This is a genomic window from Streptomyces sp. NPDC052687 (assembly GCF_040678395.1).
Lineage (GTDB): Bacteria > Actinomycetota > Actinomycetes > Streptomycetales > Streptomycetaceae > Streptomyces.
On record NZ_JBFATR010000030.1, the window covers coordinates 1 to 57,671 of the forward strand.

At 72.6% G+C, this 57,671-nt stretch carries 47 protein-coding genes and 1 pseudogene (1 of these 48 running past the window's edge); 28 read left to right on the forward strand and 20 right to left on the reverse strand.

Going from position 1 to position 57,671, the window contains the following annotated elements; genetic code table 11:
- Nucleotides 1-495 precede the first annotated feature (495 nt).
- Nucleotides 496-1,686: a zinc-dependent alcohol dehydrogenase gene (locus AB0K92_RS22360; protein WP_365925448.1), complete on the forward strand. Its 1,191-nt coding sequence runs from the start codon at nt 496-498 to the stop codon at nt 1,684-1,686.
- Nucleotides 1,687-1,732: 46 nt separating this feature from the next.
- Here the strand turns inward: AB0K92_RS22360 and AB0K92_RS22365 are convergent, their stop codons facing one another.
- A complete protein-coding gene (locus AB0K92_RS22365) occupies nt 1,733-2,800 on the reverse strand; it encodes an ATP-dependent DNA ligase (RefSeq protein ID WP_365925450.1) in 1,068 nt (355 codons plus the stop codon).
- A gap of 172 nt (nt 2,801-2,972) precedes the next feature.
- Here AB0K92_RS22365 and AB0K92_RS22370 point away from each other — a divergent pair, with 172 nt between their 5' ends.
- On the forward strand, nt 2,973-3,314 hold the full coding sequence (locus AB0K92_RS22370) for a hypothetical protein (protein ID WP_365925452.1): 342 nt from the start codon (nt 2,973-2,975) through the stop codon (nt 3,312-3,314).
- 67 nt (nt 3,315-3,381) lie between these two features.
- Nucleotides 3,382-4,392 carry a non-homologous end-joining DNA ligase gene (gene ligD, locus AB0K92_RS22375; protein ID WP_365925454.1) on the forward strand — a complete coding sequence of 337 codons (1,011 nt, stop codon included), beginning with the start codon at nt 3,382-3,384 and terminating at the stop codon, nt 4,390-4,392.
- A 33-nt stretch (nt 4,393-4,425) separates the two neighbouring features.
- Here ligD and AB0K92_RS22380 read toward each other — a convergent pair whose 3' ends face one another.
- Nucleotides 4,426-6,615 carry a family 16 glycoside hydrolase gene (locus AB0K92_RS22380; protein WP_365925456.1) on the reverse strand — a complete coding sequence of 730 codons (2,190 nt, stop codon included), beginning with the start codon at nt 6,613-6,615 and terminating at the stop codon, nt 4,426-4,428.
- A gap of 26 nt (nt 6,616-6,641) precedes the next feature.
- Nucleotides 6,642-9,077 (reverse strand): ThuA domain-containing protein, encoded by a 2,436-nt coding sequence (locus tag AB0K92_RS22385; RefSeq protein WP_365925567.1) that lies wholly within the window; start codon nt 9,075-9,077, stop codon nt 6,642-6,644.
- 293 nt (nt 9,078-9,370) lie between these two features.
- Here AB0K92_RS22385 and AB0K92_RS22390 point away from each other — a divergent pair, with 293 nt between their 5' ends.
- Complete coding sequence (locus AB0K92_RS22390) at nt 9,371-10,369, forward strand: multicopper oxidase domain-containing protein (RefSeq protein ID WP_365925458.1); 999 nt, start codon at nt 9,371-9,373, stop codon at nt 10,367-10,369.
- A gap of 22 nt (nt 10,370-10,391) precedes the next feature.
- Here AB0K92_RS22390 and AB0K92_RS22395 read toward each other — a convergent pair whose 3' ends face one another.
- Nucleotides 10,392-11,273 carry a hypothetical protein gene (locus AB0K92_RS22395; protein ID WP_365925460.1) on the reverse strand — a complete coding sequence of 294 codons (882 nt, stop codon included), beginning with the start codon at nt 11,271-11,273 and terminating at the stop codon, nt 10,392-10,394.
- Nucleotides 11,274-11,413: 140 nt separating this feature from the next.
- On the opposite strand from AB0K92_RS22395, the pseudogene AB0K92_RS22400 reads away from it, so the two are divergent.
- Nucleotides 11,414-12,364 (forward strand): annotated as a pseudogene (locus AB0K92_RS22400) (LacI family DNA-binding transcriptional regulator); the annotation flags it as partial.
- Between the two features lie 366 nt (nt 12,365-12,730).
- Here AB0K92_RS22400 and AB0K92_RS22405 read toward each other — a convergent pair.
- Nucleotides 12,731-13,537, reverse strand: coding sequence for a VOC family protein (locus AB0K92_RS22405; protein WP_365925462.1), 807 nt, complete (start codon nt 13,535-13,537; stop codon nt 12,731-12,733).
- Between the two features lie 201 nt (nt 13,538-13,738).
- Between AB0K92_RS22405 and AB0K92_RS22410 the strand changes: the two genes are divergently transcribed.
- Entirely contained in the window at nt 13,739-13,984 is a 246-nt protein-coding gene (locus tag AB0K92_RS22410; protein ID WP_365925464.1) for a WhiB family transcriptional regulator, read from the forward strand.
- A 78-nt stretch (nt 13,985-14,062) separates the two neighbouring features.
- Here the strand turns inward: AB0K92_RS22410 and AB0K92_RS22415 are convergent, their stop codons facing one another.
- The 5 genes from AB0K92_RS22415 to AB0K92_RS22435 all read right to left on the reverse strand — a co-directional run bounded on the left by AB0K92_RS22415 (nt 14,063) and on the right by AB0K92_RS22435 (nt 21,060).
- Nucleotides 14,063-15,037 (reverse strand): acyl-ACP desaturase, encoded by a 975-nt coding sequence (locus AB0K92_RS22415; RefSeq protein WP_365925466.1) that lies wholly within the window; start codon nt 15,035-15,037, stop codon nt 14,063-14,065.
- A 219-nt stretch (nt 15,038-15,256) separates the two neighbouring features.
- Nucleotides 15,257-16,033 carry a dimethylargininase gene (ddaH, locus tag AB0K92_RS22420; protein WP_365925468.1) on the reverse strand — a complete coding sequence of 259 codons (777 nt, stop codon included), beginning with the start codon at nt 16,031-16,033 and terminating at the stop codon, nt 15,257-15,259.
- A 240-nt stretch (nt 16,034-16,273) separates the two neighbouring features.
- Complete coding sequence (locus AB0K92_RS22425) at nt 16,274-18,532, reverse strand: excinuclease ABC subunit UvrA (RefSeq protein ID WP_365925470.1); 2,259 nt, start codon at nt 18,530-18,532, stop codon at nt 16,274-16,276.
- Between the two features lie 10 nt (nt 18,533-18,542).
- Complete coding sequence (locus AB0K92_RS22430) at nt 18,543-20,165, reverse strand: ABC-F family ATP-binding cassette domain-containing protein (RefSeq protein ID WP_365925472.1); 1,623 nt, start codon at nt 20,163-20,165, stop codon at nt 18,543-18,545.
- 478 nt (nt 20,166-20,643) lie between these two features.
- Nucleotides 20,644-21,060, reverse strand: coding sequence for an SsgA family sporulation/cell division regulator (locus AB0K92_RS22435; protein ID WP_365925474.1), 417 nt, complete (start codon nt 21,058-21,060; stop codon nt 20,644-20,646).
- Nucleotides 21,061-21,377: 317 nt separating this feature from the next.
- On the opposite strand from AB0K92_RS22435, the gene AB0K92_RS22440 reads away from it, so the two are divergent.
- The 4 genes from AB0K92_RS22440 (at nt 21,378) to AB0K92_RS22455 (ending at nt 23,971) form a co-directional block, all read left to right on the forward strand.
- The gene (locus AB0K92_RS22440) at nt 21,378-22,523 is read left to right on the forward strand and encodes an oxidoreductase (RefSeq protein WP_365925476.1); all 1,146 of its coding nucleotides are present in this window, start codon (nt 21,378-21,380) and stop codon (nt 22,521-22,523) included.
- A 70-nt stretch (nt 22,524-22,593) separates the two neighbouring features.
- Complete coding sequence (locus tag AB0K92_RS22445) at nt 22,594-22,917, forward strand: plasmid stabilization protein (RefSeq protein ID WP_365925477.1); 324 nt, start codon at nt 22,594-22,596, stop codon at nt 22,915-22,917.
- Between the two features lie 51 nt (nt 22,918-22,968).
- Nucleotides 22,969-23,763: an endonuclease V gene (locus tag AB0K92_RS22450; RefSeq protein WP_365925479.1), complete on the forward strand. Its 795-nt coding sequence runs from the start codon at nt 22,969-22,971 to the stop codon at nt 23,761-23,763.
- Between the two features lie 61 nt (nt 23,764-23,824).
- Nucleotides 23,825-23,971: a hypothetical protein gene (locus tag AB0K92_RS22455; RefSeq protein ID WP_365925481.1), complete on the forward strand. Its 147-nt coding sequence runs from the start codon at nt 23,825-23,827 to the stop codon at nt 23,969-23,971.
- 331 nt (nt 23,972-24,302) lie between these two features.
- Here AB0K92_RS22455 and AB0K92_RS22460 read toward each other — a convergent pair whose 3' ends face one another.
- Nucleotides 24,303-25,493, reverse strand: coding sequence for a saccharopine dehydrogenase NADP-binding domain-containing protein (locus tag AB0K92_RS22460; RefSeq protein WP_365925483.1), 1,191 nt, complete (start codon nt 25,491-25,493; stop codon nt 24,303-24,305).
- A 102-nt stretch (nt 25,494-25,595) separates the two neighbouring features.
- On the opposite strand from AB0K92_RS22460, the gene AB0K92_RS22465 reads away from it, so the two are divergent.
- The 4 genes from AB0K92_RS22465 (at nt 25,596) to AB0K92_RS22480 (ending at nt 30,826) form a co-directional block, all read left to right on the forward strand.
- On the forward strand, nt 25,596-25,976 hold the full coding sequence (locus AB0K92_RS22465; RefSeq protein WP_365925485.1) for an MmcQ/YjbR family DNA-binding protein: 381 nt from the start codon (nt 25,596-25,598) through the stop codon (nt 25,974-25,976).
- 181 nt (nt 25,977-26,157) lie between these two features.
- Nucleotides 26,158-27,402 carry a CaiB/BaiF CoA-transferase family protein gene (locus AB0K92_RS22470; RefSeq protein ID WP_365925487.1) on the forward strand — a complete coding sequence of 415 codons (1,245 nt, stop codon included), beginning with the start codon at nt 26,158-26,160 and terminating at the stop codon, nt 27,400-27,402.
- On the forward strand, nt 27,399-28,613 hold the full coding sequence (locus tag AB0K92_RS22475) for an acetyl-CoA C-acetyltransferase (RefSeq protein WP_365925489.1): 1,215 nt from the start codon (nt 27,399-27,401) through the stop codon (nt 28,611-28,613). Before AB0K92_RS22470 ends, AB0K92_RS22475 begins: the two co-directional genes overlap by 4 nt.
- 41 nt (nt 28,614-28,654) lie before the next feature.
- Nucleotides 28,655-30,826 carry a 3-hydroxyacyl-CoA dehydrogenase NAD-binding domain-containing protein gene (locus AB0K92_RS22480; RefSeq protein WP_365925491.1) on the forward strand — a complete coding sequence of 724 codons (2,172 nt, stop codon included), beginning with the start codon at nt 28,655-28,657 and terminating at the stop codon, nt 30,824-30,826.
- A 28-nt stretch (nt 30,827-30,854) separates the two neighbouring features.
- Here the strand turns inward: AB0K92_RS22480 and AB0K92_RS22485 are convergent, their stop codons facing one another.
- Entirely contained in the window at nt 30,855-31,559 is a 705-nt protein-coding gene (locus tag AB0K92_RS22485) for a MerR family transcriptional regulator (RefSeq protein WP_365925493.1), read from the reverse strand.
- A gap of 214 nt (nt 31,560-31,773) precedes the next feature.
- Between AB0K92_RS22485 and AB0K92_RS22490 the strand changes: the two genes are divergently transcribed.
- Both AB0K92_RS22490 and AB0K92_RS22495 read left to right on the forward strand, forming a co-directional pair.
- Nucleotides 31,774-33,240, forward strand: coding sequence for an amino acid permease (locus tag AB0K92_RS22490; protein WP_365925495.1), 1,467 nt, complete (start codon nt 31,774-31,776; stop codon nt 33,238-33,240).
- Nucleotides 33,241-33,470: 230 nt separating this feature from the next.
- Nucleotides 33,471-34,400 (forward strand): PfkB family carbohydrate kinase, encoded by a 930-nt coding sequence (locus AB0K92_RS22495; protein WP_365925497.1) that lies wholly within the window; start codon nt 33,471-33,473, stop codon nt 34,398-34,400.
- 3 nt (nt 34,401-34,403) lie between these two features.
- On the opposite strand, the gene AB0K92_RS22500 is transcribed toward AB0K92_RS22495, so the two are convergent.
- Nucleotides 34,404-35,921, reverse strand: coding sequence for a M1 family metallopeptidase (locus AB0K92_RS22500; RefSeq protein WP_365925499.1), 1,518 nt, complete (start codon nt 35,919-35,921; stop codon nt 34,404-34,406).
- 222 nt (nt 35,922-36,143) lie between these two features.
- Between AB0K92_RS22500 and AB0K92_RS22505 the strand changes: the two genes are divergently transcribed.
- Nucleotides 36,144-38,201 carry a Xaa-Pro dipeptidyl-peptidase gene (locus AB0K92_RS22505; protein WP_365925501.1) on the forward strand — a complete coding sequence of 686 codons (2,058 nt, stop codon included), beginning with the start codon at nt 36,144-36,146 and terminating at the stop codon, nt 38,199-38,201.
- Nucleotides 38,202-38,240: 39 nt separating this feature from the next.
- On the opposite strand, the gene AB0K92_RS22510 is transcribed toward AB0K92_RS22505, so the two are convergent.
- Nucleotides 38,241-39,203 (reverse strand): FAD-dependent oxidoreductase, encoded by a 963-nt coding sequence (locus AB0K92_RS22510; protein ID WP_365925503.1) that lies wholly within the window; start codon nt 39,201-39,203, stop codon nt 38,241-38,243.
- Nucleotides 39,204-39,270: 67 nt separating this feature from the next.
- Between AB0K92_RS22510 and AB0K92_RS22515 the strand changes: the two genes are divergently transcribed.
- Both AB0K92_RS22515 and AB0K92_RS22520 read left to right on the forward strand, forming a co-directional pair.
- Nucleotides 39,271-40,302, forward strand: coding sequence for an oxidoreductase (locus tag AB0K92_RS22515; protein WP_365925505.1), 1,032 nt, complete (start codon nt 39,271-39,273; stop codon nt 40,300-40,302).
- A 48-nt stretch (nt 40,303-40,350) separates the two neighbouring features.
- Nucleotides 40,351-41,991, forward strand: coding sequence for an ABC-F family ATP-binding cassette domain-containing protein (locus AB0K92_RS22520; protein WP_365925507.1), 1,641 nt, complete (start codon nt 40,351-40,353; stop codon nt 41,989-41,991).
- Between the two features lie 143 nt (nt 41,992-42,134).
- Here AB0K92_RS22520 and AB0K92_RS22525 read toward each other — a convergent pair whose 3' ends face one another.
- From AB0K92_RS22525 to AB0K92_RS22535, 3 genes are all read right to left on the reverse strand, one after another.
- Nucleotides 42,135-44,534 carry a Tex family protein gene (locus AB0K92_RS22525; protein ID WP_365925508.1) on the reverse strand — a complete coding sequence of 800 codons (2,400 nt, stop codon included), beginning with the start codon at nt 44,532-44,534 and terminating at the stop codon, nt 42,135-42,137.
- A gap of 107 nt (nt 44,535-44,641) precedes the next feature.
- Nucleotides 44,642-44,767 (reverse strand): LPFR motif small protein, encoded by a 126-nt coding sequence (locus tag AB0K92_RS22530; RefSeq protein ID WP_277347426.1) that lies wholly within the window; start codon nt 44,765-44,767, stop codon nt 44,642-44,644.
- Between the two features lie 155 nt (nt 44,768-44,922).
- The gene (locus AB0K92_RS22535) at nt 44,923-45,672 is read right to left on the reverse strand and encodes an enoyl-CoA hydratase/isomerase family protein (protein WP_365925510.1); all 750 of its coding nucleotides are present in this window, start codon (nt 45,670-45,672) and stop codon (nt 44,923-44,925) included.
- Nucleotides 45,673-45,975: 303 nt separating this feature from the next.
- On the opposite strand from AB0K92_RS22535, the gene AB0K92_RS22540 reads away from it, so the two are divergent.
- Entirely contained in the window at nt 45,976-46,452 is a 477-nt protein-coding gene (locus tag AB0K92_RS22540) for an ATP-binding protein (RefSeq protein WP_365925569.1), read from the forward strand.
- Between the two features lie 161 nt (nt 46,453-46,613).
- Here AB0K92_RS22540 and idi read toward each other — a convergent pair whose 3' ends face one another.
- The 3 genes from idi to galE form a co-directional block, all read right to left on the reverse strand.
- Nucleotides 46,614-47,207: an isopentenyl-diphosphate Delta-isomerase gene (gene idi / locus AB0K92_RS22545; protein ID WP_365925512.1), complete on the reverse strand. Its 594-nt coding sequence runs from the start codon at nt 47,205-47,207 to the stop codon at nt 46,614-46,616.
- Nucleotides 47,208-47,429: 222 nt separating this feature from the next.
- Nucleotides 47,430-48,368, reverse strand: coding sequence for a cation diffusion facilitator family transporter (locus tag AB0K92_RS22550; RefSeq protein WP_365925514.1), 939 nt, complete (start codon nt 48,366-48,368; stop codon nt 47,430-47,432).
- 133 nt (nt 48,369-48,501) lie between these two features.
- Nucleotides 48,502-49,473: a UDP-glucose 4-epimerase GalE gene (gene galE / locus AB0K92_RS22555; RefSeq protein WP_365925516.1), complete on the reverse strand. Its 972-nt coding sequence runs from the start codon at nt 49,471-49,473 to the stop codon at nt 48,502-48,504.
- Nucleotides 49,474-49,862: 389 nt separating this feature from the next.
- Between galE and AB0K92_RS22560 the strand changes: the two genes are divergently transcribed.
- From AB0K92_RS22560 to hpnC, 8 genes are all read left to right on the forward strand, one after another.
- On the forward strand, nt 49,863-51,689 hold the full coding sequence (locus AB0K92_RS22560) for a DUF5941 domain-containing protein (protein ID WP_365925518.1): 1,827 nt from the start codon (nt 49,863-49,865) through the stop codon (nt 51,687-51,689).
- A complete protein-coding gene (locus AB0K92_RS22565; RefSeq protein ID WP_365925520.1) occupies nt 51,686-52,438 on the forward strand; it encodes a phosphocholine cytidylyltransferase family protein in 753 nt (250 codons plus the stop codon). Before AB0K92_RS22560 ends, AB0K92_RS22565 begins: the two co-directional genes overlap by 4 nt.
- On the forward strand, nt 52,426-53,487 hold the full coding sequence (locus tag AB0K92_RS22570; protein WP_166003468.1) for an iron-containing alcohol dehydrogenase family protein: 1,062 nt from the start codon (nt 52,426-52,428) through the stop codon (nt 53,485-53,487). The genes AB0K92_RS22565 and AB0K92_RS22570 overlap by 13 nt, the downstream gene beginning before the upstream one ends.
- Nucleotides 53,465-54,244, forward strand: coding sequence for a CDP-alcohol phosphatidyltransferase family protein (locus AB0K92_RS22575; RefSeq protein ID WP_166003470.1), 780 nt, complete (start codon nt 53,465-53,467; stop codon nt 54,242-54,244). The genes AB0K92_RS22570 and AB0K92_RS22575 overlap by 23 nt, the downstream gene beginning before the upstream one ends.
- Before the next feature lie 26 nt (nt 54,245-54,270).
- The gene (locus tag AB0K92_RS22580) at nt 54,271-55,143 is read left to right on the forward strand and encodes a glycosyltransferase (protein ID WP_365925571.1); all 873 of its coding nucleotides are present in this window, start codon (nt 54,271-54,273) and stop codon (nt 55,141-55,143) included.
- Nucleotides 55,144-55,241: 98 nt separating this feature from the next.
- Nucleotides 55,242-56,171 carry an ABC transporter permease gene (locus AB0K92_RS22585; protein ID WP_365925522.1) on the forward strand — a complete coding sequence of 310 codons (930 nt, stop codon included), beginning with the start codon at nt 55,242-55,244 and terminating at the stop codon, nt 56,169-56,171.
- Nucleotides 56,164-56,952, forward strand: coding sequence for an ABC transporter ATP-binding protein (locus AB0K92_RS22590; RefSeq protein ID WP_365925524.1), 789 nt, complete (start codon nt 56,164-56,166; stop codon nt 56,950-56,952). Before AB0K92_RS22585 ends, AB0K92_RS22590 begins: the two co-directional genes overlap by 8 nt.
- Nucleotides 56,953-57,310: 358 nt before the next feature.
- A protein-coding gene (gene hpnC, locus AB0K92_RS22595; protein ID WP_365925526.1) for a squalene synthase HpnC crosses the window boundary here: on the forward strand, nt 57,311-57,671 show its 5' end (the start). It continues 542 nt past the right edge of the window; 361 of the gene's 903 nt are visible here — the first part of the coding sequence; its start codon is at nt 57,311-57,313; its stop codon lies off the right edge, out of view.

The window sequence follows — 57,671 nt, forward strand, 5'->3', positions numbered from 1 at the left end:
ATCCTGGCACCGATCGGGCCAGAGGTTCCCTCCGCCACTCCCAGGCCCCTTGAGGCTGGTGTGACTTGGAGGGCCCGCCACTTCGGGGCGGCCCGGAAGGGCACCCCCTGATACCGCGGCCCCCGCTGCCACCGCTGCCTCGTCGAGGCGGTCCGGAGGGGCCCCTCCCGGCGCCGTCGCCGTGCCGAGGTGCCCCAGGCGCGTGCCGCCCGGCACCATCGGCGTCGTGCCGACGTGCCCCAGGGGTGCTCTTCGTGCTGTGCCCACCGTCGCCACCCGCCCAGTCCCGTGTTCTCGATTGTGCGCTTATCCGCTGATACATCGCCATACCCGGTCACTTCGGAAGTTCCGCCCCCGCTCACGCCGATGGCACGCGCGGAGGGCGCCGAATGCGCCGATCGGCGCAGGCCCGTGGTTCGGCGGAGCACCTCCGGGTACCCGGCCCGCGCCAACCGCAGGACGGGCCCCCGGGGCGCGAGAGAGGGAGCGCGGACGATGAGGGCAGTGACATGGCAGGGCAAGCGGAAGATCAGCGTGGAGAACGTGCCCGATCCACGGATCGAGGAGCCGACGGACGCGATCATCCGCGTCACCTCCACCGGGCTGTGCGGCTCGGATCTGCACCTGTACGAGGTGCTCACCCCGTTCATGACCCCCGGCGACATCCTCGGCCACGAACCGATGGGCATCGTCGAGGAGGTCGGCGCCGGAGTGCCCGACCTGAAGGCCGGCGACCGGGTCGTGGTCCCGTTCCAGATCGCCTGCGGCAACTGCTGGATGTGCCTGAACGCGCTCCAGACCCAGTGCGAGACCACCCAGGTCAACGCCGAGGGCATGGGCGCCGCCCTGTTCGGCTACACCCGTCTGTACGGCGCGGTCCCCGGCGGCCAGGCCGAGTACCTGCGGGTCCCGCAGGCGCAGTACGGCCCGATCAAGGTCCCCGAGGGCCCGCCGGACGACCGTTTCGTCTACCTCTCCGACGTGCTGCCCACCGCGTGGCAGGCGGTGGCCTACGCCGACGTCCCGCAGGGCGGCAGCGTCGCCGTCCTCGGCCTCGGGCCCATCGGCGACATGGCCTGCCGGGTCGCCCAGGTGCGCGGCGCCGGCCGGGTGTTCGGCGTGGACCTGGTCCCCGAGCGGCTGGAGCGGGCGCGGGCGCGCGGCGTCGAGACGTACGACCTGAAGAGCTTCGACAGCGCGAAGGACCTGGTCGCCGCGATCCGCGACGAGACCGACGGGCGGGGCCCGGACGCCGTGATCGACGCGGTGGGCACCGAGGCGCACGGCAGCGCCGCCGCCAAGCTTACCCAGCAGGCCGCGGCGCTGCTGCCGCGGTCCATCGGCGGCCCGTTGGCGGAGCGCTTCAGCGTGGACCGGCTCGCCGCCCTGCACACCGCGATCGAGCTGGTCCGCCGCGGCGGCACCCTGTCCGTCGTCGGTGTCTACGGCGGCATGGCCGACCCGCTGCCCATGCTGACCCTGTTCGACAAGCAGCTCCAGATCCGCATGGGGCAGGCCAACGTCCGCCGCTGGACCGACGAGATCATCCCGTACCTCACGGACGAGGACCCGCTCGGCGTCGACGACTTCGCCACCCACCGCGTCCCGCTGGACGACGCCCCGCACGCCTACGAGATGTTCCAGCGCAAGCGGGACGGCGCGGTCAAGGTGCTGATGACGCCCTGAGCCTCACGGCGCCCCTTCGAGGCGTCATGGGCGCACGCCTCACGCCTCACGCCTCGCCGAAGATCTCCGCGAGGTCGTACCGCACCGGCTCCTCCAGCTGGGCGTACGTGCAGCTCTCCGGGGCCCGGTCCGGGCGCCAGCGGCGGAAACGGGCCGTGTGCCGGAAGCGGGCGCCGTTCTCCATGTGGTCGTACGCCACCTCCGCGACCCGCTCCGGACGCAGCGGCACCCACGACAGGTCCTTCTTGCCCGACCAGCGGCTCGGCGCGCCGGGCAGCCGGGCCGACTCGTGGGCGGCCTCCTCGGCCCACGCCGCCCACGGATGCCCCGCGACGTCCTCCATGCGCAGCGGCTCCAGCTCCTCCACCAGCAGGGCCCGCTGCCGCATCGGGAACGCGGCGGACACTCCCACGTGCTGGAGCGCGCCCCGGTCGTCGTACAGCCCGAGCAGCAGCGAGCCGACCACCGGGCCGCTCTTGTGGAGGCGGTAGCCGGCGACGACCACGTCCGCGGTCCGCTCGTGCTTGATCTTGTACATGGCGCGCTCGTCCTGGCGGTACCGCAAAGCCCGGGGCTTGGCGATCACCCCGTCCAGGCCCGCCCCCTCGTACTGCTCGAACCACTGCCGCGCCACCTCGATGTCGGTCGTCGCCGGCGCCACGTGCACCGGCGGCGTCGTCTGCGACAGCGCCCTGACCAGCAGCGCGCGCCTGTCTTCCAGCGGCACGTCCAGCAGGGACTCGTCGTCGAGGGCCAGCAGGTCGAAGGCCACGAAGGAGGACGGCGTCTTCTCCGCCAGCATCCGCACCCGCGAGTCGGCCGGATGGATCCGCTCGGTGAGCGCGTCGAAGTCCAGCCGCCCCTCCCGCGCGATCACGATCTCCCCGTCCAGCACGCACCGCGCGGGCACCCGCTCCCTGAGTGCCGCCACCAGCTCCGGAAAATACCTGGTCAACGGCTTCCCGGTCCGGCTGCCCAGCTCCACCTCGTCCCCGTCCCGAAACACGATCGCCCGGAACCCGTCCCACTTCGCCTCGTAATGCATGTCCGGCGGAATCCTCGCCACGGACTTGGCGAGCATCGGCTTCACGGGCGGCATGACCGGCAGATCCATGGTCCGACTCTAGGAGCGCCCCCAGCCGCCCGCCCGTCGAGCGATCCGGCCGGGAGCCGCCCCGGAACCGCCGCGTGATCACCCGTACGGGGCAATCACCGCCGAACCCCGGCACACGAGGCCACACCCGAGCACACTGCCCCTCACACACCCGATCACTCAGGAGTCCCGCATGGCCACCAACCCGTACTTCGACACCCCTCTCACCCCGCCGCGGCCCCGCATGTTCCAGCACCCGGCGGCAAAGGTGATCTGGACGCTCGTCCCGGTCGTCACCCTGGGCCTGTGTGCCGCGGTGCCCTTCGTTGTCGCGGCGGTCAAGGGTGTGGTGAAACCGTGGCTGGCGGTCGTCTACGTCGTCGGCGAGATCGCCATCATGGGCGTTGCCCTGGCGATCGACCCGGGCAACGAAAGCGAGAGCCCGCTCGCCGGGTTCCTGCTGATGATCCTGATGATCACGGCCGCCACGCACACGGCGCTGCTCGACAGCGAGAAGGTGAGCGTGGGCAAGTAGCCTGACTCCCCGCGGGGCGACGGGCGTCCGGTATGCGAGAAAAGTGCCGCACGCCTACCGTGGCTGCATGGGTGAAGCGGTGGAACTCGACGTGGGTGGGCGGACCGTGCGGCTGACCAACCCGGACAAGGTGTTCTTTCCCGAGCGCGGGTTCACCAAGCTGGACCTCGCCCGGTACTACATCGCCGTCGGCCCCGGGATCCTGCGCGCCCTGCGGGACCGGCCCACCACGCTGGAGCGCTACCCCGACGGGGTGGGCGGTGAGTCGTTCTTCCAGAAGCGGGCGCCCAAGAGCATGCCCGACTGGATTCCCACCGCGCACATCACCTTCCCCAGCGGACGCACCGCCGACGAGATGTGCCCGACGGAGGAGGGCGCGGTCGTGTGGGCCGCGCAGTACGGCACCCTCACCTTCCACCCCTGGCCGGTGCGCCGGGACGACGTCGACCGGCCCGACGAACTGCGCATCGACCTCGACCCGCAGCCCGGCACCGACTACGACGACGCGGTCCGTGCCGCCCACGAACTGCGGGCCGTGCTGGAGGAGTTCGGCGGGCTGCGCGGCTTTCCGAAGACCTCAGGCGGGCGCGGACTGCACGTCTTCGTGCCCATCGAGCCCCGCTGGACCTTCACCCAGGTCCGGCGCGCCGCCATCGCCGTCGGACGGGAGATGGAGCGGCGGATGCCGGACCGGGTGACCATCAAGTGGTGGAAGGAGGAGCGCGGCAACCGCATCTTCCTGGACTACAACCAGACCGCCCGCGACCGCACCATCGCCTCCGCCTACTCCGTACGGCCCCGCCCGCACGCCCCCGTCTCGGCGCCGCTGCGCTGGGAGGAGGTCGGCGAGGCCCACCCCCGGGACTTCGACCTCGCGACCATGCCCGCGCGCTTCGCCGAGGCCGGCGACGTGCACGCGGACATGGACGAGCACCGCTACTCCCTCGACGCCCTGCTCGACCTCGCCCGCCGTGACGAACACGACCACGGGCTGGGGGACCTGCCGTACCCGCCGGAGTATCCGAAGATGCCGGGGGAGCCCAAGCGGGTACAGCCGAGCCGGGCGAAGAGGACCTGACCTGCCAGGCCTTCTGTCCGGCCTCCTCGCCTCCTAGAGTTCCCTGATCCTGATGTCGCGGTACGAGATCACGTCCGTCGTGCCGTGCACCTGGAGCCCGATGTAGCCGGAGGCGAACCGCCGCCCGTCGGTGCCCGGGTCGTCGGCGCGCGGCGGGCTGAACTCCTGGCCGCCGGTGTTGTCGAACTCGTTGATCAGCACGCCGTTGCGGTAGACCGAGTAGTGCTGGTCCACCACCCGGATCTCGTAGTCGTTCCAGGTGCCCTTCTGGGTGACGCCGGCCCCGGCCAGGCCGACCCGGTCGAAGCCGTAGACCGACCCGGTCTTGTACATGTCGCCGTCGGGCCGGTCGAGCACCTGCACCTCGTGCCCGTACTTGATGGCGACCCACTCCGGCCGCGGCTCCTCGGGATGGTCGTGGACCCACGGGAACCGCACGAAGACACCGGAGTTGGCGTTGCCGGTGCCCGGCGCGTCGTCCCGCCACTGCAGGCGCAGCGAGAAGTCGCCGTACTTGCGCTGCGGGAACCACAGCATGCCCAGGCCCGCCTTGGTGGTGCCGCTGGTCATCGACCCGTCGGCGTTGAGGGCGAAGGAGCCGCCGCCGACGTGCTGCCAGGCGGCGAACGACTGCGCGCTGCCGTCGAAGATCTTGCGGTACCCGTCGGTCTGGCCCGGCCGGCCGATGCCGGACTGGCGGGCGGCCCGCTGGATCGCGTTGTACTCGCGCTGGTCGACGACCCCTTCGCGCAGCAGCCGGTCGAGGACGGTCTTCACGTGCTTGAGGAACAGCGCGTGCGAGGACCACTCCTTCTCGTCCTCGATCAGCTCGTTGATCCGGCACCGGTTGTCCGTGACCCGGTTCGGCACACCCGAGTCGACGGTGCCGACGATGACCGTGAGGCGTTCGTCGTACTCGGGGCAGGGCGGGGCCGGCACCTGGCCCGGGACCACGGTGAAGGTCACGGTGCGGGCCGGGGAGGTGTTGCCGGCCTTGTCGGTGGCACGGTAGGCGACGGTGTGCGCGCCGGCCCGGTCGACGATCAGCGGGGCCGTGTAGGCGAGATACGGTCCGCCGTCGAGCGAGTACTCGATCCGGTCGACGCCCGATCCGCCCGCGTCGGTCGCGGTCACCGTGACCGTGACACGGGTGACGTACGCCCCGTCGGAGTTCTGCGTCCCCTCCACGGTCGCTCCGGTGACCGGCGGCGTGGTGTCCTGCGGCGGCGCGGTGACCACCGTGAACTCGACGCTCTTCTCCGCGGCCACGTTGCCCGCCTTGTCGGTGGCGCGGTACCGCACGGTGTGCGCGCCCGCCTGGTGCACCATCACGGGCGCGGTGTACGGCTGCCACGCGCCGGACGCGCCGAGCGCGTACTCGATGGTGTTCACCCCGGACCCGGTGTCCGAGGCGGTGACGGTGACCGTCGCCATGTCGACATACGCACCGCCGGCATCGCGTTCACCGCTGACCGTCGCCGAGGTCTCCGGCGGTGTGGTGTCGTCCGACGGCGGGGCGACGACGGTGAACTCGGCGCTCTGCTCGGCGGAGACGTTGCCGGCCTTGTCCCAGGCGCGGTAGCGGACGGTGTGGCTGCCCACCTGGTCGATGACGACCGGGGTCGTGTACGGCAGCCAGTCGCCCGACGTGCCGATCGCGTACTGGACACGGTCCACGCCCGACCCGCCGGCCTCGTCCGTGGCCCGGACCGTGACGCTCGCCGACCCGACGTACTGCCCCTGCCCGTTCCGCGTCCCGGTCACCTCGGCGGTGGCCTGCGGCGGCGTGGTGTCCTCGCCACTTCCCTCGGTCACCACGAGGATGCCCTGCATGGAGCCGTGGCCGGGGATCGTGCAGTGGTAGAAGTAGCGGCCCGGGGTCAGGGTGACCTCGGCGGTGTGCCGGCCGCCCATGTCGTCGCCGGGGGTCGCGAGGATGTTCAGCGGGACGTCGCCGTTGAACTCCGGGTCGCTCGTCGCGAACGTCAGGGTGTGCGGCATGCCGGTGGTGTTGCCGGTGGCCGCACTGTTCTCGAAGACGATCGTCGCCGGGCCCGCCACCGCGGTCGCCGGCGCCGAGGTGTACCGGGTGATGTCGTCACCGGCCGTCCAGGTGAGCACCTGCGCGGCGGCGGGCGCGGCGGACGGTTCGGTCTGACCGAGCGCCGCCGGGGCCGCCTGCACCCCGAGCAGCAGGAGCAGCCCCGCCAGCAGCACGGCCACCGCTCTTCGTTGACGTCGTACGGTTCTCACGACTGCGACCCCCTCGCGAGCCGGTCGGCGGACGGAGTCGGACCGCCGCCGGTGTACGTCACCCGCCACAGCGCCGACTTGGCGTCCGAGGTGAAGAAGCCGCGGCCGTAGTCGAGCACGTACAGCGCGCCGTCCGGGCCGAACTTCCAGTCCATCAGGTTCCTGATGCCGTCGTTGCCCACGGGGACGATCTTCTTCAGCGACTCGGAGTGCACCGGCAGTCCGCCGTCGCCCTGCGTCCTCGGGTCCATCAGGACGGCGTTGCGCGGCTGGTCGGCGTCGTAGAAGTCGCCGACGAACCACTTGCCGTCCCAGTACGCGGGCCAGGCGACGTCGCTGCCGGGCGTGACGGCGGCGTGCCGGTAGACCGGCCCGTTCATCGCGGCCTGCCCGCCGCCCTTCAGCCACGGCAGCCGGTAGGTGGCCTCCTCCGGCTTGTACGACGGGACTCCGGCGGCGTCGCGCGGGAAGTCGGGGCCGCCGCCCTGCGGGGAGTACCAGATGTTGTTGCCGGTGACGGGCGGCAGGTTGACCAGGCCGTCGTTGTTGGGCGACTCGTTCTTCGGGCGGTCGCAGTCGTACCAGCCGAGCGGCTTGGACGGGTCGGGCAGGTTGCGGTCGCGGTAGGGCTGCTTGTTGCCCATGCAGTACGGCCAGCCGCGGTTGCTCGCCTTGGTGATGACCGCGAACGTGTCGTACTTCGCGGGGCCCCACACCGGGGACGGCGCGGAGGCGTCGGGACCGACCCAGCCCGCGTAGAGGATGTCGGTGGTCTTGTCGACGAAGATGCGCGCCGGGTTCCTGACGCCCATGACGTAGATCTCGCCGCGGGTCTTGCCGCCGCCCTCGTCGGTCTCCCTGCCGGTGAAGAGGTTCCCCTCGGGGATCGTGTACGTCCCGTCGGGCTCGGGGTGGATGCGCAGGATCTTGCCGTTGAGGTTGTTGGTGTTGCCGGCGGTGCGGCGCGCGTCGGCGAAGGACACGCCCTTGTAGTTCGGCTCCGGGTTGTTGCCGGAGTAACCGTCGCTGAAGCGGCTGGAGTTGTTGTCGCCGGTCGCGATGTACAGGTTGCCCTTGGAGTCCCAGGCCATCCCGCCGCCCGCGTGGCAGCAACTGTGGATCTGCACCGGCCACTTGAGCAGCACCTTCTCGCTGCCCAGGTCGAGCTTGTCCGTGTTCCGGTCGAGGGTGAAGCGGGAGACGCGCCGCTCGGCCATCCGGGTCTCGCGGTCGATCCCGGAGTGCGGGGTGTAGTGCAGATACACCCAGCCGTTCTCCTCGAACCGCGGGTCCAGTTCGATGCCGAGCAGACCTTCCTCTACCTTGACCAGTTCGTCCCCGCCGCCCTTGTTGCCGAACACGGTCAGCGCGCCGGCGAGCGTCACCTGCTTGGTCTTCGGGTCGTAGATGTGGATCTCGCCCTTGCCCTTGCCGATGTCGGGGTCGTTCCAGTCGGTGATCACCGGCTGGGAGGAGTCGGCACCGCCGCGCCCGATGTAGAACACCCGTCCGTCGGGGGCGGTGACCAGGCCGTGCGGTTCGCCGATCTGGTCGTTCCGTCCCGGCTGGTTGGGCTTGGTGAGCCGCTCGGCCTTGTAGTTGCCGCTGATCGTCGCCTTGCAGTCGGCCCGCACGAGGCGGGTGGTCCACAGCAGGGCGCCGCGCAGATGCGCGCGGAAGTCGGTCTCGTCGTACGACGACACCGTGCCGCCCATGCCGGTGTAGAAGGAGCGGCCGCCGTCGTAGTCACGGCACCAGCTGACCGGGTGGTCCCAGCCGTTGGCGCTCGCTCCGGGCTGGTAGGTGGACTCCCGCACGCGGGCGACCGTGTGCACCTCACCGGAGGGGTTCTTCACCCAGTTGAACCACCGGTCCGGGCGCTTCCACTGCACGGGCAGGTCCTTGGTGGCCGGGTGCCGGCGGTCGCCGACCTCGACCGTCGCGCGCTGGACCGCGGCCGGGCTGGAGGCGGCCGGGCGGGCGCCGATCAGCCCGGTGAACCAGTCCGAGTACGGCTCCGCGCGGGCCGCGTCGTGCAGGCCGACGAAACCGCCGCCCGCCTCCATGTACGCCTCCAGGCCCGCCTCCTGCTCCGGGTCGAGGACGTCGCCGCCCCCGGTGAGGAACACGACGGCGTTGAACCGGCCCAGCCTCGCCTCGTCGGTGAAGACCGCGGCGTCGTCCGTGGCCTCGACCTTGAAGCGCTGGTCCGCGGGACCCGACAGCCCGATCCGCTCGATGGCCTCGATCCCGGCGTTGACGAGGGGGGATTCGCCCCCGGCCGCCGCCGAGCCGTAGAAGATCAGCACCCGTACGTTCGCGCCGCCCGGCGGCGACTTGACGGACATCGTTGTCAGGGACGGTTCCGGTGCCGGGCGTGCGTTCGCGGCGGAGCCGGAGAGCAGTCCGGCCGTGAGGAAACCGGCGGTCAGGGCGGCCGTCGCGACCCGTCTGCCGGTCCGCGCGCCGGTTCGTGTGCCGGTTCGTGTGCCGGTTCGTGCGCCGGTCCTCGACCGTCGTCGTTCCCTCGGTCTGTGGTGCGATGTGGACCGCATGTGGCCACCCACCCCTCGTCGGTCACAGCAACAGCGCCAAGGAAGCTAGACCTCTTTGCTCGGTTCGCCAATAGATATGACCGGAACGGGTCCAACTTTGTCCCGGGTGTGGATAAACGCCGTGAGCCCCGCTACCGTCTCGAATCCCGTACCGGAGTGGGGAGTTCGGCATGGACAGACGTGGGTTCAACCGGCGGGTGCTCCTGGGCGGCGCGGCCGCCGCGACATCGTTGTCCCTGGCGGCGGCGGTCGAGGCCACCGGCGCCGACGCCGCGGAACCGGTCAGGACCGCGCCGGCCGGCGGCGAGGTGCGACGGCTCCGGCTCTACGCCGAGCGGCTCGCCGACGGGCAGATGGGCTACGGCCTGGAGAAGGGCAAGGCGACGATCCCCGGGCCGCTGATCGAGCTGAACGAGGGCGACACCCTGCACATCGAGTTCGAGAACACCATGGACGTGCCGGTGAGCCTGCACGTCCACGGCCTCGACTACGAGATCTCCAGCGACGGCACCAAGCAGAACAGAAGCGACGTGGAGCCCGGCGGCACCCGCGTCTACACCTGGCGCACCCACGCCCCCGGCCGCCGCAAGGACGGCACCTGGCGGGCGGGCAGCGCGGGTTACTGGCACTACCACGACCATGTCGTCGGCACCGAACACGGCACCGGCGGCATCCGCAAGGGCCTGTACGGGCCGGTGATCGTCCGCCGCAAGGGCGACATCCTGCCGGACCGCACCCACACCATCGTCTTCAACGACATGACCATCAACAACCGGCCCCCGCACACCGGCCCGGACTTCGAGGCGACGGTGGGCGACCGGGTCGAGTTCGTGATGATCACGCACGGCGAGTACTACCACACGTTCCACCTGCACGGTCATCGCTGGGCCGACAACCGCACCGGCATGCTGACCGGCCCCGAGGACCCCAGCCCCGTCATCGACAACAAGATCGTCGGCCCGGCGGACTCCTTCGGCTTCCAGGTGATCGCGGGGGAGGGGGTGGGCGCCGGGGCGTGGATGTACCACTGCCATGTCCAGAGCCACTCCGACATGGGGATGGTGGGGCTGTTCCTGGTGAGGAAGACGGACGGCACGATCCCGGGCCACGAGCCGCACGAGCCGCACGGGTCACAGCCGCGTGCGGCGCACGGGCAGCACGAGCACTGACGTCAGCCGATGAGCACTGACGTCAGCCGATGTCCAGGACGGTCCACTCCGTGCCGGGCCGTTCCTGGACGTAGAGCCGCGGGCCGCGGCAGACCAGCCGGCGGCGGCCGAGCCGGCCACCACCGGGACCGAGCAGCCGGCCCTCGGTCACGGGCCGCACCGCCGTGTCCGTGAGACGGCAGTCGACGAGCCGGTCGTGGTCCTCGCCGTAACCGCCGAACAGCACCGCGCGATCGCCGTGCACGGCGAGGCCCTTGACCCCCTGCACCGGGTTCTTCCGCACCCGGATCGCGTGCCCGGCACCGATCTCCAGCAGCGGGAAGCCCGTGTAGGTGCACGCCCACGCGGTGTGCCCCGACACGTTCAGCGCGTAGCAGTCGGAGATCCAGTCCGCCCCGCCGGCCGGCTGGTACGCCCACACGCTCTCGCCCGTGCCGCTCCAGTGGCGCAGGCCGGGCGCGCTGAGCGGGTCGTCGCCGTAGACGCCCTCGTCGAAGTAACCGACCCACAGGTCGCCCGCCGCGTCGGTCAGCAGGTGCTCGATGGCGTCACCGACGCGGAACGTCCACGAAGGGCGGCCCAGCGCGTCGAAGACCCGCACCTGCTCGTCGCCCTCCCGGGACCGGCTGTCCGCCACCAGGAAACCGCCGTCGGGGAGGGCGGCGAGGTGCGGGAAGCGGGCGGTCAGGGCGCTCAGGTGGGTCTCGTAGGGCCGCCCGTCCCCGACGGTGACCACCACGGCGTCGTACGGCTCACGCTCCGCACCGCGCGGTCTGGCCTCCCCGAGGAGCCAGTGCGCGCGGCCGTCGGCGTCCACCGTGCTGTCCAGGACGGTCCGGTCGTGGTGGCCGCGCGGCAGCCGCGCGTACGGCACGAGCCGTGTCCCGGCGGGGCTGTCAGACATGGGTACCGCTCGTCGCCATGCCGTGATCATCACCGGCCGGCGTGCGGCGCGGCAAGGGATTTCGCGGTGCCCGCGCCGCCGTCTCGCCGCCCGGCACCCGTGGTTATCCTGATCGGCAACCGCCGAGGAGGAGTCCCGAAGTGACCGAGGGAGCGTCGCGTCCCACGCTGGAGGCCGTGGCCGCGCGGGCGGGCGTGTCGCGGGCCACCGTCTCCCGGGTCGTCAACGGCGGGGAGGGCGTCCGCGAACCCCTCGTGGAACGGGTCAGGCAGGCCGTGGAGGAACTGGGCTACGTCCCCAACCAGGCGGCGCGCAGCCTGGTGACCAAGCGGCACGACGCGGTCGCCGTCGTCATCGCCGAACCGGAGTCCCGGGTCTTCGCCGACCCCTTCTTCGCGCTGCAACTGCGCGGCATCAGCAAGGAACTGACCGCCCACGACAACCAGCTGGTGCTGCTGCTCACCGAGGGCCGCGCCGACCACGCCCGCGTCGCCCGCTACCTCGCGGGCGGCCATGTCGACGGCGCACTGGTGTTCTCGCTGCACCTCGACGACCCGCTGCCCGGCCTGATCCAGGGCGCCGGCGTGCCCACGGTGTTCGGCGGACGGCCCGGCTGGAGCGACGCCACACGGCAGGCCGTGTACGTCGACAGCGACAACCGGGGCGGCGCCCGGCAGGCCGTACGGCACCTCGCCGGTCTCGGCCGCACCCGGATCGCGCACATCACCGGGCCCCTCGACCAGACCTCGGCGGCGGACCGGCTCGACGGCTACCGGGACGCCGTCGGGGACGGCGATCCACGGCTGGTCGTGGAGAGCGACTTCACCCCCGCGGGCGGCGAGCGCGCCATGCGGGAACTCCTCGACCGGGTCCCCGGCCTGGACGCCGTGTTCGCCGCGAACGACCTGACCGCCACGGGTGCGCTGCGCGTGCTGCGGGAACGCGGGCGGCGGGTGCCCGAGGACGTCGCCGTGGTGGGCTTCGACGACATGCTGCCGCTGGCCGAGCAGACCGACCCGCCGCTGACGACGGTCCGTCAGCCCATAGAGGAGATGGGCCGGCTGATGGCGCGGCTGCTGCTGCGGCGACTGGACCGCAGGGCCGCGGGCGATGCGTCGGCCGGAGGCGCTGTCTCGGCCGGAGGTGCTGTCTCGGCCGGATGCGAGGTCTTGGCCGGAGGTGCTGTCTCGGCCGGAGGCGAGGTCTTGGCCGGAGGCGAGGTCTCGGGTGAAGACGACGTCTCGACCGCAGGTGACGCCTCGGGCGAAGGCGACGTCCCGGTCGGAGGTGACGTCTCGGGCGAACGCGAGGTCCCTGGCGAAGGCGACGTCCCGACCGGAGTCGTCCTGCCGACGACGCTGGTGCGGCGCGCGTCTGCCTGACCTCGGCTCACTCCCGCTGCCGAGGCTCCTCCTCCCGCGGCCGCGGCTCCTCCCGCACCGGGGCTCCTCCTCCCGCTACCCCGGCTCCTCTTCCCCCTGCTGCGGCACGCTCTTGATCACCGCGAAGCGGGCGCCGTACGGGTCCGCCAGCTTGGCGATGCGGCCGACGTCCGGCATGTCGGTGGCGGGCATCCGGACGGTGCCGCCCAGTCGCTCGGCGTCGGCGACGGCGGCGTCCGTGTCCTCGACCTCGAAGTACGACAGCCAGTAGGGCGGCGCCTCCGCCTCCGTCGGGTCGTCGGACAGCGGCACCATGCCGCCGAACATGGACTCCTCTCCGCCGCCCGCGGGGGTGACCGTGGTGTAGACGCCGCCGGGGAAGGGCACGCCGAACGTCTCCAGACCCAGTACCGCGTGGTAGTACGCGGCGGCGGCCGGCAGGTCCCGCGTGTACAGCTCCACCCAGCACAGCGAGCCGGGCTCGCCCGCCACGTCGATCCCCCTGGTCCGGCCCGGCTGCCAGACGCCGAACGGCACGCCTGCCTTGTCGGTGAGGAGCGCCATGCGGCCTTGGTCCAGCACGTCCATGGGCCGCAGGAGCACCCCGCCGTGCGCCTGCTCGGTCGCTTCGACCGTGGCCTCCGCGTCGGGGGTCTGGAAGTACACGGTCCAGGAGGGCGGGCCCTGCTCCGGGGTGGTCCGCATACCGCCGGCCACCGTCCGGCCGTCCAGCTCGAAGAAGCCGTAGCCGCCGGCCTCGGGCCCCGCCGAGCGGAAGCGCCAGCCGAAGAGACCGCCGTAGAAGGAGACGGCACCGTCGAGGTCGGGGGCGCCGACGTCGACCCAGTTGGGAGCGCCGCTGACGAAACGGGTGGTGAGCATCCTCGCCCTCCTCAGAAGGGGCTCGTTGCCTGCTCTGCCGAGTCTCGCACCGCCCACTGACAATCGCGCTTTTGCCGTCTCCGCGCGCCGCCGTGCGCCGGGCACGCGCCGCGCGGCATCATCAGGGCGGCCACACCCCCGGAGCACCGCGTTGATCCGCCGTTGATCGAACGTTTTTCGCTCTCCGGCAGCCTCGGTGACATGCACCTCGAAACGATCACGCCGGCCTCCTCCACTTGGCAGGCACAGGCCCTGTGCGCGCAGACCGGGGCGGACTTCTTCTTCCCCGAGCCCGGCAGCTCGGTGCGTGAGGCGAAGCGCATCTGCGGCATGTGCGAGATGCGCGCCGCCTGCCTCGAGTACGCCCTCACCCACGACGAACGCTTCGGCGTGTGGGGCGGCCTGTCCGAGAAGGAACGCCTCCGGCTGCGCCGCACCTCGCACTGAGCCGGTGCGCGCGCCGGGGCCGTCCGCGCGGTGGCCCCCGAAGGGAGCCTCACCCGCGCGGACCCGGCCCCACCGGGCTCAAGCGCTCGCGCGGGCCGCCATACGGGCCTTGCGGGCCGCCAGCTTCTCGTCGAACTTCGAGGCCTCCGCGTCGAGGCCGTTCAGGTAGAGGCCGAGTTCCTCCTGGGCCTGCCGGCCCTCGGGGCCGAGGCCGTCGATCTCCATGACCTTCAGGAACCGCAGCACGGGCTGCAGGACGTCATCGTGGTGGATCCGCAGGTTGTAGATCTCGCCGATGGCCATCTGGGCGGCGGCCCGCTCGAAGCCGGGGATGCCGTGGCCGGGCATCCGGAAGTTCACGACCACGTCCCGCACCGCCTGCATCGTCAGGTCGGGGGCCAGCTCGAAGGCCGCCTTGAGCAGATTCCGGTAGAAGACCATGTGCAGGTTCTCGTCGGTCGCGATGCGCGCCAGCATCCGGTCGCACACCGGGTCGCCGGACTGGAAGCCGGTGTTGCGGTGCGAGATGCGGGTCGCGAGCTCCTGGAAGGCCACGTAGGCGATCGAGTGCAGCATCGAGTGCCGGTTGTCGGACTCGAAGCCCTCGCTCATGTGGGCCATCCGGAACTGCTCCAGCTTGTCCGGGTCCACCGCGCGGGAGGTGAGCAGGTAGTCCCGCATCACGATGCCGTGCCGGCCCTCCTCGGCGGTCCAGCGGTGCACCCAGGTGCCCCACGCGCCGTCACGGCCGAAGAGGGTGGCGATCTCGTGGTGGTAGCTGGGCAGGTTGTCCTCGGTCAGCAGGTTCACCACCAGCGCGATCCGGCCGACCTCGGTGACCTTGGACTGCTCCTTGTCCCAGGCCTCGCCGTCCTCGAAGAAGCCGGGGAAGTTGCGGCCGTCCGACCACGGCACGTACTCGTGCGGCATCCAGTCCTTGGCGACCTTCAGATGCCGGTTCAGCTCTTTCTCGACCACTTCCTCCAGTGCGTACAGCAGCCGGGCGTCGGTCCAGACGGAGGGGCTGCCGAGGTGGGGGGAGGTGATCGTCACGGGTACTCCAGGGGGACGAGCGGGCAATACAGGGGCCCCGGCGGGCGGCGCCGGGAACCTACGGAATCGTAGGCTACGAATCCGTAGGTTACGAAGCCGTAGGTTAAGGGTGCCGTAAAGACCGCTGCTCACGCCTACTTCCCAAGGGCGCCCAGGTATGCCGGAAAAGCCCCGGGACCCGCAGGTCCCGGGGCGTGGCGGGCGAATAGGCCACTCGGGTCAGGCGTACAGGTCCCGCAGCCGCACCGAGAGACATGTCACACAGGCCTCGAGCTTCTCGAACTCGCCGATGTCCACCACGACCGGCTCGTAGCCGAGGTCCGCGAACAGCTCCGCCGTCTTCGGCGCGCTGGCCGCCATCAGCAGCTTGTGACCGCCGAGCAGCACCACGTGGGACCCGGACTCCTCCGGCACGTGCAGGAAGCGCCCGAACAGCGACGGCGTGTCCATCAGCGGGATGTGCCCGATCACCGTCCCGTCGGGCAGCGCCGTGACCGCGGACTTCAGATGCAGCACCTTGCTCACCGGCACGGACACCACCCGCGCGCCCAGCGGCTCGAACGCGGCCCGCAACTGCTGCACGCCGGCCGCGTTGGTACGCCCGCCCCGGCCGACGTAGATGGTGTCGCCGATCTTCAGGACGTCGCCGCCGTCCAGCGTGCCGGGCTCCCAGATCCAGTTCACCGAGCAGCCCAGGCTCGCCACGGTCTCCTCCACGGCGACGGTCTCGGCGCGGCGGGACTGCGCGCCGGGCCGGGTGATCAGAGCGACGTTCTTGTACATGACCACGGTGTCCTCCACGAACACCGAGTCGGGGCAGTCGTCGGCCGGAGCGACCTCGACGGTCTCCCAGCCGTGGGCGCGCAGCGCCTCGACGTACGCCTCCCACTGCTTCACCGCGCGGTCGACATCGACCTCCGTACGTGCGACGTGCGTGACGAGGCCTTCGGCCAGGCGGGGGCTCGGGCGGCGGATGAGGGCCTTCTTGCTGGGCACGGGGGTCTCCGTATCGGATGGGTGTTTCCGGTCGTGGCCGAAACCCGTCGGGGTGTCGGCGCACATCATGCAGGCCCATTGTCGGAGAGGACAGCGCCGATCCACGCGCACGGGGTCGCGCCCGCCGCCTCACCGCGAGACCTTCACGCCGCCCCCACCAGGGTGGACGTCTCCGGCGACCGGCCGCCCACCGCCCACCGCCCGACCGGCCGCCCGCCGCCCGGCCGGGCCCGGCGCGTCTCACCCGGCGCCCGTCACCCGCCGCAGATGCTCGGCGGTGAACGACCCCTCGGCGGCCAGCAGGTCACGCGGGGTTCCCTCGAACACGACCCGCCCGCCGTCCCGGCCGCCGTCCGGGCCGAGGTCGACCACCCAGTCGGCGTGGGCCACCACGTCCAGGTTGTGCTCGACGACCACGACCGTGTTGCCCGCGTCGACCAGCCGGTCCAGCAGCGCCAGCAGCCCGTCGACGTCCGACATGTGCAGCCCGGTCGTCGGCTCGTCCAGGACGTACACCGCGCCGGTGCGGTGCAGCCGGGTCGCCAGCTTGATCCGCTGCCGCTCGCCGCCGGAGAGTGTCGACAGGGGCTGGCCGAGGGTCAGATAGGTGAGCCCCACGTCGCGCAGGGCGCGCAGCCGCCGCCGTACGCCGGAGTCGTCGAAGAAGTCCAGGGCCTGCTCGGCGGTCATCTCCAGGACGTCCGCGACGGAGCGCCCGCGGACCGTCAGCCGCAGCACGTCCTCCCGGAACCGCCGCCCCTCGCACGCGTGGCACGTGGTCGTCACCGGGTCCATGAAGGCGAGGTCCGTGCAGATGACCCCGCGGCCCTCGCAGGTGTCGCAGGCGCCCGCCGAGTTGAAGCTGAACAGGCCCGCGTCGGCGCCCGTCTCCCGGGCGAAGATCCGCCGTACGGTGTCCATCACCCCCAGGTAGGTGGCGGGCGTCGACCGCGCGGAGATGCCGATGGACGACTGGTCCACGACGACGGCCTCCGGATGCGCCCCGGTCAGCTCCGCGACCAGCGTGCTCTTCCCCGACCCGGCGACCCCGGTCACCGCGGTCAGCACCCCGGCCGGGAAACACACGGTGACATCCCGCAGGTTGTGCCGGTCGGCGCCCTTGACCCACAGTTCGCCGCTCGCCGCGCGGGTGCGCTCCTTCAGCCGCGTACGGCGTCCCAGGCACCGCCCGGTCAGCGTCCCGGACCGGGCCAGCTCGCGCGGAGTCCCCTCGAACACCACGCGCCCGCCGTCGGCGCCCGCGCGGGGACCCATGTCGACGACGTGATCGGCGAGCGCGATGACGTCCGGGTCGTGCTCCACGACCAGCACCGTGTTGCCCTTGTCGCGCAGCCGCAGCAGCAGATCACCCAGGCGGCCGACGTCGCGCGGGTGCAGTCCGACGCTCGGCTCGTCGAAGATGTACGTCATCCCGGTCAGGCTGGAGCCCAGGTGCCGTACGGTCTTCAGCCGCTGCCCCTCGCCGCCGGAGAGCGTGGCGGTTTCCCGGTCGAGGCTGAGATAGCCGAGGCCGATCGCCTCGATGCGCTCCAGAGCGGCCACCGCGGCGCCCGCGATCGGCCGGGCCACCGGGTCACCGATCTCCCGCAGGACCCCGATCAGATCGCTGACCTGCATCCGCGCGCAGTCCGCGATGGACAGCCCGTTGATCCGGGTGGCGAGCGCGGCGGCGTTCAGCCGTGCCCCGCGGCACTCCGGGCAGGTGTCCTCCACCAGGAAGCGCGCGACGACGTCGCGGGTCTTCTGGCTGAGCGCGGACAGGTCCCGCTTCAGGTAGAGCCGTTCGAACTTGTCGGCGAGGCCCTCGTAGTCATGGGCCCAGGAGCCGCCGGAGCCGTCGATGACGACCTTCGTGCCCCGCCCGCGCAGCAGGAACTCCCGCTCCGCGTCGGTGAACTCGCCCACCGGCTTGTGCACGTCCAGGTCGGTGGTGTTGGTGTACGTCTGCCCCTGCCAGGTGCCCACCGCGAACGGCGGGAACAGGATCGCCCCGCCCGCCAGCGACCGCGCGGGGTCGAGGATGCGGTCCCACGCGGGCTGCACGGTCCGCCCGAGGCCGTCGCAGCGCGGGCACATGCCCGAGGGGTCGTTGAACGAGTACGCCGTCGCGGGACCCGCGCTGGGCGTGCCGTGCCGGGAGAACAGCACCCGCAGCACCGAGTAGACGTCGGTCATGGTGCCGACCGTGGACCGTGAGTGGCCCCCGACCGGCCGCTGGTCGACGACGATCGCGGGGGACAGGTCACGCAGCGCCTCCGCCTGCGGCTGCTCGTACTTGGGCAGCCGGTTGCGCACGAACCAGCTGAACGTCTCGTTCAGCTGGCGCTGCGACTCGACCGCGATCGTGTCGAACACGACCGACGACTTCCCCGATCCCGAAACGCCGGTGAACACGGTCAGCCGGCCCTTCGGGATGCGCAGGGTGACGTCCTTGAGGTTGTTCTCCCGGGCTCCGACGATGCTGATGAACTCGCTCATGCCCCCGAAGCTAGGCGGGATACCCGACAGCTCCTGGCGTGATTTCCGAGAGTTCTCCGTCCAGCATCAGCCACCGGGTGATGCCGATGGACTCCAGGAACGGCAGGTCGTGGCTGGCCACGATCAGCGCTCCCTCGTACGACTCCAGGGCCGTGACGAGCTGGCGTACGCTCGCCATGTCCAGGTTGTTCGTCGGCTCGTCCAGCAGCAGCAGCTGCGGCGCCGGCTCCGCCAGCATCAGCGCGGCCAGCGCCGCCCGGAAGCGCTCGCCGCCGGACAGGGTGGCCGCCTTCTGGTCGGCCCGCGCGCCCCGGAACAGGAACCGCGCCAGCCGCGCCCGGATCCGGTTGTTGGTGGCGCCCGGCGCGAACCGGGCCACGTTCTCGGCGACGGTCAGCTCGTCGTCGAGGACGTCCAGGCGCTGCGGCAGGAACCGCAGCGGGACGTGCGCCGCCACGATGCCCGACACCGGTGCCAGCTCGCCCACGACGGTCCGCAGCAGGGTCGTCTTGCCCGCGCCGTTGCGGCCGATCAGCGCGATCCGCTCCGGCCCCCGCACATCCAGACCGCCCGCCACGCGCGCGCCGTACGCCAGTTCCAGCTCGCGCAGGGTGAGCACCTCGCGGCCCGGCGGCACGGCGGTGTACGGCAGGTCGACGCGGATCTCGTCGTCGTCCCGTACGGCCTCCACCGCCTCGTCGAGCCGTTCCCTGGCCTCGGCGAGCTTCTCCTCGTGCATGATGCGGTGCTTGCCCGCCGAGATCTGGGCCTGCCGCTTGCGCTCGCTCATGATGATCTTGGGCTCGCGCTTGTTGTCCCACATCTTCTGCCCGTACCGCTTGCGGCGGGCCAGTTTGACCTGGGCGTCGGCCAGCTCCCGCTTCTGCTTGCGCAGGTCGGCCTCGGCGACCCGCACCATGCGCTCGGCGGCCTCCTGTTCGACGGCGAGCGCCTCCTCGTACGCCGAGTAGTTGCCGCCGTACCAGCTGATCTGTCCGGAGCGCAGGTCGGCGATCTGGTCGACGCGTTCGAGAAGTTCGCGGTCGTGGCTGACCACGACCATCACGCCGGGCCAGGACTCGACGGCCGCGTACAGCCGCCGCCGTGCGTACAGGTCGAGGTTGTTCGTCGGCTCGTCCAGCAGCAGCACGTCCGGGCGGCGCAGCAGCAGCGCGGCCAGCCGCAGCAGCACCGACTCGCCGCCGGACACCTCGCCCGTGGTGCGGTCCAGGTCGATGTGGCCGAGGCCGAGTTCGCCGAGGGTGGCCAGGGCGCGCTCCTCGACGTCCCAGTCGTCGCCGACCGTCTCGAAGTGCTCCTCGGAGGCGTCGCCGGCCTCGATGGCGTGCAGGGCGGCCCGCCGTTCGGCGATGCCCAGCACCTGGTCGACGCGCAGGGTGGTGTCCAGCGTGACGTTCTGCGGGAGCCAGCCGACCTCGCCCGCGATCCGCACGGCGCCGTCGGTCGGGGTCAGCTCTCCGGCGATCAGCTTCAACAGGGTGGACTTCCCTGACCCGTTGACGCCGACGAGCCCGGTGCGGCCGGGGCCGAAGGAGGCGTCGAGGCCGTCGAAGACGGCGGTGCCGTCGGGCCAGGTGAAGGACAGGGAGGTGCAGGTGAGGAATGTATGCACAGGGGCCTCGCGGTTGCGTGATGCGGTCAGTGGCAACGCGTGTCGAGACACCGGGGAGCGGCGACCGTCGGAGGGGTCCGTGAGGGCGGGAGCATCCGGAAGGGGAACCGGGAAGGCCCTGTTCATGCCGTGAGGACGGCGGGGACGGCTCGACTGCCGAGGTCGCACGCGACGCACACACACCTGTGGTGTGTGACGCGGTGTCTCAGGACCTCAGAGGAGCAACGTCCTTCTCCAATCGACGGCAACAGAACGCTGTACACCGTACGAGCGGCCGTCGGAGGGTGTCAACGCATTAACCGGCCACCCGCGTGCGTCCCCCGCACCGCGGGGGAGCTGCCGGGCGCGGGGCGGCGAGGGGCGGCGAGGGGCGGGGGCGGGGAGGGAGGCGGAGGCGGCGAGGATGCGGCGTGGCTGGAGTGCGGGGCGAGTGCGGGGCGAGTGCGGCGCGGGTGCGGCGCGGGTGCCGGGGACCGCCTCAGCAGGCGTCCCGCATCAGCACCGCCAGATCGTGGTCCAGGTCGAGATACGCGTCCTCAAGGCCCTCCGGCACCAGGCGGCGGGTCGCCTCCAGGAAGCGGCGCACGTCGGCCGAGCGGACGTGCACCACGGCGGTGCCCTCCGGGGCGTGGAACTCCAGGACGGTCCGGTCGTAGCCGTACGGCCGCACCCGCACGTCCCCCTGGCCCTCGGGGCCCTCCTGGCCGGCCGCGAGCAGTTCGCGGGAGAAGGTCCAGCACACCTCCACGCCCTCCAGCGTGGCCTGGGCCGGGAAGGTCATCCGGACGGCGAACGGGTCGCGCCGGTCGTAGTGCAGCGTGGCCGGGATGTTCGGCATCCGCGGCGCGGCGGCGACGAGGCGGGCCTCGACGGGCTGCTCGATAACGGTGGTCAACGCCTTGCTCCCTTGTGACGGCCGGACGGACTTCCGGGATGAGGCCGGGCACAGGGAGAGACGTCGGAATCGGCGCGTCCGTGCATCTCCGTGCCGAGTGACCTCCGTCACCGTGTTCCATCCCGGCCGTGATTCAGTCATACGGATGTGCCGCGGGGGGTCCCAGCTGTCGCTCCCGTCCCAGGCCCTCTGGACGCCCCCGCGGGGGTCCGCTAGCTTCGCCCGCCATGAGGCGCTGGGGGAGCAGGCGACGCACGGCACGCGCGGTACGGGCCGGACGAGGGCCGGGGAGGGCGTACGGGGGACGGGTACCGGCGGTGATCGCCGCCGTCGCGGCACTGGCCGCCCTCACCGGAGCCGCCCCCGCGCGGGCACACGACACGGCCCCGGCGGCCACGCCCTGGTCCTCGTTCCCGTCCTCCTCCTGGTCCTGGTCCTGGTCCCTGAAGGACACCGGCACCCCCGACGTGCGCTTCCGCGGCCTCGCCGCCGTCGGGCGGGACGTCGCCTGGGTGTCCGGCACCGGCGGAACGGTCCTGCGGACCACCGACGGGGGAGCGAGCTGGCGGAACGTCTCGCCGCCCGGCGCCACGGACCTCCAGTTCCGGGACGTCGAGGCGTTCGACGCGCGGCGGGCGGTGGTGCTGGCCATCGGCGAGGGCGAGGCCTCCCGCGTGTACCGCACGGACGACGGGGGAGCGACCTGGACGGAGTCGTTCCGCAACACCGACCCGCGCGCCTTCTACGACTGCATGACCTTCTTCGACCGCCGCCACGGCCTGGCGATGAGCGACCCGGTGGACGGCAGGTTCCGCATCCTGTCCACGCGCGACGGCGGCCGCTCCTGGACGGTGCTGCCGGACGCGGGCATGCCGCCCGCCCTGGACCGCGAGGCCGGGTTCGCGGCGAGCGGGCAGTGCCTGGTCGCCTCCGGCCCGCGGGACGTGTGGCTGGCCACCGGCGGGGCGGCGCGCGCGCGGGTGCTGCACTCCGCGGACCGCGGGCTGACGTGGACGGCCACCGACACCCCGCTCCCGGCCGGCGACCCGGCCCGAGGCGTCTTCGCGCTCGCCTTCCGCGACCGCGACCGCGAACACGATGGCGACCGCGACCGCGACCGGGACCGGGACCGCCACCGCGGCCGCCTCCACGGCCTCGCGGTCGGCGGCGACTACCGCCCCGACCAGAGCGCGCCCCGCGCGGCGGCACACACCGCCGACGGCGGCCGTACCTGGCGCCCCGCCACCACGGCCCCGCCCGCCTACCGCTCCGGCGTCGCCTGGCTCCCGCACCACCGCGCCGCCGCCCTGGCCGTCGGCCCCACGGGCACCGACCTCACCACGGACGCCGGCCGCACCTGGCGCACGGTCGACACCGGGTCGTACGACACCGTGGACTGCGCACCGGACCGCGGTTGCTGGGCCGCCGGGGAGAAGGGCCGGGTGGCCCGGTTGGAGCACTGAGCGTGCGGGGCACGCCTGTTGTCGGCAGAGTGGGTACCCGTTCACTCATCGTGAAAGGAAGTGAGCGGACATGCCTCGTGGTTCGAGCCCCAAGCGGGAGCGTCAGTACGAGCACATCAAGAAGAGCGCCGAGGACCGGGGCGAGAGCACCGGCCGCGCCAAGGAGATCGCGGCGCGCACGGTGAACAAGGAACGCGCCCGTTCCGGCGAGTCCAAGACCGCCAGCCGCACCTCCACACAGGACATGTCCTCCGGCAAGCGGGGCGGCCAGCGCTCGGGCAAGGGCTCCCAGGGGCCCACCTACGAGCAGCTGTACCAGGAGGCCAAGAAGCGCAACATCCACGGCCGTTCGGACATGAACAAGGCCCAGCTGCAGCGCGCGCTCGGCAAGTGAGCCGTACCGCCGGCCCGCGCGGGAGGCCGGCCCCGTACGCTCGTCGCCACCATGACGATCGTACGCATTCCCGCGGGCTGGCCCGCGACCGAGGAAGAGGCCCGCGCCGTCCAGGACGACCTGCGGGCGCGGGTGGTGCTGGACGAGCCGGGGCCGCCGCCCGGCACCGGACACGTCACCGGGGTCGACGTCGCCTATGACGACGAGCGGGACGTCGTGGCGGCGGCGGCCGTGGTCCTGGACGCGGCGACCCTGGACGTCGTCGCCGAGGCCACGGCCGTCGGCCGCATCTCCTTCCCGTACGTGCCGGGCCTGCTGGCCTTCCGGGAGATCCCGACCGTGCTCGCCGCCCTGGACGCCCTCCCGTGCCCGCCCGGCCTGGTCGTCTGCGACGGCTACGGCCTCGCCCACCCGCGCCGCTTCGGCCTCGCCAGCCACCTCGGCGTGCTCACCGGCCTGCCGACGATCGGCGTCGCGAAGAACCCCTTCACCTTCGCCTACGACGAACCGGCCACCCCGCGCGGTGCGTCGACGCCCCTCCGCGCGGGCGACGAGGAGGTCGGCCGCGCCCTGCGCACCCGCGACGACGTCAAGCCGGTCTTCGTCTCCGTCGGCCACCGCGTGACCCTCGACAACGCCTGCGCCCACACCCTCGCGCTCACCCCGCGCTACCGCCTCCCCGAGACCACCCGCGAAGCCGACGCCCTGTGCCGCAGGGCGCTGCGCGAGGCGGCGGGGGCCGACGCCCGGGTCGCCGCACGAGCCGAGCGGGATCCCACGCGCTCCGGTCTGAACCGCCGCCCGTGCGGGGCCCCGGATACCCAGCCGCGCCCGGACGCTGAGTAAGTAGGTCGCCTGAGTACTCGTACGGATGTGCCCATGGCGAGATCGGGGGCACGCTTGCCGTATGACTTCGCACCGTGCTCCCAAGCCGCTCGCCGACCCCCACCGTCCCGTGGAGCGCGCCGTGACGGCCGCGCTCGCCCTCGCCACGCTCGCAGGCGTCGGGTGGATCGCCGGGATGATCTACACGGTCGCCCAGTGGCCGCGGTAGGGCGACGCGAGCGGGGACGGACGTGCGCCGGGGCGACCACGCGCGCCGGGGCGTCCACGCGCGCCAGGGCGGTCACCCGCGCCAGGGCGGTCACGTGCGCCCGATGAGGGGCTCACGCGACCGGCGGCCTACGCGTGTCCTTGAGCGGCGGTGCGTGACCTACTCGGCGCGCGCACTGCGAGCGGCGCCGCGACCGACGGCCCGTGCGTGCCCTTCGAACGGCGGGCGAGACCGACGGCAGTCGGGCAGGACCGATCGCCGGCGCCCTGCAACGTGAGCGGCGCGCGCCGGCGACGGACGCGCGCCCCCTTTCCGTGCCGGAGGCGCTGCTTCAGCGCCGTGCCGCCACCCGGAACGTGATGCCCGCCGCCCGCAGCCGCTCGGTCAGCGCGTCGCCCATCGCGACCGCCGTGGTGACCTGGCCGGAGGTCGGCGGCAGGTCGTCCGAGGCGAGGCACAGCGCCGCCTCGGCGAAGATCTTCGCCGTCTCGTCGTAGCCGGGGTCACCGCCCGCGACCTCGGTGAACACCCGCCGGCCGGCGCCCTCGCCGACGAAGCGCACCGAGAACCAGCTCCGCGCCCGCTTCTCGGCGCTCGGCCCGTCGCCCGGCTTGACCCGGTCGGACAGCCAGCGCCGCGCGGGCGGCACCTGAGCCGCCGCGAACAGCGCGCCGACGGCCGCCACCCCGCCGATCGCGACCGGCAGCCGTCGTACGGCGGCGTAGTGCCGGTAGCGGAAATCGGGGCCGTAGCGCTCCAGCGCCTTGGCCGAACGCCGCACGATCTGCGGATCGATCGTCGGCAGCGGCAGCGCCCAGGCGCCGACCTCCGGCGCGTACCGCGGACCGCCCGTCGGCGTGACCGCGCGGCGCCCCACCAGCCGCGGTTCGTGCCGGCGGCGGTCCCGCGCGGCGGCGATCATCTGCCGGCCGCGCGCGAACTGGTTCAGCGCGGAGGCGAACGTGCCGCCGGAGAAGGCCGCGTCCGCCCGCACGAACCCGTCCACGGTCAGCGGCACCCCCTCCGGCAGCTGCCGGACCGTGAAGTACACCCCCAGATCGTGCGGCACCGAGTCGAAGCCGCACGCGTGCACCAGCCGCGCGCCGGTCTCCCGCGCGCGTGCGTCGTGCCGGACGTACATCAGGTCCACGAACTCCGGCTCGCCGGTCAGGTCGAGATAGTCCGCGCCGGTGTCCGCGCAGGCCGCGACCAGTTCCTCGCCGTACGTCACGTACGGCCCGACCGTCGTGGCCATCACGCGCGCGTGCTCCGCGAGCCGGCGCAGCGAGGCGGGGTCGGCGACGTCCGCCACCAGGACGCCGATCTCCGCGCCCTCGGGCTGCCGTTCGCGCAGTCGTTCGCGCAGCCGCCGCAGCTTCTCCTCGCTGCGGCCCGCGACCGCCCAGCGCAGCCCCTCGGGCGCGTGCGCGGCCAGGTACTCCGCGGTGAGCGTCCCGACGAACCCGGTCGCCCCGAAGAGCACGATGTCGTACGGACGGTCCGCCCTTTTCAGCCTGCTCATGACACCTCTCGCTCACCATCGAGCCGCGCAGCCCGCGCCGCTGTCGGTGGCTGAGGCTAGCGTGAGGAGTGCGCAGCCCGAAGACGAGGCCGGAGGTGGACCATGGCGGTGGCCGCGAGCGCCCTGAGGAAGTGGGAGAAAGTGCGCGAGTTCGCCCTCGCCCTGCCGGGCGCCGCCGAGGAATTCCCGTGGGGCGAGTCCGTCGCCAAGGTCAACAACAAGGTGTTCGTCTTCCTCGGCGTGGACGACGGCAGCCATCCCCTGGGCGTCACCGTCAAGCTGACGGACGGCACCGCCCACGCGCACGCCCTGACCGCCCCGGGCGCCGAACCCGCCGGATACGGCCTCGGCAGGGCCGGCTGGGTCAGCGTCCCGCTGGAGCCCAAGGGGTCGCCCCCGGCGGAGCTGCTGTGCGACTGGGTCGAGGAGAGCTACCGCGCGGTCGCCCCCAAGCGCCTGATAGCGGACCTCGACGCACGCTGACCCCGGCCCGCGCCCGCCGGACCCCGCCTCGCCGAGCCACCCACGTGCGGCGCCGAACAGCACATGCCCACCCACCCGGCCGAAAATGGCTAAGCGCTTGCTTGTTCAGGTCTTGTGCGGGCTGGAACCCGTTCTTACCATCACCGGTGTTACATCAGTTGTGTCACAGCGAGGGGGCTGGATGACCACGGCCACGACGGCATCGCGCGGACCGCTCACCGGCGTCCGGGTGATCGAGCTGGCCGGCATCGGCCCCGGACCCTTCGCCGCCATGCTCCTCGCCGACCTCGGGGCCGACGTGGTCCGCGTGGACCGCCCCGGCGGCCCCGGACTCGGCATCGACCCGGCGTCCGACGTCACCAACCGCAACAAGCGCTCCGTGATCGTCGACCTGAAGGACCCCGGAGGCCCCGGCCTGGTCCTCGACCTCGCCGCCCGCGCCGACGTCCTCATCGAGGGCTACCGCCCGGGCGTCGCCGAACGGCTCGGCGTCGGCCCGGAGGCCTGCCACGCCCGCAACCCGCGCCTCGTCTACGGCCGGATGACCGGCTGGGGCCAGCACGGCCCGCTCGCCCACCGCGCGGGCCACGACATCGCGTACCTCGCGCTCACCGGCACCCTCGGCATGATCGGCGCCCCCGGCAAGCCGCCCGCCGTGCCCGCCAACCTGCTCGGCGACTACGCGGGCGGCTCCCTCTACCTCGTCGTCGGCGTCCTCGCCGCCCTCCACCACGCCCGCGCCACCGGCACCGGACAGGTGGTCGACGCGGCCATCGTCGACGGCGCCGCGCACCTCTCCGCGATGATCCACGGCATGCTCGCCGCCGGTGGCTGGCAGGACCGCCGCGGCGCCAACCTCCTCGACGGCGGCTGCCCCTTCTACGGCACCTACGAGACCGCCGACGGGCAGTACATGGCCGTCGGCGCGCTGGAACGGCGGTTCTACGACGAGTTCATGACCCTCCTCGGCATCCCGGAGCAGGCCCCCGCCCGCGACGACCCCGCCCGCTGGCCGCGGCTGCGGGAAGCCGTCGCCGCCCGCTTCAGATCCCGCACGCGGGACGAGTGGACGGCCGTCTTCGAGGGCTCCGACGCGTGCGTGGCGCCCGTGCTGTCCCTGCGCGAGGCCCCGCACCACCCGCACCTCGCCGCGCGGTCCACCTTCACCGGCCACGGCGGCATCACCCAGCCCGCGCCCGCCCCCCGCTTCTCCGCGACGCCCACCGCCGTCCGCACCGGCCCGGCCCGCCCCGGCGCCGATACCGCCTCCGTGGCCCGAGACTGGGAGGTACCCGGACTCCACCCGCCGCGGACCGGGCCCGCGCCCCGCACCCCCGAGTCGCCCCGCACTCCCGAGCCGCCCCCCGAGCCGCCCAGCACCCCCCAGCCGCCCCGAGCCCACCCTCACCGAAAGGCCTCCTCGTGAGCACCGAAGCGTACGTGTACGACGCGATCCGCACCCCGCGCGGACGCGGCAAGGCGAACGGCGCCCTGCACGGCACGAAGCCCATCGACCTCGTGGTCGGACTCATCCACGAGATCCGCGCCCGCTTCCCCGGCCTCGACCCGGCGGCCGTCGACGACATCGTCCTCGGCGTCGTCGGCCCGGTCGGCGACCAGGGCTCCGACATCGCGCGGATCGCCGCCGTCGCCGCGGGCCTGCCCGACACGGTCGCCGGCGTGCAGGAGAACCGCTTCTGTGCATCCGGCCTGGAAGCCGTCAACCTGGCGGCCGCCAAGGTGCGTTCCGGCTGGGAGGACCTGGTCCTGGCCGGCGGTGTCGAGTCGATGTCCCGGGTGCCGATGGCCTCCGACGGCGGCGCCTGGTTCAACGACCCGATGACCAACCTCGCGGTCAACTTCGTGCCGCAGGGCATCGGCGCCGACCTGATCGCCACCATCGAGGGCTTCTCCCGCCGCGACGTCGACGAGTACGCGGCCCTGTCGCAGGAGCGCGCGGCCACCGCGTGGAAGGAAGGCCGCTTCGAGCGGTCCGTCGTCCCCGTGAAGGACCGCAACGGACTCGTCGTCCTCGACCACGACGAGCACATGCGGCCCGGCACCACCGCCGACTCCCTCGCGAAGCTCAAGCCGTCCTTCGCGGACATCGGCGACCTGGGCGGCTTCGACGCCGTGGCGCTGCAGAAGTACCACTGGGTGGAGAAGATCGACCACGTCCACCACGCGGGCAACTCCTCCGGCATCGTCGACGGCGCCGCCCTCGTCGCCATCGGCTCCCAGGAGGTCGGCGAGCGCTACGGCCTCACCCCGCGCGCGCGGATCGTCTCCGCCGCCGTCTCCGGCTCCGAGCCGACCATCATGCTCACCGGACCCGCCCCCGCCACCCGCAAGGCGCTCGCCAAGGCCGGCCTGACCATCGACGACATCGACCTCGTCGAGATCAACGAGGCGTTCGCGGCGGTCGTGCTGCGCTTCGTGAAGGACATGGGCCTGTCCCTGGACAAGGTCAACGTCAACGGCGGCGCCATCGCCCTCGGCCACCCCCTCGGCGCCACCGGCGCGATGATCCTCGGCACCCTGGTGGACGAACTGGAGCGCCAGGACAAGCGGTACGGCCTGGCCACCCTCTGCGTCGGCGGCGGCATGGGCATCGCCACCGTCGTCGAGCGCCTGTGAACTCCCCGCGGACCCACCAGACTTCTACGGAGACCCCTGCCATGACCGAGAGCACCACGATCCGCTGGGAACAGGACGACACCGGTGTCGTCACCCTCGTCCTCGACGACCCGAACCAGTCCGCGAACACCATGAACCAGGCGTTCCGCGACTCCCTCGCCGCGATCACCGACCGCCTGGAGGCCGAGAAGGACTCCCTCCGCGGCGTCATCGTCACCTCCGCGAAGAAGACCTTTTTCGCCGGCGGCGACCTGCGCGATCTGATCCGCGTCACCCCGGAGACCGCCCAGGAGCTGTTCGACGGCGGCATGGCGATCAAGCGGAACCTGCGCCGCATCGAGACCCTGGGCAAGCCGGTCGTCGCCGCGATGAACGGCGCGGCCCTCGGCGGCGGCTTCGAGATCGCCCTCGCCTGCCACCACCGGATCGCCCTCGACGCCCCCGGCTCCAAGATCGGCTGTCCCGAGGTCACCCTCGGCCTGCTCCCCGGCGGCGGCGGAGTCGTCCGCACCGTCCGGCTGCTCGGCATCGCCGACGCCCTGCTGAAGGTGCTGCTCCAGGGCAACCAGTACAGCCCCCGGCGCGCCCTGGAGAACGGCCTGGTGCACGAGGTGGCCGAGACGCGGGAGGAGATGCTCGCCAAGGCCCGAGCCTTCATCGACGCCCACCCCGAGTCCCAGCAGCCCTGGGACAAGCCCGGCTACCGCATCCCCGGCGGCACCCCCGCCAACCCCAAGTTCGCCGCCAATCTCCCGGCCTTCCCGGCCAACCTGCGCAAGCAGACCGGCGGTGCCCCCTACCCGGCCCCGCGCAACATCCTCGCCGCGGCCGTCGAGGGTTCCCAGGTCGACTTCGAGACCGCCCAGGTCATCGAGGCCCGCTACTTCGTGGAACTGGCCGCCGGGCAGATCTCGAAAAACATGATCCAGGCGTTCTTCTTCGACCTCCAGGCCGTCAACTCCGGCGCCAACCGCCCGAAGGGCGTCGAACCGCGCCAGGTCCGCAAGGTCGCCGTGCTCGGCGCGGGCATGATGGGTGCCGGCATCGCCTACTCGTGCGCCCGCGCGGGCATCGACGTCGTCCTGAAGGACGTCTCCCTGGAGGCCGCCCTCAAGGGCAAGGGCTACTCCGAGAAGCTGTGCGCCAAGGCCGTCTCCCGCGGCCGTACCACCCGGGAGAAGGCGGACGCGCTGCTCGCGCGCATCACCCCCACCGCCGACGTGCAGGACCTGGCGGGCTGCGACGCGGTCATCGAGGCGGTCTTCGAGGACACGGCCCTCAAGCACAAGGTGTTCCAGGAGGTCGAGCAGATCGTCGCCCCGGACGCCCTGCTGTGCTCCAACACCTCCACCCTGCCCATCACCACCCTCGCCGAGGGCGTCGAACGCCAGGCCGACTTCATCGGGCTGCACTTCTTCTCGCCGGTCGACAAGATGCCGCTCGTCGAGATCATCAAGGGCGAGCGCACCGGCGAGGAGGCGCTGGCCCGCGCCTTCGACCTGGTCCGGCAGATCAACAAGACGCCGATCGTCGTCAACGACTCGCGCGGCTTCTTCACCTCCCGCGTGATCGGCCACTTCATCAACGAGGGCGTCGCGATGGTCGGCGAGGGCATCGAGCCCGCGTCCGTCGAGCAGGCCGCCGCCCAGGCGGGCTACCCGGCCAAGGTGCTGTCCCTGATGGACGAGCTGACCCTGACCCTGCCCCGCAAGATCCGCAACGAGACGAAGCGGGCCGTCGAGGAGGCGGGCGGCACCTGGACCCCGCACCCGGCGGAGGCCGTCATCGACCGCATGGTCGACGAGTTCGGCCGCACCGGCCGCAGCGGCGGCGCCGGCTTCTACGACTACGACGACAGCGGCAAGCGGACGGGCCTGTGGCCGGGCCTGCGCGAGCACTTCACCGAGCCCGGCCACACGATCCCCTTCGAGGACATGCGGGAACGCATGCTCTTCTCCGAGGCGCTGGACACCGTCCGGCTGCTGGAGGAGGGCGTCCTGACGTCCGTCGCCGACGCCAACATCGGCTCGATCTTCGGCATCGGCTTCCCCGGCTGGACGGGTGGCGTCCTGCAGTACATCAACGGCTACGAGGGAGGTCTGCCCGGTTTCGTGGCCCGCGCGCGGGAGCTGGCCGAGCGCTACGGCGAGCGGTTCACGCCCCCCGCGCTGCTGGTCGAGAAGGCGGAGAAGGGGGAGCGCTTCACCGACTAGCGCGGCGGTCCCAGGGGTGTCACGTGGCTCACCTCGCGCCCGGCCGGGTGAGCCACTCGCCCAGTTCCTCCCGCAGCGAGCGCTGGAAGGTCGTCAGCAGCGCCTGCACGACCAGCGGCTGCATGTGCGCCGACAGCGACCGCACGTCCCGCTCGTCACGCTCCGACACCTCCCCCCGCAGCAGCCGGGACAGCTCACGGGCCGCGGCGCGCGAGTGCTCGATGAGGACCGCGCGGGCCGCCAGGATGGCCTCCTGCGACATCGGTACGTCCAACAGCCGCACCCCGAGCCGCAGCAGGCCGAGGTCCACGCGGTAGCCGTCGCCGTCCGGCCGTACGACGTCCATGGCCACCAGGCGCTCCACCTCGTCGTCGCCCAGCGCCCGCCCGGCCCGCTTCTCCAGCTCCGCCCGGCTCACCGTCTCCACGGTGTCCGGCGCCCAGGAGGCCACCACCGCGCGGTGGATCGCCAGGTCCTGCGGGCTGAGGTCCGGCGGCAGCTGCTGGAGGTAGCGCTCGATCCCCGCGAGGGTCATGCCCTGGTGCTGCAACTCCTCGATGAGCGCCAGGCGGGCCAGGTGCTCACGGCCGTAGTGCCCCACCCGGCGCGGGCCGATGACCGGCGGGGGCAGCAGGCCCCGGGTGCTGTAGAAGCGCACCGTGCGCACCGTGACACCGGCCCGCGCGGCCAGCTCGTCGACGGTGAGGGGCGGCTCCTCGGCATGGCTTGTCATGTGCAGCAGTATCGCTGTCTCACCAGTGGTGTGAAACCTCCGGTGAACCTGTGAGAAGTAACGCTCTGTGATGTGAGTCACCGCGCGTCACGATGCCCTGTGGGAAGGTGCTGCCTTGGTCTGTGCCGCAACACCCAGGGTGGTGCGGGCCGAGTCACCGTACGGACACCCGGCGCGTACAGCGCGCCGGGCGCACCAGAGAGTGGAACCACCCGTGAGCAAGGACGCCGTGGAAACGGCACAGGTCGCCGCACACCCCGAGGCGACCCAGGCGCCCGCGGACGCGGGCGACGCCGGTTACAGCAAGGACCTCAAGGCCCGCCACGTCAACATGATCGCCATCGGCGGCGCGATCGGCACCGGACTCTTCCTCGGCGCCGGCGGCCGCCTCCACAACGCGGGCCCCGCGCTCGCGCTGGCCTATCTGGTCTGTGGCATCTTCGCCTTCTTCGTCGTCCGGGCCCTCGGCGAGCTGGTCCTGTACCGGCCGTCCTCGGGCTCGTTCGTGTCGTACGCGCGCGAGTTCCTCGGCGAGAAGGGCGCGTACGTCGCCGGCTGGATGTACTTCCTGAACTGGTCGACGACCGGTATCGCCGACATCACCGCGATCGCGCTCTACACGCACTACTGGAGCGCCTTCACCGACATCCCGCAGTGGGTGCTCGCCCTGATCGCGCTCGCCGTGGTCCTCGCGGTGAACCTGATCTCCGTGAAGATCTTCGGCGAGATGGAGTTCTGGTTCGCGATCATCAAGGTCGCGACGCTGGTCGCCTTCATGTTCGTCGGCATCTTCCTGCTGGCCACCCAGCACGAGGTCGGCGGCCAGACGCCCGGCCTGCACGTGATCACCGACAACGGCGGCGTCTTCCCGCACGGCCTGATGCCCGTCGTCCTCGTCATGCAGGGCGTGATCTTCGCCTACGCCGCGCTGGAGCTGGTCGGTGTCGCCGCGGGCGAGACCGCCGAGCCGGAGAAGATCGTCCCCCGCGCGGTCAACTCGATCATGTGGCGGGTCGGCCTCTTCTACGTCGGCTCGGTCGTCCTCCTGGCCCTGCTGCTCCCCGGCTCGGTCTACTCGGCCGGCGAGAGCCCCTTCGTCACCGTCCTGTCGAAGATCGGCGTCCCGGCCGCGGGCGACGTGATGAACCTGGTGGTCCTCACCGCCGCCATGTCCTCGCTGAACTCCGGCCTGTACTCCACCGGCCGCATCCTGCGCTCCATGGCCATGGCGGGCTCCGCGCCGAAGTTCACCGCCCGGATGAACCGCAGCCAGGTGCCCTACGGCGGCATCCTGCTGACCTGCGCGGTCTGCGTGCTCGGCGTCGCCCTGAACTTCGTCATGCCCCACCAGGCCTTCGAGATCGTGCTGAACGTCGCCTCGCTCGGCATCATCTCCACCTGGGTGATCATCATGATCTGTCACCTGATCTTCGTCCGCCGGGCCAAGGCGGGCCTGGTGCAGCGACCGTCCTTCCAGCTCCCCGGCAGCCCGGTCACCGAGATCGCCACGATCACCTTCCTGCTGGTCTGCCTCGGCATGATGGGCAACGACCCCGAGGTGGGCCGCTGGACCCTCCTCCTCGTCCCGTTCATCGCCCTCGCCCTGGTCGCCGGCTGGTTCGGCGTCCGCCGCCGCGTCTCCGAGACCGCGGACCAGGAGCTGGCCAAGCTCACGAAGTAGCCCCCGACCAGCGGCTCGGCGTCGCTGTCAGTGGCATCGCCTACGGTGGCGTCAGACCGGAGACCGATGATGTCCGGCCTGACGCCACCGTCGCGTTCCGCCCCTCCGCAGCGCCCCGCGGCGAGGGCCCGCGGCGAGGCACCGCGGCCTGCCGGGCGCAGCGGATAGGGTGCGCACGGACCGCAGGAACCGGGGCCGGTGACGGCGTACGACCATGGGGAGGGCCGCAGTTGAGCCGCGACACCGACGTACTCGTGCTGGGCGGGGCGGGCGTGGACACCATCGTCCACGTACCGCAGCTGCCGCTGCCGTACGCCGACAGCTATCTCATCCACGACGGCATCCGCACCCGCGCGGGTCAGACCGGCGACTTCATGTCCCTCGGCCTGACCGCCCTGGGCCTGCGCACCCACCACCTGGACTTCCTCGGCGACGACCCCGAGGGCGACCTGGTGAGGGCCCTGCACCGGGACCACGGCATCGCGCTCACCGCGATCCCGCAGCCCGCCGGCACCAAGCGGGCCGTCAACCTGGTCGGCCCCGACGGCCGCCGGCTCTCCCTGTACGACAGCAGCCGCGCCCGGCCCGACGACCGCCTCCCCGAGGCCACGGTCCGGGACCTGGCCGCACGCAGCCGCCACGTCCACGTCTCCATCACCCAGCCGTGCGCCCACGCCCTGCCCGTGCTGCGCGAGACCGGCGTGACGATCTCCACCGACCTGCACGACTGGGACGGCGAGAACCCGTACCACGAGCCGTTCGCCCTCGCCGCGGACATCGTCTTCGTCTCCGCCGCCCGCCTCACCGACGTCGAGGGCACCCTGCGCCGGGTCGCGGAGCGGGGCCGCGCCCGCGCGGTCGTCGCCACGGCCGGCGCCGAGGGCGCCCACCTGCTCGCCGACGGCGAGCTGAGCCACGTACCGCCGGTGACGCCGCCCGCGCCGGTGGTGGACTCCAACGGCGCGGGCGACGCCTTCGCCGCCGCCTTCCTCTTCGGCTTCCTGAACGGCGAACCGCCCCGGCGCTGCGCCCGCTACGGCGCGATCGCGGGCGCCCACGCGTGCACGGTGCCGTCGACGCGGGTCGACGCCATCGCCCGGGAGGACCTGCTGCGGCGAGCGGCCGGACCGGACCCGTCGGTGACGGTCGCCGGCCCGTAGCCCTCAGTCCTCGTGTCCGTGCCCCCGCCCGTTCTCGTGCGCACCGTTCGTCGCCGCGATCTTCTTCCACGACTTCGGCTGCGCGGGGGCCTTCACGGACCTGGCGATCGACGCCTCCCGCGCCGTCGAGGCGGCCGGCTTCGACGGCTGGTACAGCCAGGTGTCGAACAGCGCGGCCAGCGGCTTGCCGGACACCTCCTCCGCGTACCGCCGGAAGTCGGCGACGGTCGCGTTGCCGTGCGCGTGCCGCTGCGGCCAGCCCTTCAGGAGCGTGAAGAAGTCCTCGTCGCCGATCTCGTTGCGCAGCGCCTGCAACGCCAGCGCGCCGCGGTCGTAGACGGCGACGTGGAACTGGTTCTCGGGGCCCGGGTCGCCGGGCTCGACCGTCCAGAAGGGGTCGTCGGCCGGCCGTGAGGCGTACACGTAGTCGGCGATCTCCTGCGCCGTCCCCTCGCCCTCGTGCTCGGACCACAGCCACTGCGCGTACCGCGCGAAGCCCTCGTTGATCCAGATGTCCTTCCACTGCCGCACGGACACCAGGTCGCCGTACCACTGGTGGGCCAGTTCGTGCACGACCAGCGACGTGTTGGTGCCGTTCGCGAACTGCCGCGGGCTGTAGAACGGCCGGGTCTGGGTCTCCAGCGCGTACCCGGTGTCCGTGTTCGGCACATAGCCGCCGAGCGCGTTGTACGGGTACGGGCCGAAGTACCCGGTCAGCCAGTCGGCGATCTCCCCGGTCCGCTCGATGCTGGCCCGCGCGGCCCCGTAGTGGTCGCCGAGGTCCTTGCTGTAGGCGTTGACGACCGGGATGCCGCTCTCCGTCTTCCCGGTGGTGAGGTCGAACCGGCCGACGGCGAGCGTGGCGAGATACGTCGCCTGCGGCTTGTTGGAGCGCCAGTTCCAGCGGGTCCAGCCGAGGCGGGAACTCGTCGACTGGAGCGTGCCGTTGGAGATGGCCTGGGTGCCGTCCGGGACCAGCACCGACACGTCGTAGGTGGCCTTGTCCAGCGGGTGGTCGTTGCTCGGGAACCACCACCAGGCCGCCTCGGGCTCGTTCGCCGCGACCCCGCCGTCCGGAGTGCGGTGCCAGCTGGTGAAGCCGTACGCCTCCTTCTGCGACGGCACTCCGCTGTAGCGGACCACGACGGTGACGGCCGTGCCCTTGTCGAGCGGGGTCTTCGGCGTGATCTCCAGCTCGTGCTCGCCGGTCGCCCGGAACTTCGCGAGGGCCCCGTTGACGCGCACCTCGCTCACGTCGAGCAGGAAGTCGAGGTTGAACGTCGACAGGTCCTGGGTGGTGCGGGCGAGGAGGGTCGCCGTGCCCTCCAGCCGGTCGGTGGCGGGCTGGTACTTCAGCCGGAGGTCGTAGTGGGAGACGTCGTAGCCGCCGTTGCCGTACGCCGGGTAGTAGGGGTCGCCGATGCCCGGCGCGCCGGGGGCGTGACTCGCGGCCGATGCCGGGATCGCCAGCAGGAGGGAGGCCGCGGCCAGCGCGCCCGGAGCGGTGATTCTGCGGTGCACGTCAGCTCCAAATCCTAGGTGGGCAGGCCCTGTTCGGGTGTGTTCGAAGCCTAAGCAGACCCCGCACCTGTGAGCATGTCCATGGCCACCCCTGTCACAGGATCGCCATCCGGCCGTCACGATCATGCCCGCCGCGGCGGTCGTTTCCGGCCACGTCCGTCCCGTACGACACGCCACGCGCCCTCTTCTGCGCGGGAGTTGATGCCCTGTAGCGTCCGCGGCATGCCGATACGCACGCGCTTCACGATCTGGAGACCGTTCGCGACGGCGGCCACCGCCGCCCTGATGGCCGGCTTCCTCACCCCCGCCACGGCCCAGGCCGCACCCCGCACCGACCACACCGCACCCGGCACGACGGCCCCGGCCACTCCCGCGGCGGCCCCGGCCACTCCCGCGGCGGCCCCGGCCGCTCCCGCGGCGGCCCCGGCCGCTCCCGCCGGATCCCGCACCAGCCGGCCCGTCTACTCCTACGACAACGCCATCCGCGAGGCCGTCTGGGTCGACACCCGCCTCGACGGCGACGGCGACGGCCGCACCGACCGCGTCGCCGTGGACATCGTCCGCCCGCGCGAGGCCGCACAGCAGGGCCGCAAGGTCCCCGTCATCATGGACGCCAGCCCGTACTACGCCTGCTGCGGACGCGGCAACGAGAGCCAGAAGAAGACGTACGACGCGGCCGGGAACGTCGTCCAGATGCCGCTGTTCTACGACAACTACTTCGTTCCGCGCGGCTACGCCGTCGTCGGGGTCGACCTGGCCGGAACCAACCGCTCCGACGGCTGTGTGGACGTCGGCGGCCGCTCCGACATCCAGTCCGCGAAGGCCGTCGTCGACTGGCTGAACGGCCGTGCCAAGGCGTACACCACCCGCACCGGCACCACCCGCGCCAAGGCGGCCTGGAGCACCGGCCGGACCGGGATGATCGGCAAGAGCTACGACGGCACCGTCGCCAACGGCGTCGCCGCCACCGGCGTGGAGGGCCTGGATACCATCGTCCCGATCGGCGCGATCTCCTCCTGGTACGACTACTACTTCGCCAAGGGCGCCCCGCTGTTCGACTCCGGCCCCGACGGGCTGGCGTACCGCGTCGAGAGCCCCGAGGCCCGTGCCCGCTGCGCCGCCGTACAGCAGCGCCTCGTCGACGGCGCGCCGCGCACCGGCGACTGGACCCCGCTGTGGACCGAGCGGGACTACGTGCGCCACGCCGACCGGGTCCGCGCCAGCGTCTTCGTCGTCCACGGCACGCAGGACCTCAACGTCCGCGCCAAACACTTCGGGCAGTGGTGGGACGCGCTCGCGAAGAACGGCGTCGAGCGCAAGATCTGGCTCTCCCAGGTCGGCCACGTCGACCCGTTCGACTTCCGCCGCGCGGCCTGGGTCGACACCCTGCACCGCTGGTTCGACCACGAACTCCTCGGCTACGACAACGGCATCGACGACGAGCCCATGGCCGACATCGAACGCGCGCCCGACGAGTGGGTCACCTCGTCCGTGTGGCCGCCGCGGGGCACCCGGGCCGCCACGCTCCGGCCCGCCGAAGGCGACCTCGACGGCGTCGGCACCCTCGGTCTGCGCCCCGGCACCGGCACCGAGACCTTCACCGACGACCCGCGGCACGACGAGACCGACTGGGCCGCCCGCATCGACCAGGCCACGCCCGACAAGGCGGGCTTCAGCACCGGCCCGCTCACCCGCGACCTGCGGCTGTCCGGCTCCTCGAAGGTGACCGTCACCGCCACGCCCACCACCTCCAGCGCCCACCTCAGCGCCGTCCTGGTGGACCTCGGCCCCGACACCATCCGCGACTACGCCGACGCCGGCGAGGGCATCACCACCCTCGCCGACCGCACCTGCTGGGGCGCGAGCACCGCCGGCGACAGCGCCTGCTTCAAGGAGACCGCGGCGAAAACCGCCGACGTCGACTACACGATCGTCAGCCGCGGCTGGGCCGACCTCGGCAACCACGCCTCCGCCACCGGCGCCCCGCTCACCCCGGGCAAGCCGTACACGATCACCCTCGACCTGGCCGCCACCGACCACGTCGTACCCAAGGGGCACCGGCTCGCGCTGATCGTCGCCGGGACCGACAAGGACCTGATCGAGCCCCCGTTGAGCACCCCGACGCTCACGCTCGACCTGTCCCGCACCTTCGCGCGCGTCCCGCTCGTCGGCGGCGCGGCTGCCTTCGCCCGCGCCACGGCCGGCATGGCGACCGCCGTGCCCGAGGCCGCCCCGCTGGACGGCGTACGCGAACCCCGCCCCGCCCACCCGGTGCCGTGACCCTGCCCGAGCCGTAGCCCCGCCCCGCGCGAAGGCCCGCTAAGCGGAGGAGGCGCCGAGGACCAGCCCCGCCGCCTCCTCCGCACAACCCCAGGCCACGGTGACGCCCGCGCCGCCGTGGCCGTAGTTGTGCACCAGCGGCCGCCCGTCCGGCAGCGTCTCCCGGTCCAGCCGCACCGCGTCCCGCGCGGGCCGCAGCCCCACCCGGTGCTCCAGCACCCGCGCGCCGGCGATCTCCGGGCGCAGCGCCGCGCACCGCCGCACGATCGCCGCCGCCACCGCCGGATCCGGCTCGGCCGCCCACACGTCCTCCTCGGCCGTGCCGCCGAGCACCAGCCGGCCCGGCTGCGGGAAGACGTACGCCATCTCCCCGTCGGCGCCGGTGGAGACCGTCCAGGTGCGGACGCCGGGGTTCTCCGTCACGACCAGCTGCCCGCGCACGGGCCGCACCCCCGGATCCGGCACCAGCGTCCGGGCGCCCAGCCCCGTGCAGTTGACCACCACCGGCGCGCCGGGCTCGGTCAGCGCCGACACCGCGCGCTCCTCGACCACCCCGCCCGCCGCCCGCAACCGCTCCCGCAGCCACGGCAGATGAACCGCCATGTCGACGAGCGGCAGCCGCGCCCACAGCCCGCTCCCCGGGTACTCGTCCGCCGTCGCGGCCCGCAGCCCGGGCAGCCGCGCCGCGGCCCAGCCGCTCACGTCGTCCAGATCCGTCTCGCCCAGTACCCCTTCGACCATGCGTACGCCGGTCACCTCCGGCCGCGCGGCCAGCTCCTCGTACACGGCCAGCGAACGCAGCGCCCACGCCCGTGCCGCCGCGGCCGGCCGGATCCGGTACGGCCACCACAGGGCGCCCGCGACCGCCGAGGTGGTCCGCTCCACCGGCTCGCGCGACCACAATCGGACCCGCCGCCCGCGTTCGGCCAGCACCACGGCGGTCGTCAGCCCGATGACCCCGCCACCCACCACGACCACGTCGTCCCGCACGTCACCGTCCACGCGGGGGACGGTAGCGGAATGTGTCATGCCGCGCTCAGGACGGTGCCGGACTGGGGATACTCACAGCATGTCTGCCGCGTATGCGACCTTTGGCCTGGCACCGGCGATGCGCGCCGGAGGCGTCCTCGCGGACGGCGCCTACCAGGTGCACCGGGACTTCGTCGACTTCATCGTCGACGGACGCCCCCTGCTCTTCCGGCTCTCCGACCTGGACGCCGTCTCCCCGCTCGCCGCCGACGTGCCGCCCGCCATCTTCACCGCCCAGGTGCGCGCCCTGCTGCTGGAGGCCGACGCGCCGCTGCCCGGCGGACGGTACGTCGTCTACGGCTGCCCCGAGTGCGCCGACCTGGGCTGCGGCGCCGTCACCGCCGTCATCGAACGCGACGGCGACGACTACGTCTGGCGGGAGTTCGCCTGGCAGACCGAGGAGCGGGCCGACCTCGAACTCAACGGCTACCACGGGATAGGGCCGTTCCGGTTCCGCGGCGAGGAGTACCGCGCGGCCCTGCGTTCCCTGCTCGACTCCGCCGGCCCCCACCCCGGTGCCGCCCGCCGCCGGGTGCTGCTCATCGGCGCCCGCGTCGCCGTGCTCGCCAAGCTCGCCGCGGCCCTGCGCACCATCGGCATCGGCGCCGACATCGCCCACGACACCGACCACGTGCCCCCGGAGGAACTGCGCGCCTACGGCGCCGTCGCCTTCGGCCGCGCGGTGGGCCCGCGGGAGCGCGCCGCCGTCCGCGCTGCCTTCGAACGCGCCGGGGTCGACGTGGCCTACGTCGACGGCCTCGCCCCGATCGTCCCGCTGCTCGTCGCCCAGATAGAACACGCCCTCGACCGCAGCCCCGTGGAGCGGCGCCGCCTGACCCGGCTGGTCGCCGCCGACGGCGAGGCGGGCGTCGAGGTCGCCTCCCCCTGCCGGGTCGTCCTCACCGCGTACCGCCTCGACCGCCTCTACCGCACCCACACCCGCGAACTCTTCGACGGCGTCCTCGAACCGGGCCGCCACCGCATCCCGCTGGACGCCAGGGCCGTCCGGGGCGAGGCGTACGTCGTCGCGCGGACGGCGGAAAGCGTGCTGGTGGAGGCGATGGCCCGGTGAGGAACAGGTGCCCGGCGGGGGAGGGCGGCCGTTAGGATCGGCGGTCTGATGACTGCCACCCTCGTCGCCAAGAACCTCGCCGCCGGCCACGGCGACCGCTCGCTGTTCACCGGCCTCGACCTCGTCGTGGCCCCCGGCGACGTGATCGGCCTGGTCGGCGCCAACGGCGCCGGGAAGTCCACCCTGCTGCGCCTGCTCGCCGGCCTCGACACCCCCGAGCAGGGCGAGCTGCGGCTCTCCCCGCCGACCGCGACCGTCGGCCATCTGCCGCAGGAGCCGGAGCGGCGGCCGGGGGAGAGCGTGCGGGAGTTCCTGGCCCGCCGCACCGGCGTGGCCGCCGCCCAGCGGGCCATGGACGAGGCCACCGAGGGCCTGGTCGAGGGACGGCCGGGCGCGGACGACGCGTACGCGGCGAGCCTGGAGCGCTGGCTCGGCCTCGGCGGCGCCGACATCGACGAACGCGCCGAGGAGGTCGCCGACACCCTCGGCCTCGCGGTCGGCCTAGACCAGCCGATGACCTCCCTGTCCGGCGGGCAGGCCGCCCGCGCGGGCCTCGCCTCCCTGCTGCTGTCCCGCTACGACGTCTTCCTCCTCGACGAGCCCACCAACGACCTCGACCTCGACGGCCTGGAACGCCTCGAACGCTTCGTCGGCGGCCTGCGCGCCGGCACCGTCGTCGTCAGCCACGACCGCGAGTTCCTCACCCGCACCGTCACCAAGGTCCTCGAACTGGACCTCGCCCAGCGGCAGATCAACCTCTACGGCGGCGGCTACGAGGCCTACCTGGAGGAACGCGAGACGGCCCGCCGGCACGCCCGCGAGGACTACGAGGAGTACGCCGACAAGAGGGCCGCCCTCCAGGACCGCGCCCAGACGCAGCGCGCCTGGATGGACAAGGGCGTGAAGAACGCCCGGCGCAAGGCGGGCAGCGACAACGACAAGATCGGCCGCAAGTTCCGCAGCGAGGCCAGCGAGAAGCAGGCCGCGAAGGCCCGCCAGACCCAGCGCATGATCGAACGGCTGGAGACGGTCGAGGAGCCCCGCAAGGAGTGGGAACTGCGCATGGAGATCGCCGCCGCCCCGCGCTCCGGCGCGGTCGTCGCCTCCCTGCGCGACGCGGAGGTGCGGCGCGACGGCTTCACGCTCGGCCCCGTCACCCTCCAGATCGACTGGGCCGACCGGGTCGCCGTGACCGGCGCCAACGGCGCGGGCAAGTCCACCCTGCTCGCCGCGCTCCTCGGCCGCGTCCCGCTCGACGCCGGACACGCGGCCCTCGGCTCCGGCGTCCTCGTCGGCGAGGTCGACCAGGCCCGCAAGCTGTTCCACGGCCCGGAGGCCCTGCTGGACGCGTTCCGCGCGGCCGTCCCCGACACCGAGCCGGTCGAGGTCCGCACCCTGCTCGCCAAGTTCGGCCTGAAGTCGGAGCACGTGCTGCGCCCCGCCGCCACCCTCTCCCCGGGCGAGCGCACCCGCGCCGCGCTCGCCCTCCTCCAGGGCCGCGGCGTCAACCTCCTCGTCCTCGACGAGCCGACCAACCACCTCGACCTGCCCGCCATCGAACAGCTGGAATCCGCCCTCGACGCCTACCCGGGCACGCTCCTGCTGGTCACCCACGACCGCCGCATGCTGGACGCGGTCCGGGTGACCCGCCGCCTGGAGGTCGCGGCCGGCAAGGTCACCGAACGCTGAGTCCTGACGTCCGGATCATCCGGCTCGGTGAGCGCCGCCCGCGCTGTGCCGTGGCCCCGGCTCGCCCCGCCCCGCCGGACAGCATCCGGTGACACGGCCCAGGGCCCCCGGCGCAGCGCACCGAGGGCCGGGATCCGTGGGGCTCAGCCCCTGCCGCCCTTCTTCGGGTCGAGCAGGCCCGCGCGGCGCAGCGCGTCGGCCATGGCGCCGTTGGCCGGCGCCGGAGCCTGACGTCCGCCGCCGTTGCCCCCGCTCCCGCTTCCGCGCCCGCGGCCCCCGCCCTGCCGCTGCTGCGGCGGACGGCCGCCCCGCGGCTGACGGCGCTCACCGGACGGCTGCCCGCCCTGCGGGGCCGCCTCGTCGTCCAGTCGCAGCGTCAGCGAGATCCGCTTGCGCGGGATGTCGACGTCGAGCACCTTCACCTTGACGATGTCGCCCGGCTTGACCACGTCACGCGGGTCCTTGACGAACGTCCTCGACATCGCGGACACGTGCACCAGACCGTCCTGGTGGACACCCACGTCGACGAACGCCCCGAACGCGGCCACGTTCGTGACCACGCCCTCCAGGACCATGCCCGGCTCCAGGTCGGAGATCTTCTCCACGCCCTCCTTGAACGAGGCCGTCCGGAACGCGGGCCGCGGGTCGCGGCCCGGCTTCTCCAGCTCCCTGAGGATGTCGGTGACGGTCGGCAGACCGAACGTCTCGTCCACGAAGTCCTGCGGCCTGAGCGAACGCAGCACCCCCGTGTTGCCGATGAGCGCGGCCACCTCCTGGCCGGTGGTCTTCACGATGCGCCGCACCACCGGGTACGCCTCCGGGTGCACGCTGGACGCGTCCAGCGGGTCGTCGCCGCCGCGGATGCGCAGGAAGCCCGCGCACTGCTCGTAGGCCTTCGGGCCCAGCCGCGGCACCTTCTTCAGCTGCGTGCGGGAGGTGAAGGGGCCGTTGGCGTCGCGGTGCGCCACGATGTTCTCCGCCAGCCCGGAGGAGATGCCGGAGACCCGCGCCAGCAGCGGCGCGGAGGCGGTGTTCACGTCCACGCCGACGCCGTTCACACAGTCCTCGACGACCGCGTCCAGGGAGCGCGACAGCTTCACCTCGGACAGGTCGTGCTGGTACTGGCCGACGCCGATCGACTTCGGGTCGATCTTCACCAGCTCGGCCAGCGGGTCCTGCAGCCGGCGCGCGATCGACACCGCGCCGCGCAGCGACACGTCCAGCTCGGGCAGCTCCTGGGAGGCGAACGCCGACGCCGAGTACACCGAGGCGCCCGCCTCGGACACCATCACCTTGGTGAGCTTCAGCTCGGGGTGCCTGGCGATGAGTTCCCCGGCGAGCTTGTCGGTCTCGCGGGACGCGGTGCCGTTGCCGATCGCGATCAGCTCGACCGCGTGGGTCTTCGCCAGCCGGGCCAGCTGGGCGATCGCCTCGTCCCACTTGTTGGCCGGGACGTGCGGGTAGATCACGTCCGTGGCGACGACCTTGCCGGTGGCGTCGACGACGGCCACCTTCACGCCCGTACGGAAACCGGGGTCCAGGCCCAGCGTGGCGCGCGTGCCCGCCGGGGCCGCCAGCAGCAGGTCCCGCAGGTTCGCCGCGAACACCTTGACCGCCTCGTCCTCGGCGGCCGTGCGCAGCCGCAGCCGCAGGTCGATGCCGAGGTGGACGAGGACGCGGGTGCGCCAGGCCCAGCGGACCGTGTCCGTCAGCCACTTGTCGGCGGGGCGGCCCCGGTCGGCGATGCCGAAGCGGTGCGCGATCATCCCCTCGTACGACGACGGCCCGTCGGTGGGCTCCTCCGGCTCCAGGACGAGATCCAGGACCTCCTCCTTCTCACCGCGCAGCATCGCGAGGATCCGGTGCGAGGGCAGCTCGGTGAAGGGCTCCGCGAAGTCGAAGTAGTCGGAGAACTTCGCGCCGGCCTCCTCCTTGCCCTCCCGCACCCTGGCCACGAGCCGCCCGCGCACCCACATGCGCTCGCGCAGCTCGCCGATCAGGTCGGCGTCCTCCGAGAACCGCTCGGTGAGGATGGCGCGCGCGCCGTCCAGCGCGGCCTGCGCGTCGGCGACGCCCTTGGCGGGGTCCACGAAGGCCGCGGCGGCGGCCGCCGGCTCGACGGTCGGGTCGCCCAGCAGGCCGTCCGCCAGCGGCTCGAGACCGGCCTCGCGGGCGATCTGCGCCTTGGTGCGGCGCTTGGGCTTGAACGGCAGATAGATGTCCTCCAGGCGCGCCTTCGTCTCGGCGCCCCGGATCCGGGCCTCCAGCTCCTCGGTCAGCTTGCCCTGCTCGCGCACCGAGTCCAGGATCGCGGCGCGCCGCTCCTCCAGCTCCCGCAGATAGCGCAGCCGCTCCTCGATCGTGCGCAGCTGCGCGTCGTCGAGCATCTCGGTCGCTTCCTTGCGGTAGCGCGCGATGAAGGGCACCGTCGAACCGCCGTCCAGCAGCTCGACGGCGGCCTTGACCTGCCGCTCCCTGACGCCGAGCTCCTCGGCGATCCTGCCTTCGATGGACCCTGCTCCGAGGGACCCGGGTGTCGTCACGATCCCGTACCGCCTTCTCACTCCGGTTGCGCGGCAATTGTGGCAGGTGGCACCGACAACCGGGGCTCAGGGCCGGTCGGGCGTCAGGACGCGGCGCGGCGCGCCCCCTACGCCCGGCGCCCGGAGGCCGAGGCGCCGCCGAAGAGCCGGGCCAGCGCGCGGAAGGGCAGGGTGACCACCGTGGCGATGGCGCCGCCGATCTGTCGCAGTACGTCCGCGATTGCACGGAACACGTCGATCTCCTCTTCGTCGTCCATGGTTCCGGGTCACTGCTACGCGGCGTCGGGTACCTCACCCGGCCCCCGGCACACATGGCGGAAGAGGTGGGGCGCTGCTCACGCCCGGGACCGCAGCGCACCGGGCCGGGGAGCACGGGCCAGGAGCCGCTTCATCCTGACGTCGTCCAGGTGAAGCGCGGCGAGCGGCGCTCCAGGAACGCGGCGACGCCCTCCGCTGTGTCGCCGCTCTCCCGCGCCCGCGCGACCCAGTGCTCGTCCCGGTCGGTCCGCCCGTTCGCGAACTCCTTGGCCGCCGCCTGCGTCAGCTGCGAGCGCGCCGTGAGGATCCGGGTGAACTCGGCCACGCGCTTGCCGAGTTCGCCCTCCGGCAGCACCTCGTCCACCAGCCCCGTCCGCAGCGCCCGCTCCGCGTCGATCAACTCGCCGGAGAACAGCAGGTATTTCGCGGTGGCCGGGCCCACCAGCGACACCAGCCGCCGGGTGGAGGACGCCGGGTAGACGATCCCGAGCTTCGCCGGCGTCACCCCGAACAGCGCGCCCTGCTCCGCGAACCGCAGATCACAGGCCGCCGCGAGCTGCGAGCCACCGCCCACACAGTGCCCCCGGACCGCCGCCAGCGTCGGCTTCGGGAACGCCGCGAGCGCCTCCTCGGCGGCCACCGCCAGCCCCTGCGCCTCCTCGGGTGACCCCTGGAGCGTGGAGATGTCGGCGCCCGCGCAGAAGGTGGCGCCGTCACCCGTCAGCACCAGCGCGCGGACCTCCGGATCGGCGGCCAGCGCGTCGAGCAGCGGCGGCAGCGCCCGCCACATCGCGGCGGTCATGGCGTTGCGCTTGGCCGGGTGGCGGATGACGACGGTGGCGACCGAGTCGGCGACGCGGTGCAGCAGCTGGGGCTCCATGCGCGGGATGCTAGCGCCGGCCCTCGTCCACCGGGATCGCCACCCGCCTCGCACTGGCCTCCTGGCCGAGCGGCAGCCCGTATGCGGACCGGGCGGAGGGGGACGACAAACCCGTACAACCCGAATAGTTCGCAAAGTCGGCACGGGCGGGACAGGAGCAGTCCCCCAACTGACCGCGTCATACGCCAACGGTGCAAAAACGAGCGATAATCGCTGACTTGTGTTCAGCTCTCCGACACGGCCGGGCCCGTTGTCACCATTCGACGTGTGGTGACAATCGAGCGCGAGGGTGGCGACCGGACGATGGCAGGCGGCGCAGAGGCACCCCTTGAGGAGAAGACGCCCGATCCGCTGCCGTACGAGGGCGTGTGGAGGTTCACCGCCCCCGCCGTCGACGCCTCGGTCCCGCAGGCCCGGCACGCCGTACGGGACCTGCTGCTGCGTCAGTCCGTCCCCATCTGCGACGACACCGCCCAGGGGCTGCTGCTGATCGTGTCGGAGCTGGTCACGAACGCCGTCCGGCACGCGGCGCTGCTGTCGCCGATGCTCGCCGTGGAGGTCGCCGTGGGTGCCGACTGGGTACGGGTCTCGGTGGAGGACAACCATCCGTACCGCCCCACGGCCCTGGAGGCCGACCACGCGCAGACCGGCGGCCGGGGACTGCTCCTGGTCCGGGAGATCACCCGGGAGGCGGGCGGGGTGTGCGACGTCGAGCACACGGCGAGCGGCGGCAAGGTGATCTGGGCCGCCCTGCCCCTCGCCCCCGCGCGCCCGGCCTGAAAACGCTCGGTAGAGCGGACGCGCCCGGTCGAGGGGACACGCCCGGCAGAGCGGACGCGCCCGGTCGAGGGGACGCGCCCGGTCGAAGGGACGCGTCCGGCCCGGCCACCGGGGCCCGGCCGCAGACACCGCATCCGGGTTCCGGGCGGCCCCGGCGGTGGCTACCAGCCCGCCGACGGCCCGGTCAGTTCCCTGATCGCCGGGCGGGCCGCGTCCAGCACCGTCATGAACCACGCCGAGAACGGGCCCCCGGCGTGCCGCTCCGCCAGCTCGGCCGAGGTCACGAACGCGGTGGCGCCGACCTCCTCCGGGTCCGGCGCGAGCGGCGACTGCACCAGGCCCACGAACAGGTGGTTGTACTCCTGCTCCACCAGACCGGACGCCGGGTCCGGGTGGTTGTAGCGCACCGTGCCCGCCGCGGCCAGCAGCGACGGGGAGACCCCCAGCTCCTCGTACGTACGCCGGGCCGCCGCCGCGAAGGGCGCCTCACCGGGGTACGGATGACCGCAGCACGAGTTGGACCACACGCCGGGGGAGTGGTACTTGCCGAGCGCCCGCTGCTGCAGCAGCAGCCGGCCCCGCTCGTCGAACAGGAAGACCGAGAAGGCCCGGTGCAACTGCCCGGGGGGCTGATGGGCCGCCAGCTTCTCCGCGGTGCCGATCGTGACGCCGTTCTCGTCGACCAGTTCCAGCAAGATCGCGTCCGCGGTGCCGCTCGACGTGCTGTGCGTCGCGGTGGCAGGTGTGATCGGCATACCCATCCTTCGCCTCGTTCCTCGCGCCCCAGTCTGCCGTACGAATCCGGCACTCCCGGCACTTCCCGGCCCGGCCCGCATGTCCCGACCGGGACGCCATCGGGAAAGGGGCCCGGTAGGTGATCGTGCCCGGGGCGCTGTGCCAGGAACCGTGCGCACTGGTGTGCGGTCAGCCCGGCCGGTGCTGCCACTGACACAGCCGGTGGCGGCGCCCCGGCCGTGTCAGTGACACAGCCGGGCCTCGTGCTCCGCGTGGCCGCTCGGCTCCAGCTGGAACGTGCAGTGCTCCACGTCGAAGTGGTCGCCGAGACACCCCTGCAGCTCGTGCAGCATCTTCTCGTGCCCGATCGCGCCGAGCAGGTCGGGGCGGACGACGACGTGCGCGGACAGCACCGGCATGCCCGAGGTGATCGTCCACGCGTGCAGGTCGTGCACGTCCTCCACGCCGTCCAGCGCCAGTATGTGGGCGCGCACCTCCGCCATGTCGACGCCCTTCGGCGCCGACTCCAGCAGCACGTCCAGCGTCTCGCGCAGCAGCTTCAGGGTGCGCGGCACGATCATCAGCCCGATGACCAGCGAGGCGATCGGGTCGGCGGCCTGCCAGCCGGTGGTGAGGATCACCGCCGCCGAGATCAGCACCGCCACCGAGCCCAGGGCGTCCGCCGCCACCTCGAGAAAGGCGCCGCGCACGTTCAGACTCTCCTTCTGGCCGCGCATCAGCAGGGTGAGCGAGATCATGTTCGCCACCAGGCCGATCCCGCCGAACACCAGGGTCAGTCCGCCCTCGGTGCCCGCCGGGGTGATGAACCGCTGGATCGCCTCGTACAGCACATACCCGCCGACGCCGAGCAGCAGCAGACAGTTGGCGAGCGCGGCCAGGATCTCGGCGCGGGCATAGCCGAAGGTCCGCTTCTCGGTCGGGGGCAGGTTGGCGAAGTGGATCGCCAGCAGGGCCATGCCGAGCCCCAGCGCGTCCGTCGCCATGTGGGCCGCGTCGGCGATCAGCGCGAGCGAGTCCGCCAGCACCCCGCCGGCGATCTCCACCAGCATCACGGTGATCGTGATCCCCAGCGCGATCCGCAGCCGGCCCCGGTACGCCGCGGCGGCCGTACCGGAGGCCGGTACGGCGTGCGCGTGTCCGTGGTCGTGCCCAGCCCCCATGAAAGCCGCCTCCCGTGATCGGTCCGGATCACAGTGAACTACGGGTGGGGGGTATCGGGCAACGCGGCACTGAACACCGTTGTCATATGCTCTGACCTGCGGAAACGATCCGCTGGTCAGAGCGCTGCGCTGCTCAGCGGCCGTGGTGCAGCAGCCAGCCCCGCCACGCCGATTCGACCATCTCGCGTACCCCTCGGCCGGCCGTCCACCCGAGTTCGGCCGCGGCCCGCCCGGCGGCGGCGACGGCGCGCGGGGCGTCCCCGGCGCGGCGCGGCTCGACGACGGCCGGCCGGGTGTCGCCGGTCACCTCGCCGATCAGCGTGATCAGCTCCCGCACCGAGACGCCCTCGCCGCGGCCGATGTTCAGCGTCAGATCGCCCGCCGCGTCCCCGCCGGACAGCCGGCGGACCGCCGCGAGGTGGGCATCGGCGAGGTCGGCGACATGGATGTAGTCGCGCACACAGGTGCCGTCCGGGGTCGGATAGTCGTCGCCGAAGATCCGCGGCGCCTCGTCGCGGGTCAGCCGGTCGAAGACCATCGGCACGACGTTGTGGACGCCGGTGTCGGCCAGCTCGGGGGTGGCCGCGCCGGCCACGTTGAAGTACCGCAGGCACACGGTCGCGATGCCGTGCGCCCGGCCCGCGGCCCGTACCAGCCACTCACCGGCCAGCTTGGTCTCGCCGTACGGGTTCACCGGCGCGCAGGGCGTGTCCTCCGTGATGAGGTCCACATCCGGGTTGCCGTAGACGGCCGCCGAGGACGAGAACAGGAACCGCCGGATCCCGGCCGCGGCGACCGCGTCCAGCAGCGTCGCCAGCCCGCCCACGTTCTCCTGGTAGTACCAGGTGGGGCGCGCGACCGACTCGGCCACCTGCTTGCGCGCGGCGAGATGCACCACACCGGTCACCTCGTGCTCGGCGAAGACCCGCTTCAGCAGCTCCGCGTCCGTCGCCGAGCCCCGCACCAGCGGCACGCCGTCCGGCAGCCGCGCGGGCACCCCCGCCGACAGATCGTCCAGGGCGACGACCCGCTCCCCGGCCCCGGTCATGGCCCGTGCCACATGAGCCCCGATGTATCCGGCACCGCCGGTGATCAGCCACGTCATGGTCGCCCACCCTAATCCGGCCTCCGCCGGGGAGCCGAGTCCGCACGGCACGGCCGGCCCGCTCCCCGCGGCTGCGGGCACCGCTCCGCCACGCTCCGGAACCGCCCCCTCACCGCCGCCGCGCGCCTCGATCGTCGTATGTCATGAATGTCCGTTCTGGACGTGTGGTTTTGTGCCCCGGCCCCCGGAGCCCTCATGATGATCACGGCGGAGCGGCGCGCGGCGCGGGGCGTCCGGGCCGTGAACAGGCGGTGAACACGGGCCTCCGATCATCCGATAGCCTCTGCCGACATGCCGCCGCCTGGCGCAGCCGATGGGCAGCCCAAGGGGCGCCCCCACCATGTTCAGGCCCGGCGCCGTCCGCGTCGGCACGCAGGGAGTGAGTTCGGTTGTCGACCGCCATCCTCACCGGTCAGCCGGTCCCCGGATCGTCGATCGAGGGCGATCTGCGGTCCCTCGGCTTCGAGGTGCGCACCGCCGCCGACGCCGCCGACGCCGAGACACTGCTCGCGCAGGTACCCGGTGACCAGCGCGTCGCGGTCGTCGACGCGCGCTTCGTCGGTCATGTGCACGCCCTGCGGCTCGGTCTGACCGACCCCCGCTTCCCGCTGGCCGCCATCCCCGGCGCCGTCACGGCCCAGCCGGCCGGCCGCCAGGCCCTGACCCGTGCGATGGCCCGCGAGAACACCTCCGGCAGCGGCACCGCCCCCGCCGACGGCGACACCGCGCTCGCCGTGGCCGGCCTCGCCGACCGCGTCGTCACCGCGCTCGACGCGGACGGCGCCGCCGTGCACCGCCCCGAGCTGGGCAGCCTCGTCGCCACCGTCCCCACGGACCCGCAGACCCGCAACGAGGCCCGCCAGGCCGTGGCCGCCGTCGATGACGAGGCGATCCGGCTGAAGTCCGCCGTGAAGGCCCGCGACGGCTTCTTCACGACCTTCTTCATCAGCCCGTACTCCCGCTACATCGCCCGCTGGTGCGCCCGCCGCGGCCTGACCCCCAACCAGGTCACCACCGCCTCCCTGCTCACCGCGCTGATCGCGGCGGGCTGCGCGGCCACCGGCACCCGCGGCGGCTTCGTCGCGGCCGGTGTCCTGCTGATCGCCTCCTTCGTGCTGGACTGCACCGACGGCCAGCTCGCCCGCTACTCCCTGCAGTACTCCACCCTCGGCGCCTGGCTCGACGCCACCTTCGACCGCGCCAAGGAGTACTCCTACTACGCGGGCCTCGCCCTCGGCGCCGCCCGCGGCGGCGACGACGTCTGGGCGCTCGCCCTCGGCGCGATGGTCCTCCAGACCTGCCGGCACGTGGTCGACTTCTCCTTCAACGAGGCCAACCACGACGCCACCGCCAACACCAGCCCCACCGCCGCCCTCTCCGACAAGCTGGACAGCGTCGGCTGGACGGTCTGGGTGCGCCGCATGATCGTCCTGCCGATCGGCGAACGCTGGGCGATGATCGCCGTCCTGACCGCCGTCACCACCCCCCGCATCACCTTCTACGCCCTGCTCATCGGCTGCGGCTTCGCCGCCACCTACACCACCGCGGGCCGCGTGCTGCGCTCGCTGACCCGCAAGGCGCAGCGGACCGGCCGGGCGGCGACCGCGCTCGCCGACCTCGCCGACTCCGGCCCGCTCGCCCAGGCCCTCGCCAGGGCGCTCGGGAACCCCGCCCGCCGGCTGCCCGGCTTCGCCGTCCCGGCGCTCGCCCTGCTCGGCGGCGCCGCGGTCGTCGCCACCGCCGCGTTCACCGGCTCCGGCCCATGGACGGTCGTCGCCGCCCTCGGCTACACCCTCACCTCCGGCCTCGCTGTCGCCCGCCCCCTCAAGGGCGCCCTCGACTGGCTCGTCCCGCCGTTCTTCCGCGCCGCCGAGTACGGCACGGTGCTCGCACTCGCGGTCGACGCGGGGGTGAACGGAGTGCTGCCGGTGGCTTTCGGGCTGGTGGCGGCCGTCGCCTACCATCACTACGACACGGTGTACCGCATCCGCGGCAACGCCGGCGCGCCCCCGGCCTGGCTGGTGCGCGCCACCGGGGGACACGAGGGGCGGACCCTGCTCGTCACCGTCCTGGCCGCGGTGCTCACCGCCGCGCAGTTCACGGTCGCGCTCACGGCCCTCGCCGTGGCCGTCGCCCTGCTGGTGCTCGTCGAGAGCATCCGCTTCTGGGTCTCCGCTGGAGCCCCTGCCGTACACGATGAAGGAGAACCCGCATGATCGGCCTCGTGCTGGCGGCCGGCGCCGGACGGCGTCTGCGCCCCTACACCGACAGCCTGCCCAAGGCGCTGGTGCCGGTGGGGCCCGCGGGCATAGAGGGCGAACCGACGGTTCTCGACCTGACCCTCGCCAACTTCGCCGAGGTCGGCCTGACCGAGGCCGCCATCATCGTCGGCTACCGCAAGGAGGCCGTGTACGAGCGCAAGGCGGCCCTGGAGGCGAAGTACGGCCTGAAGCTCACCCTCATCGACAACGACAAGGCCGAGGAGTGGAACAACGCCTACTCGCTGTGGTGCGGCCGTGACGCCCTCAAGGACGGCGTGATCCTCGCCAACGGCGACACCGTCCACCCGGTCTCCGTCGAGAAGACCCTGCTCGCCGCCCGCGGCCAGGGCAAGAAGATCATCCTCGCCCTCGACACGGTGAAGAGCCTGGCCGAGGAGGAGATGAAGGTCGTCGTCGACCCCGAGAAGGGCATGACGAAGATCACCAAGCTGATGGACCCGGCCGAGGCCACCGGCGAGTACATCGGCGTCACCCTCATCGAGGGCGACGCCGCCCCGGAGCTGGCCGACGCGCTGAAGACGGTCTGGGAGACCGACCCGCAGCAGTTCTACGAGCACGGCTACCAGGAGCTGGTGGGCCGCGGCTTCCGCATCGACGTCGCGCCGATCGGCGAGGTCGACTGGGTGGAGATCGACAACCACGACGATCTCGCCCGGGGACGGGAGATCGCGTGCCGGTACTGACCAGGCTCATCCCCTCCCCGCTCGTCGTCGACATCCGCCCCGGCGCCCTCGACGACCTGGCCTGCGTCCTCGCCGACGAGCGCATCTCGCACTCCGGCCGGCTCGCCGTCGCTGTCAGCGGCGGCTCGGGCGCGAGGCTGCGCGAGCGGGTCGCCCCCCAGCTGCCCGGCGCCACCTGGTACGAGGTCGGCGGCGGCACCCTCGACGACGCGGTCCGGCTGGCGAGCGACATAAAGGCCGGCCACTACGACGCGGTCGTCGGCCTCGGCGGCGGCAAGATCATCGACTGCGCCAAGTTCGCCGCGGCACGCGTCGGCCTGCCCCTGGTCGCCGTCCCGACGAACCTCGCGCACGACGGCCTGTGCTCGCCGGTCGCCACCCTCGACAACGACGCCGGGCGCGGCTCCTACGGCGTGCCCAACCCGATCGCCGTCGTCATCGACCTCGACGTCATCCGCGAGGCCCCGGTCCGCTACGTCCGGGCCGGCATCGGCGACGCCGTCTCCAACGTCTCCGCCATCGCGGACTGGGAGCTGGCCAACCGGGTCAAGGGCGAGAAGATCGACGGGCTGGCCGCGGCCATGGCCCGCCAGGCCGGCGAGGCCGTGCTGCGCCACCCCGGCGGCATCGGGGACAACGACTTCCTCCAGGTGCTCGCCGAGGCGCTGGTCCTCAGCGGTATCGCCATGTCCGTGTCGGGCGACTCCCGCCCGTCCTCCGGGGCGTGCCACGAGATCAACCACGCCTTCGACCTGCTGTTCCCCAAGCGGGCCGCGGCCCACGGCGAGCAGTGCGGGCTGGGCGCGGCCTTCGCGATGTACCTGCGCGGGGCCCACGAGCAGTCGGCGTACATGGCCGGGGTGCTGCGCCGGCACGGCCTGCCGGTGCTGCCCGAGGAGATCGGCTTCACCCCGGAGGAGTTCGTCCGGGTCGTCGAGTTCGCCCCGGAGACCCGGCCCGGCCGCTACACGATCCTCGAGCACCTCGACCTGAAAACCGACCAGATCAAGGACATCTACGCCGACTATGTCAAGGCCATCGGTAGCTGAACTCCGCCCGGTCGTCCACCCCCCGGGGGTGAAGGACCGGCGCAGCGGTGAGCACTGGATGGGACGCCTCTACATGCGTGAGGTGTCCCTGCGGGTCGACCGCTACCTGGTGAACACCAGGGTCACGCCCAACCAGCTCACGTACCTGATGACCGTCTGCGGCGTCCTCGCGGCCCCGGCACTGCTGGTGCCGGGGATCCCGGGGGCGGTGCTCGGCGTGATCATGGTCCAGCTGTATCTGCTGCTCGACTGCGTCGACGGCGAGATCGCCCGCTGGAAGAAGCAGTACTCGCTCGGCGGGGTCTACCTGGACCGCGTCGGCGCCTACCTCACCGACGCCGCCGTCCTCGTCGGGCTCGGGCTGCGCGCCGCCGACCTGTGGGGCGAGGGCCGCATCGACTGGCTGTGGGCCTTCCTCGGCACCCTGGCCGCGCTCGGCGCGATCCTGATCAAGGCCGAGACCGACCTCGTCGGGGTGGCCCGCCACCAGGCCGGCAAGCCGCCGGTGCAGGAGTCCGCGGCCGAGCCGCGCTCCTCCGGCATGGCGCTGGCCCGCCGGGCCGCCGCCGCGCTGAAGTTCCACCGGCTGATCCTCGGCATCGAGGCCTCGCTGCTGATCCTGGTCCTGGCCATCGCCGACCACGTCGACGGCGGCCTGTTCTTCACCCGGCTCGGCACCGCCGTCCTCGCGGGCATCGCGCTGCTGCAGACCGTGCTGCACCTGGTGTCGATCCTCGCGTCGAGCAGGCTGAGGTGAGGCCGGTGGCGGCATCGGAGACCTCCCTGAAGGTCGGCGCGGTGATCATCACCATGGGCAACCGCCCCGAGGAACTGCGCGCCCTCCTCGACTCGGTCGCCAAGCAGGACGGCGACCCCGTCGAGGTCGTGGTGGTCGGCAACGGCTCGCCCGTCCCGGACGTCCCCGAGGGCGTGCGCACCATCGAGCTGCCCGAGAACCTGGGCATCCCCGGCGGCCGCAACGTCGGCATCGAGGCCTTCGGGCCCGGCGGCCGCGACGTCGACATCCTGCTCTTCCTCGACGACGACGGCCTGCTCGCCCGCACCGACACCGCCGAGCTGTGCCGCAGGGCGTTCGCCGCCGACGACCGGCTCGGCATCATCAGCTTCCGCATCGCCGACCCCGACACCGGCGTCACCCAGCGCCGCCACGTGCCGCGGCTGCGCGCCTCGGACCCGATGCGCTCCTCGCGGGTCACCACCTTCCTCGGCGGCGCCAACGCCGTCCGTACGAAGGTCTTCGCCGAGGTCGGCGCACTGCCGGACGAGTTCTTCTACGCGCACGAGGAGACCGACCTCGCCTGGCGGGCCCTCGACGCGGGCTGGATGATCGACTACCGGTCGGACATGGTGCTGTACCACCCGACGACCGCCCCCTCCCGGCACGCGGTCTACCACCGGATGGTCGCCCGCAACCGGGTCTGGCTGGCCCGGCGCAACCTGCCCGCCCTGCTCGTCCCCGTGTATCTGGGCGTCTGGCTGCTGCTGACCCTGGCGCGCCGCCCGTCGCGGCCCGCGCTGAAGGCGTGGTTCGGCGGATTCCGGGAAGGCTGGTCGACGCCGTGCGGTCCCCGCCGGCCCATGAAGTGGCGTACGGTGTGGCGGCTGACCCGGCTGGGCCGGCCCCCGGTGATCTGACAAGCTCGTCCCTGAGCGTCGCAGCCGGGCCGCGGCCCGGCCCCGCTCACGCCAGGCCCGCACCGGCCGCGCATCTTCGAAGACGAAAGTGTCCAGTAGTGAGTGAGACAACGCACGACGGCGGAGTCGCCGTGACCGAGCCACCGTCGCCCGACGAGCGGCTGACGCCGGCCGAGCTCGCCGCGAAGTACGGCCTGACCGTCAGCGGCGCCCGGCCCTCGCTCGTCGAGTACGTCCGCCGGCTGTGGGGGCGGCGTCACTTCATCGTCGCCTTCTCCCAGGCCAAGCTGACCGCCCAGTACAGCCAGGCCAAGCTCGGCCAGCTGTGGCAGGTCGCCACCCCGCTGCTCAACGCGCTCGTCTACTACCTGATCTTCGGGCTGATCCTGAACGCGGGCCGCGGCATGTCCAAGGACGTGTACATCCCGTTCCTGGTCACCGGCGTCTTCGTCTTCACCTTCACCCAGTCCTCGGTGATGGCCGGCGTCCGCGCGATCTCCGGCAACCTCGGCCTGGTGCGGGCCCTGCACTTCCCGCGCGCCTCGCTGCCGATCTCCTTCGCGCTCCAGCAGCTCCAGCAGCTGCTGTTCTCGATGGTCGTGCTGGTCGCGGTGGCCTGCGGCTTCGGCAGCTACCCCGACCTGTCCTGGCTGCTGATCGTGCCGGTGCTGCTCCTGCAGTTCCTGTTCAACACCGGCCTCGCCCTGATCGTGGCGCGGATGGGCGCGAAGACCCCGGACCTCGCCCAGCTGATGCCGTTCGTGATGCGCACCTGGATGTACGCCTCCGGGGTGATGTTCTCCATCCCGATCATGCTGGAGGGCAAGCCGGCCTGGATCGCGGACGTCCTGCAGTGGAACCCCGCCGCCATCTACATGGACCTGATGCGGTTCGCGCTGATCGACGGCTACGGCTCCGAGAACCTGCCCCCGCACGTGTGGGCGGTCGCCCTCGGCTGGGCGGTGCTCGTCGCCGTCGGCGGCTTCGTGTACTTCTGGAAGGCGGAGGAGAGGTACGGCCGTGGCTGAGCAGCGCCCGGGGGAGCGGATCCCCACCGTCATCGCCGACGACCTGCACATCGTCTACCGCGTCAACGGCGCCAGGACCGGCAAGGGCAGCGCCACCGCCGCGCTCAGCCGGATGCTCAGGCGGGGCTCCGACGACACGGCGCGCGGAGTGCGCAAGGTGCACGCCGTGCGCGGCGTCTCCTTCGTCGCCTACCGCGGCGAGGCCATCGGCCTGATCGGCTCCAACGGCTCCGGCAAGTCCACCCTGCTGCGCGCCATCGCCGGCCTGCTCCCCGCCGAGAAGGGCAAGGTCTACACCGACGGCCAGCCCTCGCTCCTCGGGGTGAACGCGGCCCTGATGAACGACCTCACCGGCGAGCGCAACGTCATATTGGGCGGGCTCGCCATGGGCATGTCCCGCGAGCAGATCAAGGAGCGCTACCAGGAGATCGTCGACTTCTCCGGCATCAACGAGAAGGGCGACTTCATCACCCTGCCGATGCGCACCTACTCCTCCGGCATGGCCGCCCGGCTGCGGTTCTCCATCGCGGCCGCGAAGGACCACGACGTCCTCATGATCGACGAGGCGCTGGCCACCGGCGACCGCAAGTTCCAGAAGCGCTCCGAGGACCGCATCCGGGAGCTGCGCAAGGAGGCCGGCACGGTCTTCCTGGTCAGCCACAACAACAAGTCCATCCGCGACACCTGCAACCGCGTGCTCTGGCTGGAGCGCGGCGAGCTGCGGATGGACGGGCCGACCGACGAGGTCCTGAAGGAGTACGAGAAGTTCACGGGCAAGTGACCCCGTGCGCCCAGGGCCCCGCCGGAACCGCTCCGGCGGGGCCCGGCGTGTGCGAAGAAGACGTCAACTCGGGCCGCGGGCCGGAATCTTGAGGCCGATCGGTGTGTTGTCGTGATGCGCGGGACACCCTCGCGGACCGGTCCGCGTTGTACAACGTAAGCTGTACCGGTGCCGAATCGCGGCAAGTGGGGAGATAATGCGCGCCTCCCTCCGCCGGGCGGCCAGGCGAACGCCGGGCGGCGTGTCCGAAATAGTGTGAATTGGGTCGGCAGTGTAGAACGGGAGATGTGACGGCAATGGCTACGGAAACTCCCCGGCTCCCCGAAGCATGTGCCGTCCCCGCCCGAGGCAGCGCACGGTGACGGCGGTCGGCACCGCGCACCGCGCCGACCCGGAGCGCACCACGCTCGACAAGGCCGCGGGCGAGAACTTCCCCGTGGCCCCGTTCTTCCTGCCCCGGGCCTGGCGCGCCGACCTGATGGCGGTCTACGGCTTCGCCCGCCTCGTCGACGACATCGGCGACGGCGACCTCGCCCCCGGCGGCGCCGACGCCCGCCTGCTCGGCGTCTCCCCGGACCGGGCCGAGGACCGCCTGGCCCTGCTCGACGCCTTCGAGGCCGACCTGCGCCGGGTCTTCGACGGCGAACCCCGCCACCCGCTGCTGCGCCGGCTCCAGCGGACCGTCCGCCGCTGCTCGCTCACCCCCGAGCCGTTCCTCG

Bases quoted from the DNA above. Each gene is read 5' to 3' on its own strand.
- AB0K92_RS22360 (WP_365925448.1), top strand. From the start codon at position 496: ATGAGGGCAGTGACATGGCAGGGCAAGCGGAAGATCAGCGTGGAGAAC.
- AB0K92_RS22365 (WP_365925450.1), bottom strand. From the start codon at position 2,800: ATGGATCTGCCGGTCATGCCGCCCGTGAAGCCGATGCTCGCCAAGTCC.
- AB0K92_RS22370 (WP_365925452.1), top strand. From the start codon at position 2,973: ATGGCCACCAACCCGTACTTCGACACCCCTCTCACCCCGCCGCGGCCC.
- ligD (WP_365925454.1), top strand. From the start codon at position 3,382: ATGGGTGAAGCGGTGGAACTCGACGTGGGTGGGCGGACCGTGCGGCTG.
- AB0K92_RS22390 (WP_365925458.1), top strand. From the start codon at position 9,371: ATGGACAGACGTGGGTTCAACCGGCGGGTGCTCCTGGGCGGCGCGGCC.
- AB0K92_RS22395 (WP_365925460.1), bottom strand. From the start codon at position 11,273: ATGTCTGACAGCCCCGCCGGGACACGGCTCGTGCCGTACGCGCGGCTG.
- AB0K92_RS22405 (WP_365925462.1), bottom strand. From the start codon at position 13,537: ATGCTCACCACCCGTTTCGTCAGCGGCGCTCCCAACTGGGTCGACGTC.
- AB0K92_RS22410 (WP_365925464.1), top strand. From the start codon at position 13,739: ATGCACCTCGAAACGATCACGCCGGCCTCCTCCACTTGGCAGGCACAG.
- AB0K92_RS22425 (WP_365925470.1), bottom strand. From the start codon at position 18,532: ATGAGCGAGTTCATCAGCATCGTCGGAGCCCGGGAGAACAACCTCAAG.
- AB0K92_RS22445 (WP_365925477.1), top strand. From the start codon at position 22,594: ATGCCTCGTGGTTCGAGCCCCAAGCGGGAGCGTCAGTACGAGCACATC.
- AB0K92_RS22450 (WP_365925479.1), top strand. From the start codon at position 22,969: ATGACGATCGTACGCATTCCCGCGGGCTGGCCCGCGACCGAGGAAGAG.
- AB0K92_RS22455 (WP_365925481.1), top strand. From the start codon at position 23,825: ATGACTTCGCACCGTGCTCCCAAGCCGCTCGCCGACCCCCACCGTCCC.
- AB0K92_RS22460 (WP_365925483.1), bottom strand. From the start codon at position 25,493: ATGAGCAGGCTGAAAAGGGCGGACCGTCCGTACGACATCGTGCTCTTC.
- AB0K92_RS22465 (WP_365925485.1), top strand. From the start codon at position 25,596: ATGGCGGTGGCCGCGAGCGCCCTGAGGAAGTGGGAGAAAGTGCGCGAG.
- AB0K92_RS22470 (WP_365925487.1), top strand. From the start codon at position 26,158: ATGACCACGGCCACGACGGCATCGCGCGGACCGCTCACCGGCGTCCGG.
- AB0K92_RS22480 (WP_365925491.1), top strand. From the start codon at position 28,655: ATGACCGAGAGCACCACGATCCGCTGGGAACAGGACGACACCGGTGTC.
- AB0K92_RS22485 (WP_365925493.1), bottom strand. From the start codon at position 31,559: ATGACAAGCCATGCCGAGGAGCCGCCCCTCACCGTCGACGAGCTGGCC.
- AB0K92_RS22505 (WP_365925501.1), top strand. From the start codon at position 36,144: ATGCCGATACGCACGCGCTTCACGATCTGGAGACCGTTCGCGACGGCG.
- AB0K92_RS22515 (WP_365925505.1), top strand. From the start codon at position 39,271: ATGTCTGCCGCGTATGCGACCTTTGGCCTGGCACCGGCGATGCGCGCC.
- AB0K92_RS22520 (WP_365925507.1), top strand. From the start codon at position 40,351: ATGACTGCCACCCTCGTCGCCAAGAACCTCGCCGCCGGCCACGGCGAC.
- AB0K92_RS22535 (WP_365925510.1), bottom strand. From the start codon at position 45,672: ATGGAGCCCCAGCTGCTGCACCGCGTCGCCGACTCGGTCGCCACCGTC.
- AB0K92_RS22540 (WP_365925569.1), top strand. From the start codon at position 45,976: ATGGCAGGCGGCGCAGAGGCACCCCTTGAGGAGAAGACGCCCGATCCG.
- idi (WP_365925512.1), bottom strand. From the start codon at position 47,207: ATGCCGATCACACCTGCCACCGCGACGCACAGCACGTCGAGCGGCACC.
- AB0K92_RS22550 (WP_365925514.1), bottom strand. From the start codon at position 48,368: ATGGGGGCTGGGCACGACCACGGACACGCGCACGCCGTACCGGCCTCC.
- galE (WP_365925516.1), bottom strand. From the start codon at position 49,473: ATGACGTGGCTGATCACCGGCGGTGCCGGATACATCGGGGCTCATGTG.
- AB0K92_RS22565 (WP_365925520.1), top strand. From the start codon at position 51,686: ATGATCGGCCTCGTGCTGGCGGCCGGCGCCGGACGGCGTCTGCGCCCC.
- AB0K92_RS22575 (WP_166003470.1), top strand. From the start codon at position 53,465: ATGTCAAGGCCATCGGTAGCTGAACTCCGCCCGGTCGTCCACCCCCCG.